This window comes from Bacteroidia bacterium (genome assembly GCA_016218155.1).
Taxonomy (GTDB): Bacteria; Bacteroidota; Bacteroidia; order Bacteroidales; family GWA2-32-17; genus GWA2-32-17.
On the sequence record JACREQ010000102.1, the window covers coordinates 57,672 to 98,237 of the forward strand.

Consider the following 40,566-nt stretch of genomic DNA (forward strand, 5'->3'; position numbering starts at 1 on the left):
CAGGGACCACCTGAACATGAAGCATTTGCTAAAATGGTTTTACCAATTGACTTTAGTCAGGAAAATAAAGAAAAATTGCGTTGGGCTGTATATATTTCACTTTATTTCAAGACCAAAATGTATCTGTTTATCCCTCATGTAACTGACGAAGTATTACTTAGAAAAACCAAAGCAAATTTATCATTTGCAAGAAATTATCTTGATGAAAGAAATGTTACATATGAAATTACTGTTTCTCAGAAGAAAGGAAAATTCTCAGAACAAACTATCAGTTTTGCTACCGAAATTGATGCTGATATGGTAATGATTATGACTACAAAACAGCCAAGACTTACTGATTATGTTTTTGCTGCAGATGAACAACAGATTATTGCAAACAGCTCAAAAATTCCTGTAATGTGCGTTAATCCTCGTACAGATTTAAAAAAGCATACTGGATTTCATTGATTTATTAAAACAATTTTAACTTTATACTAAATCCGTTTCTTTCAAAAGAAGCGGATTTATTTTTTTAAATAAATCTGAACTTTTATGCCCTCCGTTTTTATAAAGATAATTTTTTGTGACTCATAAATTGAAATAAGTATTGGTGCTAGTCTTTTTGAAACACCTGTACTTTGTCTGAATTCACTTATTTCAATTCCATTTTCCTTATTTGTAAGCTCACTTAACAAATACGATTTAAATTTTAAAACAATTTCTGAATGAACATATTCATTAGAATGTAACACCAATTTATTTTTACCAGTAAGATAATGAAGATATTTCTTTAGCTTATCCTTTGTTATTTTTTTCGCAAATGCCCTTTCTTCAATCTCAGCCCATGCTGGCTTTTGAACACCAAATTTTAAAAATTCAGTCTCAAGCCAGTCAATTTCTTCTGACGTTTTTTTATCTATTATATTACTTTCACCTTTTATTATCCAGGTGCTATTTTTATTCTCAATAATTTTTTCTGAACTCATTCGTAACAATAGTCCATCTAAATAATCTTTGGCACAACTTACCTTTGATAAATTAAGCTTTCCTAATATTTCAATTGAAGACAATCCTAATTCAGACAATAAATTTTCTTTATGAAATTTTGTCAATAAATCAGTAACCTTCATTTTAAATACATTATCATATTCTTTCAAAATTAGACAACCTGTGCTGATAATATATAATTGATGATCCTGACTATTACAAATTGATAATATATCTTCTGGTTTTAAGTTTAATTTATCTGCAATTTGTTCAATTGAAAAAGGTCTAATCTCTTTTTTGATTTCTCTTAATATTAAATCTATCAAATTATTCTCTTCAGCAATACTGCTTGATAATGAGGTTAACTCTTCTATTAACTTTGTTGTCCTTTTTTTATGGTGAAGAGGAAATGCGTCAATAATAAAGCCACCACCAATTGTTTTATCTCCTGAAGAATTTCTGACTATAAATTTGTCATTTGTTAATAAATGTGCCTCCTTCTCTAAATGCAATTGAATAATCTTACTATTATTTATATTGTTATCGCTTATTATATGCATTTTTGCCTGACATTCAAAAGTTCCGGAATGAAATGTAACAACGTGCCAGTTTTTCAGTTTGAAATCCGAATCAAAAATATTTATACTTGCATCAACCATTTTTGTAATATCAAGAACCTTGTCAGAAATTAGCGAACCTCTTTTAATATCATCTTTTTTAACACCAATTAATTGTATCGCGGCCCTATCGCCAGCAGTAACAGCACTAACAGGCTTTCCATGTCTTTCGATTGATTTAGCTTTATGTTTTGAATTTCCTGGTAATAAAATAATTTCCTGACCTGCAATTAAGCTCCCGTTTAAAACCGTTCCTGTAACAACAGTTCCGATTCCTTTTACAGCAAATGTTCTGTCTATATATAGACGAAATAATTCTCCCTTTTTTCTTTCTTCAATTTTAGAGCTTAATTCTACAACACAAGTTATTAATTTATCAAGCCCTTCATTGGTAAAAGAAGAAACACCAACAATAGGAATATTTTTTAATGGAGTATTATTTAAAAATTCCATAATTTCTAATTTAGCCATATCTGCTAGTTCTTCATCAACCAAATCAATTTTAGTTAAAGCAACAATTCCTTTAGTAATTCCCAATGCAGAAATTATATTAACATGCTCAATTGTTTGTGGCATTATTCCACTATCAGCAGCAATAACAAGTAACACAAAGTCAATTCCACAAGCACCACTTACCATAGTATTTATAAAATCTTTATGTCCGGGAACATCAATTATCCCGATTGAATCTCCGTTATCAAGATTAAGATATGAAAAACCTAGGTTAATTGTTATACCTCTTATTTTTTCTTCTTTATGTGTATCGCAGTCAATATTTGTAAGCGCTTTAATAAGTGCCGTCTTGCCATGATCTACATGACCGGCTGTTCCCATTATTAAATGCTTCATGTCATTTTTTGTTATTTGTTACGAACAACTTCAACAACAATATTTGTTAATTCATTTAAATCATTCTCAAAAATTGTCAGCATATCAAAATATATAAATCCCTTTTTTAATACAGACAAAACAGGTTTTTGATGGTGTAATAATGAAGTATATATTTTTTCAGAAAAATCTGATCTTTCTTTACTGTTGCCATTAACCAAAAGTTTGACAGAGAAACTTGGTATTTCACCATTGGGTAACGTACCGCCACCGGCCTGACCAATACTTGAAACAACTTCTGATTCTATATTGTGTAGTTTTAAATCATTTGAGAATTTTTGAGCTATAGTTTTAATTTCTTCGGGTTTTCGATTAAAAACTTTAAAAACAAAATTCTTTTTTATTAATTCATTTTCATTTAAATAATATTTGCACACTGTTTCGAGTAATGCAATTGTTGTTTTACATACCCTTAAAGCCCTAAGTATAGGCTCCTTTTTAAGTTTTGCAATTAGTTTCTTTTTACCAACAATTATTCCTGCTTGCGGACCTCCAAGTAATTTATCTCCACTAAAACAGACCAAATCTACACCTAGTTTTATTGCATCTTTAACAGTTGGTTCATTCGCAAAGAGCTTGTTTGAGTTAGTTTGCAAAAGTCCTGAACCTAAATCATAAATTAAAATAACTCTACTCTTTTTCGCCAATACTACCAATTCATTTAATTGAACTTCTTTTGTAAACCCTGTTATCTGATAATTTGATTTATGAGCTTTAAAAATAACAGCAGTATTATCATTTATTGCTTTTTTGTAATCATCAATATTTGTTTTGTTAGTAGTTCCTACTTCTACCATTTTGCAATCAGAGGCTGCCATAATATCAGGAATCCTGAATGATCCGCCAATTTCGATTAATTCTCCCCTTGAAACAATAACTTCTTTTTCCTTTGCAAAAGTTTTAAGCAATAATAAAACTGCAGCCGCATTATTATTTACAATTATTGCATCTTCAGCTCCTGTTATGTATTTAAGTAATTCTGTTGCATGGTCATTTCTATTTCCTCTTGAGCCGTTTTGTAAATTAAATTCTAAATTGTTATAACCTTTTAAAACTTCAAAGGAATCATTAATTAGATCTTCGCTAAACGGCGCTCTTCCAAGATTAGTATGAATAATTATACCGGTTGCATTTATAACTTTTTTAAGACTTTTATTGTAATTTGTTATAATATTTTTTTTGATACAAATTACTATCTCATCCACTTCAGGAAATTGCTTTTCATTAATAATTTCTGTTCTAAAATATTTTAATGTACTTCTGACCGAAAACAAAACCAGTTTCCGGCCATACTCATTAACCAAATCTTTTATCTCTGGTAAATTTATTAATTTATCTACCGAAGGCAGGTTCTTAAGTTCAGAGCTTTTATTACAAATTTTTGTCAAAATATATTTCTTAATAAATTGCAGAGAGGGCAGGAATCGAACCTGCCACAGCCGGTTTTATCCGTCTGCTGCCGGTGTTGAAGACCGGATGACACACCAGTACCTTCCTCTCTGTTTTTAAAAACATTCAATTATACTAAAAAATAACGGATTATGAAAATCCTGGAAATAAAAAAATCGCATAATTATTATTTTATGCGATTTAAATACCTTTAATAAAATTTTTATCTTATTAATGTAACTGAGCCTGTTTTCTCATGAGAAATTCCATTTGTGTCTTTATAATTTACAAGCCATGTATAAACTCCTATTGGTGCAATTGATCCACCTTTTACTTTGCCTTCCCATGAATATTGGCTTGGATTCTCAGGATTAAACATTGTTGTTTCAAAAATTACCTCGCCCCATCTGTCATATACAAATAAATGAAAATCTTTATCGCTGATATTTGAGCCAGTTATATAAAACACCTCATTTGCTCCATCATTATCAGGCGTAATTGCATTAGGCGCATAAAAAGTATATTCTTTAATTATCGAAATAGTGTAAACTGCAGTGTCACGACAACCATTCTCAGATTCAACAATTAAAGTTGTGTTATAATCACCAACAGCCGGGAAACTATGATAAGGACTTTTTGCAATTGATGAATCGCCATCTCCAAAAATCCAGTAGTTATTCAGATTTAATTCTGACATATTGTTATAATGAATCATAGGTTTTAATATACTAGCCATTGCTGGATTCGGAACAAAGGATGCAGTAGGCTTTGGATAAACCTGAATTAGATTTACCAAAGTAACTGTATTCTTACAACCTAAAGAGTCTATAACTGTTAATGAAACATTAAACAAACCATCGTTAGTAAATTCATGCTGCGGGTTTGAAAGATATGACAAAGCATTATTCTGATCATCTCCAAAATTCCATTGATATTCCTTTATATCATTATCTCCCCATGATGTAAAATTAACAATATGTGGTTCACAACCAAAAGTACTATCCGCCTGAAAATTTATAAATGGTGCAGACATTACCTGAACAGAGACCTGATCGCAAACTTGTGGGGATGAACATGCATCATTTAAACAAATTTGTATTGACTGTGATACTGGAGGATAATAATTATATGGTAATGAAATAATCTCACCACTGTTAATTGTTAATGTATAAGGAGAACCTACTCCTCCACTATAATTACCTGAAATTATTATTGGTTCACCCAAACAAATTTTAGCAGATGATGAAGTTAATTCTAATTTTAAAGAATCGTATACAAATACTGTAACATTAGCAGGGGCAGCCGGACAGTGGTTGGCGTCTGTAACTGAAACCGAATAAGAAGAAGTTTGTGTTGGTGTAACAAATATACTATTTGTTGCATTTCCATTACTCCATAAATACTGGTATGGTGCATTACCACCGGTAACCGAAGCCATTACACTTGCATTCTGATCAATGCAAATATGTGGATCAGGTGTTGTTCCTACAACAATATTATTTGGCTGAATTATTTCAAATTGTTCACTAGCTGAACACATTTTAGAATTTGTTACAGTTATAGTATATATTCCGGCAGTAAGACCCGATATATCCTGTGACGAAGGTCCATTGCTCCATGCATATGTACATGGTGGTGCATCTGTAATTTCTGACACATCAATTGATCCATCATTATATCCATAACAAGCTACATTAGAAACATTTCCTAAAACACTAACCTGAGAAAACATAACAATAATATCATCAACTGCTGTGCATAATCCATTAGAAACTGTAACATAATAGTGACCGGTAGTATTTACACTTAAAGTCTGCGCAACAGAGCCATCACTCCACAAATAAGTTAATCCCGGATTTCCTGCATCTATAATATAAGGATCAGTTGAGTTGCAAAATACTTTATCTGCACCTAAATTAACAACAGGCGCAACAATTGCTGTTAAAGCAACTGATGTATCCCAAACACATCCAACTGCATCAACAATTGTATAAGTATAATCATATACTCCTGCTGTTGGCGGATTAACTGTTAAATTTGTTGGCGTTTGATTTATTATATGAGGACCATTTGTCCAGCCTTGTGTTGCAATGGGGATAGTATATTCCCATATACTCGGAGAAATTAACGGATTAAATTCTATCTCCCATGAAAAAATATAACCATTATCAATTGCCCAGTTATCTGAAACATTAATTGACCAAAGTCCATTTAACGGACAACCAACTAAACCGGCAAAACTTTCGAATGGAGCATATTCGCCAGCAGGTAATGGTGTTTGAGCAGGAACTGAAGCAGATTCAGCGACCATTGTTCCCAATATAGGAGTAGGGCTCCAACAATATGTAAATCCAACACCCTGTCCCAATAATTCATCATCAAGAGCATTTCCCAAAAATACTCCACCACCACCAGGGTATTCTTTTAATACTATTGATTGTCCATTCGGGCACATTAATGAAATTTCAAGGTCTCCAAGAAATGAATGTTCCATATTGGCGCAAATACCAACAATATCCCATGCATTATCTAAAGTTTGCCCGGGAGCAAAACAATTAAATGTAACACCTGTAGTATATGAGACACCGGTTCCGTCAGGTAAAAATGTTGTGTCGTTTACACCTAAACTCACATCAATAACTTCGTGATATGGATCTCCGATAATAGAAGCATCCGGTGTGCCGGTTCCTGCAAAAATTAAATCTACAGTATCGTTAGCACAAATAGTTGGCGGTACAATAATTTCCTGAAATGGATTTCCAGCAGTTATTACTCTTGTATCAATACTATTAGTACTTGTGCATCCGTGAATATCTGTAATCTCTAAATATACTGTGTATCCTCCAGGTTGAGCATAAGTATGATCAACAACAGGTCCTATAGCTGTACCACCATCGCCAAAATACCAGTTATAAACTGAAGTATTATCGCTTTGATTATAAACTAAATTATTTTGCGGATAAGTTGAATATCCAACAAAATGAATTGCTGAACCCGGACAAATTGCAATATATCCCGTGTCAGGACTTGGACTTGTAAGCATAGTGTTAAGATTTGCAAGAACTTCCTGACAAACCTGATGACAGCTAATAGTAGCAGACCATCCATTACTTTCTGAAGAACCATCAGAAATAAAACGAACGGTTATACAACCAGATGTATTTGTAAGCGATGCACGAATTGGCATTAAATCCAAAACAGGAACAGAATTATCATTATATTTTCCAATTAAAGGTGCACTTGTATTCGCACCATCATATATATATAATGTATCAGAAGGCATAATATCAGTATATGCAAAATACAACTGAATATGAGTATTCAGTACATCATTCGAACAGAATGTGACTGTATAATCCTGGCTTGACGAATAGGCATTCGCCGGAGGTTGGCCTCAGCAATTGTGGGCATGCCCACCGTCATCATTAAACTCTCCTGCACATGTCGAAATGGTCATTCCAGCTACTTCATTAATATTATAAACCTGTGCTTTTACAAGTCCAAAAATTAAAAGAAGAGGTATAAAGCAAAGTAATCTTTTCATATTTTTCTAATTAACTATATAAAGACGTAAAATATTTGTTTTAGTTGCCTTATAAGCCAATAATTTAAATTCATAATTATGAAAACATACAACAAATTTCATAGATCTGATATTCCGTTAATTAGATCTAATTTTTTATTTTACTTTTTTAAAACTTTTAAAACTCAAAACAAAAAATAATTCTCAAAACTTTTATATAAAATTATCGCTATAATTTTTTATCTTGAAAAACAATTTAAATCTTATAATATCTTATTATGTGTTTTTGTTTCATTGCGATACCAAAATTACCTACTTCCAAACCATATTTTTAACAATCTGTTGTTAAAAAATCATTAAGCCTATGAATACATGCCTAATAACTCTGTTAGTTTTTTTTACAAAGAATTTCAAACATTATATAACTATCATTATATCTTTAACTTAAACCATATTGTTTTTATTGTTAATAATCATGTTGAAAAGTAGATTGGTAAAAAGAGTCGGAGTGATATATATTGCAATACTCAAATCAGAATATGATTTGTGCTATTAACCAATAAGTTACACATTCAAAGAAAACCAAACAACAAATGTTTGTAGAAGAAATGTCAGTTAAACAAAAGACTTCCAGCGAAGTAAATCAAATCACTTACGAGTTTGATGAATCTTTCCAATCAGCACTTGAATATTTCAGGGGCGATGAACTTGCTGCAAAAGTATGGGCAAATAAATATGCCCTGAAAGATTCATACGGGAAAATATATGAAAAAAATCCCGACGAAATGCATTGGAGAATTGCTCGTGAGATTGCACGCATTGAAAAAAAATATCCAAACCCATTAAGCGTTGAAGAGGTATACGAATTATTGCGTGACTTTAAATACATAGTTCCACAAGGTAGTCCAATGACTGGAATTGGAAATCATTTTCAGATTGCATCACTTTCAAACTGCTTTGTTATCGGACTAGACGGACCAAGCGATTCATACGGTGGTATCATGAAAATTGACGAAGAACAGGTTCAATTAATGAAACGCCGCGGTGGTGTAGGTCATGATTTAAGCCATATTCGTCCTGGTGGTAGTCCTGTATTAAACAGTGCGCTTTCTTCAACTGGTTTAGTTCCATTTATGGAACGTTATAGTAACTCTACCCGCGAAGTAGCTCAGGACGGTCGTCGTGGAGCTCTTATGCTTAGCGTTTCTATAAAACATCCTGATGCAGAAAATTTCATAAACGCAAAACTTGAGCAGGGAAAAGTTACAGGTGCTAATGTATCTGTAAAAATAGATGACGAGTTTATGATGGCTGTTATTGAAAGTAAAACATATACACAACAATATCCTGTAGAAAGCAAAAATCCTACAACAACTAAAGAAATTGATGCCCGTTCATTATGGAAAAAAATTATTCATAATGCCTGGAAATCTGCAGAACCAGGTGTGTTATTCTGGGATACAATTATTCGCGAATCGGTTCCTGACAGTTATGCTGACTTAGGTTTTAAAACTGTTTCAACCAATCCTTGTGGTGAGATTCCATTATGTCCTTATGATAGCTGCAGATTGTTAGCAATTAATCTTTATGGCTACGTCGAAAAACCATTTACAAAGGAAGCTAAATTTAATTTCGATTTATTTAAGAAACACGTTCACCATGCACAACGCATAATGGACGATATTATAGATCTTGAATTAGAAAAAGTTGAAGCTATTCTTAATAAAGTAAACTCAGATCCTGAGATTGACGAAACAAAAAGAGTTGAATCACAACTTTGGGAAAAAATTAAAATTAAAGCACTGGAAGGTCGTCGTACAGGTATTGGCATAACCGCAGAAGGCGATATGCTTGCCGGACTTAATATGCGCTATGGTAGTGATGAAGCAATAGATTTTTCTGTTGAAGTTCATAAAACACTTGCTATTGAAGCATACCGTTCATCAGTATCTTGTGCAAAAGAACGCGGAGCATTTGAAATTTACGATACCGAACGTGAAAAAAATAATCCGTTCATTCAACGTATCAAAGAAGCTGATCCTGAATTGTACAAGGACATGGCAAAACACGGTCGCCGTAACATTGCACTATTAACTATTGCTCCAACCGGAACAACAAGTTTAATGACTCAAACAACTTCAGGAATTGAGCCGGTATTCCGTCCAGTTTACAGACGTCGTCGTAAAGTAAATCCTAATGATAAAGATGTAAAAGTTAATTTTACTGACGAAATTGGCGATCACTGGGAAGAATACAATGTATTTCACCATAAATTTGTTACCTGGCTTGAGATGAATGGTTACGAATTGTTTGAAGTTATGAAATACAATGAAGAAGAACTTGAAGAACTTGTTAAAAAATCGCCATATTACATGGCAACTTCAAATGATGTTGACTGGCTTGCAAAAGTTCGTATGCAGGGAAGAATTCAAAAATGGGTTGACCATTCAATCAGCGTAACAGTAAACCTTCCGGAAGATGCAAACGAAGATTTAGTTGCAAACGTTTACCTTACTGGTTGGGAAAGTGGGTGTAAAGGTTTAACAGTATACCGTGAAGGTTCACGTTCAGGCGTACTTATTTCAACAGATAAAAAGAAAGGCAATCAACCCGACACATTACCATTTGAAGTAAAAAAACGTCCTACAGTTTTATCAGCTGATGTTGTTCGTTTTAATAACAATAATGAAAAGTGGATTGCATTTATCGGAATTTTAGATGGATTACCATACGAAATCTTTACTGGTATTATTGATGATGATGTATTACACATTCCAACTCCTATTAACAAAGGGATTATCATAAAAAATAAAGACGATCAGGGAAATACCCGTTACGATTTTCAGTATATTGACAAACACGGCTACCGTACTACATTTGAAGGACTATCAAGAATGTTTGACAAACAATACTGGAATTATGCTAAACTTATTTCCGGTGTGTTACGATATGGAATGCCTATTACCGACGTTATAAATCTTGTTGGTTCGTTGCAATTAGACGATGCTAACATTAACACATGGAAAACCGGTGTAGAGCGTGCGATTAAAAAATATATTCCTAATGGTGCAAAACCAAAAACAGGAACACAATGTCCAAATTGCGGTCAACACGATTTAGTTTATATGGAAGGTTGCTTAACCTGCAACTCCTGCGGATATTCTAAATGCGGATAGAAAACAATAAAAAAGCCAGGCATTGAATAGTACCCGGCTCTAAGGAAAAAGTTCCTTTTGTTTCTAGACAATTCAAAAGTAATACTTTCCTTTTACCAAACCAAATAATTTTTATGAACAACTGGTTTGGACTATTCCTGAGAGAATCTACTCTGAAGATAGATTCAGTTATGGTTAATAATTTTTAAAAGAAAGTATTTATGATACAATTTCGTTTAAAAAATGGCCAATTGGAAAAATTAATTTTTTGCCCTTACATTGTTGTAAAAGGTAAAATAGTTTATCCAAAAAAAGCGAAATATTTTCGTTTTTGGGTTAAAGTAACAGAAAAAGCAGCTTAAACTAAGTTTTAAGTTTCTTAAAGGGTTCTTAGGAACCCTTTTTTTATTTAAAAAATTGCTAATCTAACAAATTGATTTATTTTTATATAATTATTGACAAAGTAAAATAATTATTTATCATTATGTATTCCTAGAAGTCAAATTAATAATAAGTACACGAAAAACTATTTTATGAAAACGTCTTTATTCTTTTTAATTCTGTTTTCTATTTCTGCACTAATAGTTAAAAGCCAGCAAAAACCTATTATTGAATTAAGTAAGCCATATCCCATTATTAGTTGTAAAAATAAACAATATGTAAGAAATGAAGATAACATCTTGGCAATAAAAAATAACAACATTCAGTTATGGGGAATAGAAAAACTTAACCTGCTAAAAAATGAAAAATATGAATTGCCTGATGGAGCACAGATTGAAGAACTTTGCGAAATAAATGATCAATACGCTATATTTTATTCAGTTTGGGATAAAATAAATGAAACAGAACTTCTGTATTATAAAATCATTAACATTGAAAATGGCAACATTAATAAAGAAGGCAAACTTATTTTAAAAGTAAATGGCAGAGTTTCCCATAATTTTAACTTTCAAAAAATATGCAAAGGATCAAAAATACTTATACAATACAGATTGAACCCAGTTGAAAAAAGAGACGAATTTAATTATGATATTATTGGTTTCTGCATTGTTGACAATAATTTAGACGTTGCATATAAAAAACAAGTCAAAATGCCATATACAGAGAAAAAAATGGACATGCTTGACTATTACGGTGATAATCTTAACAACATATACATTCTTGCAAAAGTTTTCCACAATAACACAACAAAAAATGTTGACGATTTGGGATTAATCAACTATCATCTTGAATTATTAAAGCTAGAAACTGAAGATGAATCAATTTCTAAAATACAAATAAAATTAGAAGAAAAATCTTTAGGTAGTTTATTTATTTATGAAATCGAATCGGGTGACATAAAATGTTGTGGATACACTTTTAGTGGTAAAAGAGCAGATAATGTTGATGGAATAATTCTGTTTAAGATTGACAAAAACGGGTTAGTTTATGATATAAATCAATTTCAGATACCAGCAGGAATTATTGAACAAAATGAAGATTATTATGATCCCTTTGTAAGTGAAGAAGAAGAAAAGAGTGAAAAAATGAAAGAGCTTCAACTAAGGCAAATAATAATTCAAAAAGATGGCAGTATAATAATTATTGGCGAACAATATTATATTGAAACAAAAATATCAGTTGGATACCAGTATTCAAATGTGCAGATCATATACCATTTTAATAGCATTTTGGTAACAAAAATTGACAACTCTGGTCAACTTGCCTGGATGAAGAAACTACCAAAACAGCAAAAGGGAATGACAGGCATGAGTGGAATGTCTTATAAATATATGGAAGGGGAAGATTGTCATTACTTCTTATATATAGATAATGTTAAAAACATGCAATTAGACACTGATGAATCTGCAAAACAACACATAAACGGAATGGGGGGATATTTAACTGCCTACAAACTTAATGATGCAACTGGTGAAGCTTCTAAATTTTCAATATTAAATACAAAAAATGTAAACGGAATAGAAATTTTCCAATTCTCGATTAACAGGCTTATTCCTATTTCTCTTCACTCATTTGTTTTTGAAGTTTATAAAAAACAAAAAGAGGATATACTTATTAAGGTTACATTATAGCATATTTTTAAATAAAATAACAACTTGCATATAATTATCATCTGAACGTTATTAACAAATATTTTATATCCTCATCCAATATTATTGTTATGTTTTATAACATATTTTATGACTGGTAATTAAAATCAAAATATAAAAAACAACTAATTATTTGTGCATTATATAACAATTTAATACTTTTGGTAAAAGAAAACCTATTCCAAAAAATTATACAAACTAAAAAATTATTTTTATGAAGAACATTTTTATTACATTTTTATTCGTTTGCATTAGTTTTACTATTGCATTTTCTCAACAAAAAGCCAAGATTGAAATAAGTAAACCCTACCCTGTAGTGGATGCTAAAACAAAAATCTACTTGAGAAATGATGAAAACATTTTAGCACTTAAAGATAACACAGTACAACTTCTTGGAATTGACAAAATGAACCTTGCAAAAATTTCTGAGTTTTCATTACCAAAAGGAGCTGAATTCGAAGAAATATGTGAGTTTGATGGAAAACATATTTTATTTTACTCATTGTGGGATAAACAAAATGAAACCGAACAACTTTTTTATAAAGAAATAAATATTGAAAAAGGAAATATTAATGATGAAGGGAAACTATTATTTAAAGTAAAAGGGAAAATAACCGGATTGCTTTTGGCTGGAGGGTTTTACAGCTATAGAGTAGTAAATAAATTTAATTTTCAGTATTCATTTGCTGACTCTAAACTAATGATTCAATACAGATTGAAACCAGAAGAAAGAAAAGATGAGCTAAATTATGATGTTATCGGCTTTTATGTTTTAGGAAAAGGAATGGAAAAAGCATGGAGCAAAGAAATTAAAATGCCTTATACAGAAAAGAAAATGGATAATCTAGACTATTCTGTAGATGCACAAGGTAACGCATATATCTTAGCTAAAATTTTTGATGATAATACCACAAAGAATAAAACTAAAGACGATAAACCAAACTATCATTTAGAATTACTCAGAATAGAAAAAGAAAATGGAACAATAACAAAAACTCCGATTTCTATGGCGGGTAAATTCATTAGTAAACTCTGGATATATGAAAGCACCGAAGATTATATGATCTGTACCGGATTTACAAATAAAGGAATTGATGTTGACGATGCCGATGGAATTACATTATTTAAAATTTCTAAAGATGGAGCTATCTCAGATATGAAAAACTATCCTATTCCATTAGATATTTTAAATCAATATGTAAGTGAAAAAACAAAAAAGAGAAATGAAAAGAAAGAAAAAGATGATAAAGCTGAATTTCAGGAGCTTGAATTAAGACAATTAAGGGTTCAGGCCGATGGTAGCATTATTATTGTTGGCGAACAACATTATATTGTAGCGCATACATCTTATTCTAACGGAAGATCATACACATATTATACATACCACTATAATGATATGCTTATAACAAAAATAGATAAATCAGGTGAATTGGCATGGATGAAAAAACTTCCAAAAAGACAGACAGGAAAAGCCGGTATTGGTGGAATGTCTTACAGCTATATGCTTGGTGATGGTTGCCATTATTTAATGTTTTTGGATAATGTTAAAAATATGGATTTAACAATTAATGATTTTCCTGATGGTCATACTGATGGTGCCGGAGGTTTTTTAACAGCATACAAAGTTAATGATAGCGATGGAAAAGTTTCTAAAATCTCAATACTTGATACCAGAAATGTAAAAGATGATTTAGAAATATTCCAGTTTGCAGTTAACAGAATTATTCCAATTTCACTTAACTCATTTATTTTTGAGTCTTATAAAAAGAAAAAGGAAGATATTTTAATAAAAGTTACTTTCTAATTTTTTAGAAAAGCAATAGTCCTACACCCAAGTGTAAATTATATAAAAGATTCTGCCCATGCCATTGATGAGCAGAATCTTTTAGTATCTCACTTGCTCTGTCGTTATATTCACCCTTTAAAGCATTTTTAATTGGAATTAAATTTAGCCTAAACCCAACAGTTATTCCACTACTAATTACAACTCTTTCCCAGAAAATACGATTCTTTCCAAATGTTACTGCAAAACCAAGAGTATTATAAATTTCTTTTGCACCACCAGATTCTGTATACAATCTACTATGAGTATTCATTGACTTAATCTTGTAATTTGAATATAAAAACTCAAATTTGTAATATTCTCCCAATGGAGCAATATTTTCCCGTTTAAAATATTTGGCATATAAACCTACAGTAACTCCTGATAATTTTGCATTATTAATAATAGAATAGCCAATTATATTACTATTAATAGGATCTACCACTTCATAAGAATCACCAAAATACATTGTCTGATCTATTAAACTTAAACTTACACCTCTTGATTTAGTTTTTGTTAAAATATAATCAGCTGTAATTGACCCAATATAGTTTAAGTTTGCATTTGTTTCTTCGTAATAATAATCATCTTCAAGAATGCCACCATTAATTAAATTATATACATTAGGACCTGTAAGCTGTTCGTATGATAATGTAAACCTTTTTCCCAAATAACCCGAGGGTTGAGCAAATAAATAATTGCTATTTGTTAATAATAAAATTAGTATTAATTGTATAATGTTATATTTTATATATCTTCTCATTTAAAAAAGTAAAATTCCTACACCTAAATGTAAATTATAAAAAAGATTTTGTCCGTGCCAGAAACCAACCGCCTTTTTTAATTCATTATCTGCATAATAGCTTTCACCAGCAAAGGTAGAAATAAATGGGGTTGAGAAAAAGTTCAATCTTGCTCCCAAAGTTATACCTGCACTTAAAACTACTTTATCCCAAAATATTCTGTTTTTACCATATGTTACGGCAAATCCGAATGTTGAAATAGGATCAAACTTAGCTTTACTTTGCTTATATATTTCTGCTTTTTTATCAATTGATTTAACCATAACATTTGAATAGATCAATTCAAATTTATAATACTCTCCCAAAGGTGCTACCTGCTGCTTTTTAAAATACTTTACATAAGCTCCAACATTAAAGCCTGAAAGTTTTGCATTATTAACAAAGAACACTTGTGTTGCATTACCATATACAGTGTCCATATTATAATCATCAAAATACATTGTTTGGTCAATCGGCCCAATACTTATCCCTCTTGATTTTGTTTTTCCAACAACATAATCAATAGTTAATGCACCATTAAAATTAAAATTAGCATTGGCTTCAGAAACAGATGTTTTATTAGAAGCTCCCTGATAATTATAACTTCTATTATGAAGATTTGTTAGTCCAACTATATTTAAATAATTAGGACCAGCAAGAGCTTCAAAGGAAACAGTAAACCTTTTACCCAAATATCCTGCAGGTTGTGAAAATGTCACAAAAGATATTAATAAGAATAAACTTAAAATTATAACTCTCATTTTGTCTTTTGTTTAGATTTTATTTCGAATAAGAAGTTATATAAAACTGCATTAATATAATCATCCGATTTAACACATTGAATATTTGACGTCTGACTATAAACGAGTTTGTTTTTTGAAACATCGTAAATAATAATATTAAAACTATTATTGTTATATGATTTTATTAATTCAGAAAAGCCTAATGGTATTCCGAATAAAGAAATTGAATATTTTAGAAATTTTCCAAATCTTGCATAGCCTCTTGTAGGACTAACATCTAATACCATCCAGGCAAAATAATTGGTATTATGTTTTTGAGCTAACTCTTTCATTTTATATGAAAAGCAATTATAAAAACTTGTGTCATTATGAGCACTTTGTTCGTACATCCAATTAGAAAGTAATGCTTCATCATTAAACAAATTAATATCGTTTTCTGTAAATACTTTATTATCCAATATCTCTACTGATAAACCTAATTTATCAGAATAATGTTTAATCTTTTCAAAAATTAATGCTTCCTGCTTTTCAGAGGTTAAAAAATCTAATTCATTTTTACCATTTTCCTTCTTTGAAATTAATATATATGGATTTACAAAAACTATTTTATCAACACCTAGTTTTTTTCCAAATCTCAATTCTCTTTTAGTAGGTTGCTCACTTTTATAAGAAATAATTGTTTCTGAAGATTCAGCATCTTTTATCTTATTATACTCTTTTTTATATTTATCAAAATCGGCAACAAATTTTTCGTCTTTTATTATATCCGAAAGAGCATAATTGTAATTTGATGAAGTTGGATTAGCTGCAATTTGTTTTTTTCTTTTATATTTTATTTTCTCGTATTTATCCAATTTTGCAATCTCCGCATCTGTTAAGGTATCTGCAGTATTTTCAGTACTTGCAATTATTTCATTTCGTAAATAAAAACTATCAGGTAACAATTTGTTAACAAATACAAGTTCTTTTAGCATATCGTCGGCTAAAGGAGCAAAATCTTTATTATTAGGATAAATGTTTTTATGTTGCCATAAATATGATATTGCTAATACATTTAACTCTTTCTTTGAAATCTCATTAAAAAAGTAAACTAAATTATATTTGCTACCTTCAGTATATTTTGGTTTAATATGTGCTGTACTGTAATTTCCATTATTCTTATATTTACATAAACCGTAAATACCTTTACCAATAATTGATTCCAGATATTCATTATTAAAACTATCCTTTTTCATTATAGCAAATGCAGTATAAATTGCATCTTCATAATTTAAGTTTGTTAAATAAATATTACATAACTCATACCTTGCAATCTGCCTGATGTTATTAAATTTTTCTTTTGAGAATGCAGAAAAACTTTTTCCTTTCTTTTCTGGCAATTTATCAAAAGTGCTATTTATTAGCTCTCTTCTTTTTTTAATGTTAGGATGTGTACTTTCTGAATCATCATAACCTTCAATTGCTGTAATTGGCTTTAGCTCTGAAGGAGTATAACTATCAGGAAATTTATACAATTCTGTTTCAAAATATTTCTTATCAAAATCAATTTCTTCAATAGGCAAATAAGAATATAACAAAACATCAAATACATCTCTTACATCTTCATTTGAATAATCAGATTTACTATAAATATCTTCTAAACCTTTTGTATCAGCCTCCGACTCGTTTTCGTGACTATATTTAAAAATAGCAGATAGTTTTACTGTCTTGGTTGATTTGGAATACTCACCCTCTCCTTTTATTATCTCCTGATTCTCTAAATAAGTTTCAATATTATGATTGTTTTTAAAATGAATAATTTCATGAGAGAGTATCCACGCAAGCTGTGCTTCAGACTGAAGTTGAGAAAGCAATCCAACAGTAACAAAAATAATTCCCTTGTCTGTTGCAAAAGCATTTACCTCTGATGATTTAATGGTATAAAAGCGCAGTTGCTTTCGCAATTCGGGTTCTTTAATTAATAAGTGATCAGCAACACTGTTTATATAATTTGTTAAGCTATCATTAAATATTACAAAACCTGAGTTTAATAAAAACTCAATATAAAAATTACTTTGTAACAAAAATTTCTTTCTTAGCATTATCCTCGAAGAACTCTCACTTCTGTCAATTTTCTTCTCTTCATCTAAATATTTAACTGAAGATAATTGTATAAAATCCTGAGGTATTTTTCCAACAGACTGCAATGGTTTAAAATTATCAATTCTCTGACAAATACCCGATAATAATGTAACAAAGCATACTATTAAAGTAAAAATTATTTTAATCATTGTTTTTAGATATAAATTTAAAAGCAATCTGAATTATATTAATCAACTAATTTATTCAAATATAAATAATTTTATTTTAATGACATAAAAAAAACACCCTATATTTTTTAGAGTGTTTTTTATTATAAAATGAATATAAATAAACTATTTTTTCCTGCTCAGCTGAGGCTGTAACTCCTATGTGTTTATTTACAACAAGTATATCTTATTTAATAACTCCCAATTCTTTTCCAACCTTTGTAAATGCTGCAAGGCATTTATCTAAATGCTCTACTTCATGAGCAGCTGAAAGCTGTACGCGAATTCTTGCTTTTCCTTTTGCAACAACAGGAAAATAAAATCCTATAACATAAATACCCTCTTCTAAAAGTTTAGCAGCAAACTCCTGAGAAAGTTTTGCATCATATAACATAACAGCTATAATTGCAGATTGTGTAGGTTTACAATCGAAACCAGCTTTCTGCATTTTTTCTCCAAAATATTTCACATTGAAATGAAGTTTATCCTGAAGCTGAGATGTTGAATTCATCATATCTACCATTGCAATACCTGCAGCAGCAACAGCAGGAGGAATAGAATTTGAAAATAAATACGGACGTGAGCGTTGTCTTAACATGTCTATTATTTCCTGACGACCTGTGGTAAATCCACCAATTGCTCCGCCAAATGCTTTGCCTAATGTTCCGGTAAAAATATCAACTTTACCACGGCAATTAAATTCTTCGGTAACACCACGCCCTGTTTTTCCAACCACACCTGCAGAATGTGATTCATCAACCATTATAAGTGCGTTGTATTTTTCGGCAAGAACTACAATTTTATCAAGTGGAGCTACATTTCCGTCCATCGAGAAAACACCGTCTGTAACAATCACACGGAAACGTTGAGCCTGTGCAAGCTGAAGTTGTTTTTCAAGATCAGCCAAATCAGCATTCTCATATCTGTATCTAACAGCTTTACAAAGACGAACACCATCAATAATTGAAGCATGGTTTAATGAATCAGAAATAATAGCATCTTCTTCTCCAAAAAGAGGTTCAAAAACTCCACCGTTTGCATCAAAACAAGCTGCATATAAAATAGTATCATCTGTTCCAAAAAATTCTGCAATCTTTTTCTCTAATGTTTTATGAATATCAGAAGTTCCGCAGATAAACCTTACAGACGACATTCCATATCCATGGCTATCTAATGCTTTTTTTGCTGCTTCTATTAGCACTTTGTTATTTGATAAACCTAAATAGTTGTTTGCACAAAAATTTAATACTGTTTTGCCAGTACTTATTTTTATTTCTGCACCTTGTGGACCAACAAGAATTCTTTCGTTTTTATATAAACCAGCTTCTTTAATCTGATCTAATTCCTTTTGTAAAAATGCCTGATAATTATTGTACATATTATTATATTTTAAGGTTTTCTTAATAACAAAGTAAATTATTTATAATTTCATAAAACAAAGCGAAACTCATGTTATTACAAGAGTCATCCTGAGGGCTTGCACTAAGTCTGACGAAGTACTCTCGAAGGATGACAATTCCTCACTCTTCGAGAACCTCAGAGTGACATTCTATTTAAATTAATACATTGGTTTTACTTTAGGGAAATTATAATCAAATCTTATTGATTTTGGTTTATCAATAAAATAAGATAAAAAGTCCATATACTTTTCATTGAAATGGTATTCTTCTTTATCAAAATAATCGAATGGTAATGGTTGATTACCAATTTTTCCCATATCAATTGTATCCATATGATATTCTTCTATTTCCTGGAAAGTAGATAATTTTGACATTACAGGCATTCTTCCATAATCCTCGCGTAGTAACAAATCTACAACTTTATCAGCAAGCACTCCTACAAATTTTTTATCGTAATTTCTGCATTCTCCGGAACGAGCATAATATCCAACATTTTGTGCACGTGCCTGAATTCCAACTTTCTTTTCAATTTCACTTGCAATTACACCACTAATACCACCAAAACGAGGATGTCCGTATTCATCAACTTCACTTGAAGCATAAACAACATCTACTTTGTCTAGTTTATCTTGATACCAGCGTGTACCTTCAGAAACTGCAACAATTAAATAATTTTTCTTGGAACGCAGATATGCTTCATTAACTTTTGCAAAAAACTCTTCCTTTTTTTCTTTAGTGATTGGAATTTCTGGAATAAGAGAAATCTCTGCACCACCCATCATTGCTGCTCCTGTAAGCCAACCTGCATCTCTACCCATAACTTCTAAAACAATAATTCTGGAATGAGATTCAGCAGTTGTTGCTAATCTTGTAGTAAATTCAGCAACTCCTTTAGCTGCAGATGGGAATCCGGGACAAACAACGCCTTCAATTAAATGTCCGTTATAATTATGAATTGTTTTTGTTTTTAAATCATTGTCTATTGTTTTTGGAAAACCAATTACAGGAATACCTTCTTGTTCATATAATTTTTTAGCAGCACCATTTGTATCGTCACCACCAATAGTAACCAAAACGTCAATTTTATATCGTTTAAGATTATTCATTATTTCGCCAACGCGACTATTACCAGAACCACCGAACGGGTTAGTTCTACTGCTTCTAAGTGCAGTACCGCCATAAACGCCATCATAAGGTTGAAGACTTAAATCAACAATATCGCCATCTCCAAGTAAACCCTTCCATCCTTTTCTAATACCATATACTTTATATCCAAGAACAGAAGCACGGCTTTTAATTGCTTCAATACTTGCATTTAGTGCCGGAGTATCGCCACCACCTGTTAAAATTCCTAATGTTTTACCATCGAACAGTCTTTTTTCTAGTGCCATGAAATTATTTTTTTTAGTTATTGATTTATATTTTTGTCAAAGTTAAAATTTCTATAAATATTTTTAACGAAATCTTCTCCTAATACTTTAGATTCTGAAAACCCTGTTTGCTAATTTAAAAGTTAAAATATGGCGATCTTTTTTTACATTATAAATATCCTTTATTGTAACAATAAGACCGGTTTCTTCTACTTCGCCAAAATGAGAATTTATTGCTGTTCCAAATGTTTTCATTGTTGGCGATAAACTCATATATGAATTTATTAATGGTGGAATATTTTCACCTAAAGCCCGCACATTTTGAGACAGTATTTTATAATTTTCCTGATAATCTTTTCCGGAAAAAAATTTCTCCATTTCATCATCAGAAGTTTCAACTTTAATAGGAATTATCGGAGTAACCAGATTTTCTGTATCAGTAAAATATTTTTTTAGAAAAAACAATATCATATCACGGGCTTTACGATTAAAATCGGGATACATTGTTACTTTTCCAAAGAAAAACTTAAGATCGGGATGGATTATAGTTAAAGCACCCAAACCGTCCCAAAGATTATCCAGAGCAAACAATCCTTTTCGCCCAGCATTTGTTGACTGATAATTTGGTTGAACAAAAGATCTTCCAAGCTCAATCGTATATGGCATATATTCTTTCAAAAATTTTTCTGAGAAATTAAAAAGTGATGATGTTGAAAGTACAATTTTACCATTTGAATCAACAGGTGCTTCTTTTCCAAGAATGTATCTGTAGCCACCTAAAATTTCTTTTCTTTTTGGATCCCAAACAATAAGTTGTTGATATGACTTTTCACCATAATCACATTCGTCAGTATCAATCTCCTCTCCTGTTCCACCACCAGCATTTCTAAAAGCTAACTCTCTTAATCTGCCGATTTCTAACATTATATTAGGCGAGTTGTTAGCATTAACAGAAAATATTTGATTATTCCCATAATTCGAATGACGAATAAACTTATCCTGTGTTAATTCCGTCCTAATTAATTTTACAGAAACCGGAGGAATAATTCGTTTCATCAAGTGCTGTGTCATACAATTTTCTCCTTAAGTGAATATACCAATTTCTGCATTTTTGATGCCCAATAAGCTGAACTATATGTTTTGTCAAATGACAGATAAGAAACAGGTTGACCAAAAACTAAAGTGAATTTCTTTCCAGTTTGTTTATACATTTCATTTGGTAAGTAAAACATCTCAATATTTGCTTTTATTCCAAAGAATTTTCTAATTCTAGCCAGCCTGTAAAAAAAATCCGAATTTCTCGCCTGAATATAAACTGGCACAATATCACGTTTATGTTTTATTGCAAGGTTAATAAAACTTTTTTTCCATTCGGGATCTAATATTTGTCCTTTAATTTTCCTTGATACCAAACCTGCAGGATAAAAAAGAACCTGAAAAGGACTTTGAAAAACTTCATCAAATTTTCTAACTGCATCTTTACTTTGAGCACCAAATAAATTTATTGGAACAAAAATAGGATCATAATTTTTAAGGTTTAACAAAACATCATTAACCATAAAGCGAGTTTCACCAAAATTTTCGTAAACAATATCTATCATACACATACTATCAATTGCACCCTGAGGATGATTTGCAATAAAAAGATAGTTTTTGTCTTTAGGAATATTTTCAATTCCTATTACTTCCTGAGTTATACTAAAAAGTTTGAGAACTGCACGAACAAAATCAATTCCATACAAGTTCTTATTCTCCTCAAGAAAACGATTAATTTCTTCCTGATGTAATATTCTTTTAATGTAACGAATTAGAAATTTTGGTAATGCTTTGGCCATTCGAGGACTTTTCCCCTTAATAATAGCCTCAACATCAATCTTTACCGCTTCATTATCTCGTCTCTTTTCCTGCATTAAAAATCACTATTAATTATTCTTTGGCAAATTCAAAGGTAATCAAACAAAAATTTACTTCATAAAAATGAACTTTGTTTTTCAAGAAAAAGCTCACCCTTACAATCAGCTGATAATCAATCAATAATTTTTGGTGATTAAAAAGTTATCAACATTGTGGGAAATTGTGGTAAATTTTGGTAAAAAGTGGGAAAAGTTTTTTTATTTTTGAAAATTCTAATCTCACAATGCTATGACCACGTTTATAGGCGATTATCCTTGCAAAGCAGATTCCAAAGGGCGAATCATGCTTCCTTCTGCCTTTAAAAAACAGATGGGTGGTACCGTTCAGGACAGGTTTGTGGTAAAAAAAGATATTTTCGAAAAGTGCCTTGTTCTTTACCCTATGGACGAATGGGAAAGACAGGTTAAAATGTTAAGAAGCCGCATTAACCCTTACAACAGAGACCATAACAAGTTTTTACGAGAATTTTATAAGGGCACTGCAGAAATTATACTTGATGCCAACAATAGAATGCTTGTTCCCAGAAGATTACTCGAATGGGCTGGAATTATTACCGGAGATGTAGTACTTGCCGGACAAGATGGAAGAATTTTAGTTTTAGATAAAGCAATTTATGAAAGTGGCAGTATGAACGAAGACGATTTTGCATCATTAGCTGAAAAAATTCTTGGTGGACCATTGAACAATAATGAAGAATGACAGAATACCATACTCCCGTTCTTTTAAATGAAAGTATTGAAGGTTTAAATATCGATCCGGAAGGAATTTATGTTGACCTAACATTTGGCAGTGGTGGACATTCCGGTGAAATATTAAAAAAATTAAAGGGAGGAAAGTTAATATCATTCGACCAGGATGAAGATGCAAAGCAAAATGCAATTAAAGATGAACGCTTTGTTTTTGTGCAGGGGAATTTCAGGTTCTTTAAAAATTTTTTGTTGTATCTGGGTTTTGAAAAAGTTAACGGAATTTTTGCAGACTTAGGTGTTTCGTCAAATCATTTCGATAAAACAGAAAGAGGTTTTTCATTTAGAAGTGAAGGCTTGTTAGATATGAGAATGAACACATCGGCAAAACTAACCGCAGCACATCTTGTTAACACACTGGCACCCGAAAAATTATCAAATATTCTTTATGAATATGGCGAAATTCGGAATGCTCATCAGGTAGCAGGATTAATAGTAAAAGCCCGTAATGCAAAGACTATTGAAACGACTTTTGATTTATGCAAGGCACTCTTACCTCTCACTCCCAAAGGCTTCGAACACAAATTTTTAGCAAAAGTTTTTCAGGCATTAAGAATTGAAGTAAATGCCGAAATGGAAGCATTGCGCGAAATGTTAGAACAAACTCCAGAAATGATAATATCAGGCGGTAGGTTAGTAATCCTAACATATCACTCATTAGAAGACAGGTTGGTTAAGAATTTTATGAGATCTGGAAACTTTGAGGGAAAAACTGAGAGCGATGTGTTTGGAAATATTAATAGATTACCTTTTAAAGTATTTAATAACAAAGTAATTATTCCTAACGAAACAGAAATAAATCAAAACTCTAGAGCAAGAAGTGCAAAACTAAGAATTGCAATTAAAAATGACTGAGGAAAAAGAAAATATTGAAAATAAAGTAACAGAAGAAACTAATGTTTCAGAAAACTCTAACAAGGAAGAGCAGAAGAATTCACGCTCCAATCCTTTCAGAGCCTTAATGGACGGAACATTACTTTCTAAAGAAATTCTTCGAAAACAATTTCCATTTGTTCTTTTCTTAACATTAATCGCAATAGCTTTTATTGCCAACAGATATGCTGCAGAAAAAATTGTCAGAAATACAGAAACACTAAAAACCGAATTAAAAGAATTAAGAGCTGAACAAATATCAGTAACATCAGAACTAATGCAACTAAGTCAACAAAGTGAAGTTGTGAAATTAGTTACAACAAATCAACTGGGACTTTCAGAATCAATAGACCCACCAAAAAAAATAATAGTAAAAGAAAAAGAATAAATGGCAGAACTGCGCAAAGATATATTATGGCGAATGGCACTCCTTTATATTTTAATGGGAGGTTTTGCTATTATTATCATGGGCAGAATTCTTTATATACAAGTTGTTGAAGGCAATAAGTGGAAATCAAAAGCCAGCGAACTTACAAAAAAAGATATAATTATTGAACCTATGCGCGGAGAGATTTACTCAGGCGACGGTAGGGTTCTTGCAAGCTCAGTTCCTTTATACGAAATAAGATTTGACACTAAAGCCGAGGGAATAAAAAAAGAATTTTTCAGAGCAAATGTTGATTCACTATCTATTTGTTTAGCGAATCTTTTTGGTGATAAAACTGCTGCAGAATACAAATCCATTCTAAAACTTGCATATCAAACAGGAAGTCGATATCAATTAATAAAAAGAAAAGTTACATATTCAGAACTTAAAAAAATGAAAGAATTTCCTATTTTCAAATTAGGAAAAAATAAAGGTGGATTTATTGCAATTCAAACAAGCAGAAGAGCCAAGCCATTTGGCATGTTAGCTTCACGAACAATCGGTTACGTAACAAAAGAAAGAGTAGTTGTTGGGATTGAAGGTGCTTTCGATCAATATCTGAGGGGAAAACAAGGTGTAGAATTAATGCAGAAACTTGCAGGAAACATTTGGATGCCAGTTAATAACGGCAACGAAGTTGAACCTCAGGACGGTTATGACGTATTCAGCACTATCGATATAAACTTACAGGACGTAGCACAAAACGCACTATTAAAACAGCTTGTTGCTAACAATGCTCACCATGGATGCGCAATATTAATGGAAGTTGAAACAGGAGAAATTAAGGCTATTGCAAATCTTGAAAAAACAGAGACAGACCCAACAGGTTATGCCGACAACTACAATTATGCAATTGGAGAAAGTTCAGAACCTGGATCTACATTTAAGTTAATATCAATGCTGGCAGCCCTTGAAGAAGGCTTTATTGAACTAGACGATACAATAAATACAGGTAACGGTATTGCTGTATTTTATGGATCAAAAATGAAAGACTCTCATGAAGGTGGTTATGGCAATATTTCAGCAAAAGATGTATTTGCAGTTTCATCAAATGTAGGAGTATCAAAAATAATATCACATTATTTTTCTAAAGAACCACATCGCTTTATTGACAGAATTTACAAATTAAAATTAAACGAAAAACTTGGATTAGATATTAAAGGTGAAGGCATGCCTTTCGTAAAAGATCCATCAGATTCAACATGGTCAGGAATATCGTTACCCTGGATTTCTGTTGGATACGAAATAAGATTAACCCCACTTCAAATTCTAACAGTTTACAATGCAGTTGCGAATAATGGCAGAATGGTAAAACCAAAACTAGTAAAAGCTCTTAAATTTCGCGGTGAAACAATTAAAGAATATCCTGCTGAAATTATTGTACCATCTATTTGCTCAAACGAAACACTTAAAAAGCTAAAGATAATGTTAGAAAGTGTTGTTGAAAATGGAACTGCAAAAAGCTTAAGAAGTCCATTATATAAAATAGCCGGAAAAACAGGAACAGCACAGGTTGCAAAAGGTAAGAGCGGATATAAAGATTTAAGTTATAAAGCTTCATTTGTAGGATATTTTCCAGCAGATAATCCTAAATATAGTTGCATTGTTGTAATAAATGATCCTGATTTTAAAACAACAGGTGCATATTATGGTGGTGCAGTAGCAGGTCCGGTTTTTAAAGAGATTTCAGACAAAGTTTATGCTACAAGTATTGATATTCATAAACCATTAAATATCGCATCAACACTTACTAGCAATTTTCCGATTGCAAAAAACGGAAATAAACAAGATTTGGAATACTTATATAAAAATATTGGAATATCTGCAAGAACTACCTCAATCACTTCTGATTGGGTGGCAGTTACAGGAAATCAAAAAGGAATAATTCTTAAAAACACAAGTGTAAAACCAAATCAGGTGCCTAATGTTATAGGAATGGGATTGCGAGATGCACTGTTTTTACTTGAGAATTGCGGATTACAAGTTAAACCAACAGGAAAAGGAATAATAAAATCTCAGTCTATTCCAGCTGGGACAAAAACATATAATGGTCAAACAATAACTATTGAATTAGGTTAAAGTGAAAAAATTATCTGAAATATTGCAAAACATTCCGGTTATCCAAATAGTTGGTAATCCTGATGTTTCTGTGTATAAAATTTACATCGATTCGCGTTTTGTAACAAATAACTCAATATTTATTGCAATTCGTGGAGCACAGGTTGATGGACATAGTTTTATAGATCAGGTAATCAAAGGCGGTTCAAAAGCTATTATTTGTGAGGATATTCCAGCTGAAACAAAACCTGAAATCACTTACGTAAAAGTAGGTGATACAACTTTACTTGCAGGACCAATAGCAGCTTCATATTATGATAATCCGTCTTCAAAATTGAAAGTTGTTGGAATAACAGGTACAAATGGTAAAACAACAATCGCTACATTGTTATATAAATTATTTCGCAGAATGGGTCACCGTTCAGGATTAATTTCTACTGTAGTTAATTATGTAGACTCTAAATCTTTTGATAGCACACATACAACCCCTGATGCAGTTCAGATTCAGAAACTAATGTATAAAATGGTTGAAGCCGGTTGCAGATATTGCTTTATGGAAGTAAGTTCACATTCAATAGCTCAACATAGAATAAATGGTATAAATTTTTCTGGCGGTGTGTTTACAAATCTGACACATGATCATTTAGATTATCACAAAACATTTGAAGAATATTTATCAGTAAAAAAGAAATTCTTCGACAATTTACCTGTAAACACTTTTGCTCTAACTAATGCTGACGACAAGAACGGAAAAGTAATGACTCAAAATACAAAAGCAAATATTAAAACATATTCGCTTCATTCGATGTCAGATTTTAATGCAGCAATTCTGGAGAGTCATATTGATGGCATGTTGTTAAATATTAACAACACAGAAATGTGGACAAGATTAATAGGAAAATTTAATGCAAGTAACATTCTGGCAATATATTCAACAGCAATATTACTTAATGCAGATAAAGAAAAAATAATGTTAGAGCTAAGCGATTTAACTGCTGTAGATGGTCGTTTTGAATATTTTACTTCATCTGATGGGTGTACTGCAGTTGTTGACTATGCACATACTCCCGACGCACTTGTAAATGTATTACAAACAATAAAACTACTTGTAAAAAAAGACAATAAAATTATAACAGTAGTTGGAGCAGGCGGAAATCGTGATAAAACAAAGCGTCCTGTAATGGCAAAAGTAAGTGCAGAGCTAAGTGATAAAGTTATTCTAACAGCAGATAATCCACGCAGTGAATTAGCGGAAAATATTATTGCAGACATGAAGACAGGTCTTGATGCTGAATTATCTAAGAAAGTATTGACAATTATTGACCGCCGTGAAGCAATTCGTGCCGCATGTCAATTTGCAACAAAAGGAGATATGATTCTGATTGCAGGAAAAGGTCATGAAACTTATCAGGAAATTAACGGAGTAAAAACCCATTTTGATGATAGGGAAGTTGTAAAAGAAATTTTTAAAGAAAAGAAATAGTATGCTATATTACTTATTTTCATATTTAGATAAAATAGATTTTCCCGGTGCCGGGGTTTTCCATTATATTTCATTCAGGTCAGCAATGGCTCTGATAACATCATTAATTATTTCATTGCTTTTCGGTAAAAAAATAATTCGTTTCTTACAGAAAAAACAAATTGGAGAAGTTGTAAGAGATCTTGGACTTGAAGGTCAATTACAAAAACAAGGAACCCCAACAATGGGCGGTGTTATAATTCTTGGATCCATTATTATTCCTACACTATTATTTGCTAAAATTCATAACATATATATTATCATCCTGTTAGTAACAACAGTATGGCTAGGATTAATGGGCTTTCTTGACGATTATATAAAAGTATTTAAACACAACAAACAGGGATTAAAAGGGAAATTTAAAATTTTAGGTCAAGTTAGCTTAGGTTTAATTCTGGGTTTAACAATATACTTTAGCGATGATATTGTTATACGTGAAAAGGCAAGTGCAAACATTGTAGAACCATCAACTGAAATAACACAATCTACGAATGCATTTGAAAGTCGTGCTGTATACATGGAAGCAAACGATACAAAATCGACAAAAACAACCATTCCATTTTTAAAAAACAATGAATTTGACTACGAATATATACTTGGATTTTTAAGTGAAACAGCCAGAAAACAATGGGTCTGGGTAGTTTTTGTTTTAGCTGTAATTTTTATTGTTACAGCCGTTTCAAATGGTGCTAATATGACTGACGGTTTAGATGGTCTGGCCACTGGTGTTTCAGCAATAATTGGAACAACCCTTGGAATTCTTGCATACGTTTCTGGAAATATAATTTTTGCCGATTATCTTAACATAATGTATATCCCATATTCTGGTGAAATGGTGGTATATGCCAGTGCGTTTATTGGTGCTACAGTCGGATTTATGTGGTATAACTCCTACCCTGCTCAGGTATTTATGGGTGACACCGGAAGCTTAGCAATAGGCGGAATAATTGCTGTATTTGCAATTCTAATTAGAAAAGAAATATTGTTACCAATTCTGTGTGGAATTTTCTTTGTTGAAAATTTATCGGTAATGATGCAGGTAGGATATTTTAAATATACAAAACGCAAATTTGGTGAAGGAAGAAGATTATTTAAAATGGCTCCACTTCATCATCATTATCAAAAGAAAGGCTATGTTGAACCAAAAATAGTAACTCGTTTCTGGATTATTGCCATTATGTTAGCTGTTATAACAATTGTTACATTAAAATTGAGATAGTGAAAGAATTAATTGTCATATTAGGAGCAGGAGAAAGCGGAATAGGTTCGGCGGTATTGGCACGCATGAAAGGTTTTGACGTTTTCATTAGTGATAATGGAAATATTAAACAGAAATATCATGAGTTAATAAAAAAATATGATCTTCCATTTGAAGAAGGTGGACATTCATATGATAAGATTTTAACTGCTTCAGAAATTATCAAGAGTCCAGGCATTCCTGAAAAAGCAGAAATAATTAAAGCTATTCGTAACAAAGGTATTTCTATTGTTTCTGACATTGAATTTGCCTCACGTTACACTTCAGCCAAAACAATATGCATAACAGGCAGTAATGGAAAAACAACAACAACACTATTATTGTATCATATACTTAAAAAAGCAGGATTAAATGTAGGTGTTGCCGGAAATGTTGGTACTAGTTTCGCACTTGAAGTTGCTGAAAAGAATTTTGAATACTATGTTCTGGAATTAAGTAGTTACCAACTTGATGAGATGCATAAATTTAAAGCAGACATAGCTATTCTTTTAAATATAACACCGGACCATTTAGATAGATATAATTATGAATTTCAAAATTATATTGACAGCAAATTCCGGATAACACAAAACCAAACTGAAAACGATATTTTCATATACTGCATTGATGACGAAGTTATTTTAAAAGAACTACAAAAAAGAAATCTTAAATCACAACTTATACCATTTTCAATAACAAAAGAAATAGATAATGGTGGATATGTTCATGAAAACGAATTAAAAATTAACCTAAATAATAACCCCTTTAACATGTCAATACAAGAATTAGCTTTACAAGGAAAACACAATCAGTACAATTCGCTTGCAGCAGGTATAGCAGCGCATTTATTAAGAATTCGCAAAGATGTAATTCGCGAGTGTCTGATGGATTTTCAGGCTGTTGAACACAGATTAGAAAAAGTTCTGAAAGTGCGTGGTATCGAGTTTATAAATGACTCAAAAGCAACAAATGTCAATTCTACATGGTATGCTTTAGAAAGCATGAAAAAACCACTTGTGTGGATTGTTGGTGGAGTTGACAAAGGCAATGATTATAGTCAGCTTAATGCTTTAGTAAAAGCAAAAGTAAAAGCTATAGTTTGTCTTGGTACCGATAATTCAAAAATTTTAAAAGCATTTGAAGGTTTGGATATTCCAAAAGTAGAAACCAAATCTATGGCTGAAGCAATAAAAACTTCGTACTATCTTGCCCACGAAGGTGATGTTGTTTTGTTATCACCTGCTTGTGCTAGTTTTGATTTATTCGACAGTTATGAAGACAGAGGCAAACAATTTAAAAGAGCTGTTAGAGATTTATAATATTAAATAGATGAAAGAAGCTGTTGCAAAATTATTTAGAGGTGATGCAGTCATTTGGGGTGTGATTGCCCTGCTTTCTATTGTCTCAATTCTTGCAGTATACAGCTCAACAGGAACTCTTGCATTTAAATATCAGGATGGAAATACACTTTATTATTTAACCAGACATGGTGGTTTATTATTTCTTGGTTTAGTAATAATTTTCATTACTCATAGAATTCCATTTAATTTTTATCTAAAAATCTCAAAGCTGTTATTATATATCTCGATTCCATTATTGGCATGGACCTTAATAAAAGGAACCAATTTAAATGAAGCTTCGCGTTGGATGACTCTACCAGGAACAGGAATATCATTTCAGACTTCAGACTTTGCAAAGTTTGCATTGATATTATATATAGCCCGTTTTCTTGCACAAAACCAGGGTAATATTAAAGATTTTAAAACCGGATTCCGTTCAATAATGGTGTGGATACTTATAGTGTGTGGATTAATTTTACCGGCAAACTTCTCAACAGCAGCAATGCTTTTTGGAACTTCTTTAATTTTGTTATTTTTAGGTAGAGTACAAATAAAATATATACTTGCTGTAATTGGAATTGGACTTGTAGGTTTAATAATTTTTATTCTTATTGCAATAAATCTTCCTGAACAAAAACAAGGTAGAATTGGCACATGGAAAAAAAGAATTGAAAACTTTGTTAGTGGTCAGAGTGAGGAAAATTTTCAGGTTGAGCAATCAAAAATTGCTATTGCCACTGGTGGTTTGTTTGGGAAAGGACCGGGTAACAGTACTCAAAGAAACTTCCTGCCTCATCCTTATTCAGACTTTATTTTTGCGATAATAATTGAAGAATATGGAATATTTATTCCGTTTGGAATTATTTTCCTTTATATATTGTTATTTTATCGAGCGGGGGTTATAGTCCGAAAGTCATCAAGTGCATTTGCTGCATTTCTATCAATGGGACTGGCATTAAGTCTCATCTTTCAGGCATTTATAAACATGGCTGTTGCAGTAAATCTATTCCCCGTAACAGGACAAACTATGCCATTAGTTAGCATGGGTGGAACATCAATAATTTTCACAAGTGCTGCTTTTGGAATTATTTTAAGCGTAAGTCAAAGTGTAACTAAAACTCCCGAACATGAGTATGCAGAAGCAAAATCTTAGGGTAATTATTAGCGGTGGAGGAACAGGAGGACATATTTTTCCTGCTATTTCTATAGCTAATGCTTTAAAACAGAAAGATAGCAATACCGAAATACTTTTTGTAGGTGCCGAAGGTAAAATGGAAATGGAAAAAGTACCTGCAGCAGGATATAAAATAATTGGATTACCAGTAAGAGGTTTTCAAAGAAAACTAACTTTTCAGAATATTTCCTTTTTCTACAAACTTCTTGTTAGTATTATTAAAGCTAGAAAAATAATAAAATCATTTAAACCGGATATAGTCGTTGGTGTTGGTGGCTTTGCTTCAGGTCCAATTTTAAGAGCTGCAACAAGAATGAATATTCCAACACTCATTCAGGAACAAAATTCATTTGCAGGTGTAACAAATAAGATTCTCGGTAACAAAGTAAATAAAGTCTGTGTTGCATATGACAATATGGAAAGATTCTTTCCGAAAGAAAAAATTGTATTTACAGGAAATCCAGTTAGACAAGATCTTATAGACACTACAGGGAAAAAACATGAAGAAGCACTTTTACATTTTGGATTACAAGGAAATAAAAAAACCATATTAGTTATAGGTGGAAGTTTGGGTGCAAAAACAATTAACAGTAGTATTGAGGCTGGATTGAATAAAATCGCAGATAACAAATTACAACTAATATGGCAAACTGGTAAAGATTACTTTTATAAAGCAAAAGAAAGTGCATCAAAATTTAATAATGATGAAATAAAAGTTGCTGACTTTATTTCAAGAATGGATCTTGCATATTCTATTGCAGATGTTGTTATTTCTAGAGCTGGTGCAAGTACAATATCAGAACTTTGCATAGTAAAAAAACCCTCTATTTTAGTTCCATCACCAAATGTTGCAGAAGATCATCAGACTAAAAATGCAATGGCATTATTTAAGAATGATGCAGCAATGATGATAACAGATGCAGAAGCTCCAGAGAAATTAGTTGACGAAGTAATAAAATTACTTAAAGACGAGTTTTTGATAAATGTTTATCGCGATAATTGCGGAAAAATGGCTGTAACCAATTCTGCAGAAAAAATCGCCAATGAAATAATCTCAATAATAGAATCACATCCTTAATGAATCTGAACAATATACATAATGTTTATTTTTTAGGTATTGGCGGCATTGGCATGAGCGCTTTAGCTAAGTATTTTAAGCTTCGTGGCTGCATTGTAGAAGGATATGACCGCACTCAAACCGAGTTATGTATTGAACTTGAAAAAACTGGGATTAGTATACATTATTCTGATAATATTTCATTAATTTCTGATGTATTTAAGGATAGATCGAATAATGAAAATATCTTAGTTATAATTACACCGGCGATTCCACAAAATCACACAGAATTAAACTGGTTTAAAAATAACGGTTTTAATATTAAAAAAAGAGCCGAAATTCTTGGTGAAATAACTAAAGAATATTCAACGATTGCTGTAGCTGGCACACATGGAAAAACAACAATTTCTACATGTATTGCACATATCTATACTCATTCGAAAACAGGTTGTAATGCTTTTTTAGGTGGTATCTCAAAAAATTATGAAACAAATTTTCTTCACCAAGAAAATTGTAAAACAGCCATTGTTGAAGCAGATGAATATGATCGGTCGTTTCTTCAACTTACCCCCTCTGCCGCAATAATAACAGCAGTTGATGCAGATCATCTGGACATTTACGGAAGTTTCGAAAAAGTAAATGAAGCATTTTCAGACTTCACAAGATGTATTAAAACAAATGGCAAACTTTTATATAAAAAAGAAAGTGGATTTGTTCCTCCTGCAATAAATGCAGAAATCGCAACATATTCTGTAAGAGAAAAAGCAGATTGCACTATTTCAAATATAACATTAAACAAAGGATTGTTTACATTCTGTTTAAATACTCCATGGGGTAAAATTGAAAATATTACACCTGGAATTACCGGAATGTTTAACATTGAAAATATTGTTGCTGCTGCATCAATCTGTTTATGGGAAGGAATAAAACCAGAAGATATTAAATCGGCATTAGCCACATTTGAAGGGGTAAAAAGACGTTTTGATATTCAGGTTTCAAATTCTAAAAATATTTACATTGATGATTATGCACATCATCCCGAGGAGTTAAAAGCATTTATTTCATCAGTAAAAGAAGTGTACCCAAATAAAAAAGTTACTGGCATTTTCCAACCTCATCTTTTCACTCGTACACGCGATTTTGTTGATGGATTTGCATCATCCTTATCTTTACTTGACGAATTGTATTTACTGGATATTTATCCTGCGAGAGAATTACCCATAGAAGGAATAACAAGTAAAATAATACAGAATAAGATAAAAAACACAAAAGTAGTATCGTGCACAATTAATGATGTTTTGGAAATAATTTCAAAAAATAAACCTCAGTTACTTTTAACAATGGGAGCTGGTGATATTGATCAATATGTTAACCCCATAAAAAAAATAATTTTAAGCTAATATGAAAAAAGGATTAATCAAAAAAATAATTTCTATTGCAATATGGTCTATATTTATTGCAGTATTGGTTATTTCATTAGGTTTTTCCAGTTCACAGCTTAAGAAAGTAAAGTGCAAAGAAATCGATATTCAAATTGTTGATACTACAGGTTATAGCTTTGTTGAGGCAAAAGACATAAAGGAATTACTTAATCAGAAAGGATTTAAAATTATCGATAACAATGTTGAAGCATTTCCACTAAATAAAATAGAAACTGCATTAACAAATCATCCTTCGGTAAAATCAGCAGAAGCCTATACTACATTTGATGGGATTTTACATATTGACATTGAACAGAGAAATCCTATACTAAGAATTATAAATGAAAATAACGAAAGCTATTACATAGATAATGAAGGTGCCTTATTTCCTTTATCTGAAAAATATACAGCTCGTGTTTTAGTAGCCAACGGATCAATAAAAGAACCATATAATCTTCATTATAAAAATAACATTGAGCAAATTAAAGAAAAAGATTCTTTGTTAAATAAATTTATTATAGATGACCTTTTTGCATTAGCAAAATTCATAAAATCAAATGACTTTTATAATTCATTAATTGAACAAATATATATTAATTCAAACAATGAAATTGAATTAGTTCCAAAAATCGGAAGATTTACAATATTATTAGGAAACACAGACGACCTTAAAGATAAATTTGAAAACTTGAAAGCATTTATTCAAATTGGATTATCGCGAGAAGGTTGGGATAAATATGAAACAATAAATATAAAATATAAAAACCAAGTAGTCTGCACTAAAAAGATTGATTATGAACCAACTGAATGACATTATTTCGGCTATTGACATTGGAACAACAAAAATTGTTGCTATCATTGGCAAAAAAGAAATCGACGGCAAATTTCGAATTCTGGGAATTGGCAAAGCTCCATCAAAAGGCGTTAAACGTGGAAACGTATTAAACATCGAAGAAACTGTAAACAGTATCAAAGCTGCTGTTGAAATTGCAGAACAAAAAGCACAAATAAAAGTAACTGATGTTTACGTTGGTATTGCCGGTCAGAATATTAAATGTATAAGAAACTCAGGATATGTAAACAGACCAAGTTACGATCAGGAAATCACTGCCGAGGATGTTGACTTTTTAACACAAGACCAATATAGAATAGGGTTGGAACCTGGCGAAGAAATAATTCATGTACTTCCACAAAGCTATTCTGTAGATGGAGAAAATGGTGTTAAACCGATTGGAATTTGCGGTAAACGTCTTGAAGGTAACTTTCACATTGTTATAGGCAAAACAATGAATATTAAAAATCTTAAACGTTGCGTTGAAAGAGCGGGGTTAAGATTAAAAAGTTTGGTACTTGAGCCACTTGCATCATCATCTGCTGTTTTAACAGAAGATGAAAAAGAAGCTGGTGTAGCACTTATTGACATTGGTGGTGGCACAACTGACCTTGCAATTTATTACGAAGGAACAATAAGTCACACAGCAGTTGTACCATTTGGTGGAAATGTTTTAACAAGCGATGTAAAATCTGCTTATAATATTCTGGAAAGACATGCTGAAGAACTTAAAATGCAATTTGGTTCTGCACTTGCAGAAGCAACTGGTGATGATGAAATAGTTACTGTGCCTGGTGTTAGTGGAAGAAATGCCAAAGAAATAAGCCAGAAAAGTCTTGCAAATGTTTTACAGGCAAGAATGGAAGAAATTATTGGAGCAATAGAATTTCAAATCGAAAATTCTGGCTATGCAGATCGACTAGGTGCAGGCATAGTGCTCACAGGTGGTGGTGCTTTGTTAAAGAACCTTCCTCAACTTGTTTCTTTTAAAACAGGTCACGAAATCAGAATTGGTTACCCTATTCAATATTTAACATCTGACGTAAAAGAAGATGTAAATTCTCCTATGTACTCTACTAGTGTTGGTCTTATGATGATCGGTGAGGAAGAAATGAGAAAAAGTGGAACTCCGTCATTTGCAGAACCAATTGTTGAAGAAAAAGTTGTAGAAGCAAAAGTAAAACCTGATCTTTTCTTTGATGAAGAAGAAGAAATTGAACCTCCAAAAAAGAAAGAAAAAGTAAAAAAAGAATCTAAAATTTCATCCGGAAAAAATAAATTATTTGAAAAGCTTTCGTCACTATTTGATGATACTGACACAAAAATCAACGAATAAATTAAAAACCCTAAAACCAAATTAATATGAATGAAGAAGATTTATTAAAATTCGGATTCGCAACCCAAAGACCTTCTATAATAAAGGTACTAGGAGTTGGCGGAGGTGGCAGCAATGCTGTTAACCATATGTTTATTCAAGGTATTCGCGATGTGGACTTTGTTGTTTGTAACACAGACGTGCAGGCACTGGCAAAAAGTCCGGTTACTAACAAAATACAGCTTGGACAAACATTAACAGAAGGACTAGGTGCCGGTAACTTACCGGAACAAGGAAAACAAGCTGCAATTGAAAGCTTAAACGAAATAAACAGTTTGCTTTCTGATAATACAAGAATGGTATTTATTACTGCTGGAATGGGTGGAGGAACCGGAACAGGAGCTGCTCCTGTAATTGCAAAAGCAGCAAAAGAATTAGGTTTGCTAACCGTTGCCATTGTAACAATTCCATTCAGATTTGAAGGTCCACGCAGATTTAATCAGGCAATTGAAGGATTACGTGAATTAAAAGAACATGTTGATTCATTACTTGTTATAAACAATGAGAAATTACGAGAAATTTATGGTGACCTTCCTGTTTCAGAAGCTTTTGCAAAAGCAGATGATGTTTTAACAATAGGCGCACGTGGAATTGCAGAAGTAATAACCGTTCCAGGTCATGTAAACGTTGACTTTGCAGATGTTAGAACAGTTATGAGTAACAGTGGTGTAGCGATAATGGGAACAGGTTTTGCAGAAGGGGAAAATCGTGCACTTGAAGCTATTAAAAAAGCTCTTGCATCACCTCTTCTAAATAATAATGAAATTCGCGGTGCTAAAAACATTCTGCTAAATATTACTTCAGGAGAAAGTGAAGTTACTATGGATGAAATCGGACAAATAAGTGATTTCGTACAAGATGCTGCAGGATCAAAAGCAGACATGATTCTAGGTAGTTGTAAAGACTCATCACTTGGAAATAAAATTTCTGTAACAATTATTGCAACCGGTTTCAGCTCATCTTCTATTCCGGAACTTGGTTCAGCACCAAAAGAAAAAACTAAGAATGTGCTTAACCAAACTATTGAAGAGCCAAAAGCTGTTAACCAATCTATATCTCAAAAATCAATTGAATTTGAGATTAAACCTAAACAAACTGAATCTAAAGCTGAATTAAATATCGAGACAAAGCCGGAAACTTCATTAACAAATAATGACAAGAAAAATATTTTAACTGATTTAAGCAATTCCGAGCAAGTAGATCAGCTTGAGAATATCCCGGCATATATGAGAAAACAAATTACAGTTGAAGATAAGAATTATTCAGCTTCTACTGATAAATCAAATTATACCATTTCAAAAAATGCAAATGGTATTCAACTAAAAGAGAATAATCCATATTTACATGATAACGTTGATTAAATAAAAAAACTATGTCACTATTTGATCAGATAAGTAACGATATTAAAGCTGCTATGCTTGCACGTGAAAGCGGAAAACTTGAGGCTTTAAGAAGCATAAAAGCAGCTATGCTTTTAGCCAAAACAGAAGGTGCTAATTCAGAAATCAGTCATGAAAAAGAACTTTCTATTATTCAAAAACTTTTTAAACAGAGAAAAGAATCTGCAGAAATTTACACTAAAAATAATCGTCAGGAATTAGCAGATAAAGAATTATTTGAAGCTGGAATAATAGAACAGTATCTGCCAAAACCACCTTCTGACGAAGAAATTACAACTATTTTAAAAGAAATTATAGAACAAACCGGAGCAAAATCACCTGCCGAAATGGGGAAAGTTATGGGAGTTGCTACAAAAAGATTTGCCGGTACTGTTGATGGAAAAATAATTTCTGAAAAAGTAAAACAATTACTTTCAAACTCTTAGAACATTTTTTAGGGTTTCATTCTGTTGGTTTTTAGGGTAGCCCCGGTTGTAATGACCGGGGCTTGGTTTTTAAAATAACACTTAAATAAACAGTTTTGGGTAAATTTATTTCATTAAACAAAATTCTGTTTATCTTAGCAAAATAATAACCGATAAAACCATAAAATATGGTTAATTCTTCATACGTTAAAATTCCTGGTTTCAATATTGGTCTACTAAATGTAATTCTTTTTGCATTGTGTTTCATACTGTACGGAAATACAATTCCAAATCATTATTCATTAGACGACGAATTAGTTTCATATAACAATAAACGTATTGAAGGTGGAATAAAAGCAATACCAGGTATCTGGTCAACATTTTATTCAGAAGGAAAATTAAGATATGAATACAGACCTGTAGTAAAAACATCATTTGCTCTCGAATATCAGCTTTTCAAACAAAATCCACATGTAAGTCATTTTATTAATATATTGTTATACGCTTTAACAGTTTTAGTTCTTTTCAAAATTCTACAAAAACTTTTTTCTTCTTATAGCCCATTACTTGCTTTTTTTGCAGTTGTATTATTTACCCTGCATCCAGTACATACAGAAGTAGTGGCATCTTTAAAAAACCGCGATGAATTACTCAGTTTTCTTGGTTGTGTGATTTCATTATTTTTTATAATGAGATATGCAGATACTTCCAAAATAAAATTCATATTATTTGCCTTAATCTCATATATTCTTGCTTATCTCTCAAAATCGAGCGCAATTGTATTTGTTGCAATAATTCCTTTAGTATTGTATTTTTATGGAAAAACATCAATTAAAAAAATCGGATTAATCTTTTTGATTATACTGATTGCTATGTTTGCTGCCCGCTTTGTTCCAAAAGCAATATTACCGGCACCAAACAGAGATGTATTTTTCTTCGAAAATCCATTGTATTTTTATAATGCACTTCAATATAAAATTCCTATGGGATTTTTATCTTTATTATTTTATATAAAAATTTTACTATTCCCACATCCATTGGTTTTTTATTATGGGTATAATATGATTCCAATAGTTTCGGTAACAAATATGTGGGTTATTATTTCTATTGTTATATATCTGACTCTTTTTATTTACAGCATTTTTGGAATTAAAAAAAGGACAGTTTTGTCATTTGCAATTTTATATTTTCTGATTACTATTTCCTTGTTCTCTAATTTGTTTAAACCTGCTATGGGTATTGTGGCGGAGAGATATGTTTATGCTGCATCATTGGGATTTTGTCTGGCTATTGCATATTTATTTATGAAAATAACAAATCTTACAATTGTTAAAGAAAGAATCTCTAGAAGGGATTGGATAAAAATTTTAATTCCCATCTTGATAATCGGAATCCCCTACTCTGCTAAAACAATTTCACGAAATCCGGATTGGAATACACATATGTCATTATATAGGCACGATATAAAATACCTTAAAAATTCGGCAAAAGCAAATGCGCTAATCGCAACACAAATTATTGGTGAAGCAAATGACTGCCTGAATCGTGGAGAAATGCCTTCTAACTTGCGAGAAAAAGCAGATTCCAGTATAATGTTTTATGAGAAATCTATTAAGGTTATGCCATCATATTATACAAGTTATAACAATATAGGCAATGTATATGTTAACCTGATGGTTCCTTTTGAACAGGACTCATTAAAAAGAAACGAACTTTATTATAAAGCCAATGTTAATTTTCGCAAAGCTTTAAA

General features: G+C 31.6%; 30 protein-coding genes and 1 tRNA gene (1 of these 31 cut by a window edge). 19 read left to right on the forward strand and 12 right to left on the reverse strand.

The genetic code is table 11. The features are described from left to right. Positions 1 to 447, forward strand: the 3' portion of a protein-coding gene (locus HY951_16245) for a universal stress protein (protein MBI5541612.1). The gene continues 381 nt to the left of window position 1, outside the view; only the last 447 of its 828 coding nucleotides appear in the window; the start codon falls outside the window, past its left edge; its stop codon occupies positions 445 to 447. Between the two features lie 56 nt (positions 448 to 503). Here HY951_16245 and selB read toward each other — a convergent pair whose 3' ends face one another. The 5 genes from selB to HY951_16270 all read right to left on the reverse strand — a co-directional run bounded on the left by selB (position 504) and on the right by HY951_16270 (position 7,404). Beyond that, complete coding sequence (gene selB / locus HY951_16250) at positions 504 to 2,432, reverse strand: selenocysteine-specific translation elongation factor (GenBank protein ID MBI5541613.1); 1,929 nt, start codon at positions 2,430 to 2,432, stop codon at positions 504 to 506. Between the two features lie 11 nt (positions 2,433 to 2,443). Next, positions 2,444 to 3,859, reverse strand: a complete 1,416-nt coding sequence (gene selA, locus HY951_16255; GenBank protein MBI5541614.1) for an L-seryl-tRNA(Sec) selenium transferase — start codon at positions 3,857 to 3,859, stop codon at positions 2,444 to 2,446. Between the two features lie 21 nt (positions 3,860 to 3,880). Next, a tRNA-Sec gene (locus HY951_16260) sits at positions 3,881 to 3,972 on the reverse strand. A gap of 111 nt (positions 3,973 to 4,083) precedes the next feature. Then, the gene (locus tag HY951_16265; protein MBI5541615.1) at positions 4,084 to 7,143 is read right to left on the reverse strand and encodes a PKD domain-containing protein; all 3,060 of its coding nucleotides are present in this window, start codon (positions 7,141 to 7,143) and stop codon (positions 4,084 to 4,086) included. A gap of 111 nt (positions 7,144 to 7,254) precedes the next feature. Then, positions 7,255 to 7,404, reverse strand: coding sequence for a hypothetical protein (locus HY951_16270; GenBank protein ID MBI5541616.1), 150 nt, complete (start codon positions 7,402 to 7,404; stop codon positions 7,255 to 7,257). 587 nt (positions 7,405 to 7,991) lie between these two features. Between HY951_16270 and HY951_16275 the strand changes: the two genes are divergently transcribed. The 3 genes from HY951_16275 (at position 7,992) to HY951_16285 (ending at position 14,432) form a co-directional block, all read left to right on the forward strand. Then, positions 7,992 to 10,559: an adenosylcobalamin-dependent ribonucleoside-diphosphate reductase gene (locus HY951_16275; protein MBI5541617.1), complete on the forward strand. Its 2,568-nt coding sequence runs from the start codon at positions 7,992 to 7,994 to the stop codon at positions 10,557 to 10,559. Positions 10,560 to 11,071: 512 nt separating this feature from the next. Then, a complete protein-coding gene (locus HY951_16280) occupies positions 11,072 to 12,610 on the forward strand; it encodes a hypothetical protein (GenBank protein MBI5541618.1) in 1,539 nt (512 codons plus the stop codon). Positions 12,611 to 12,842: 232 nt separating this feature from the next. Continuing rightward, positions 12,843 to 14,432 (forward strand): hypothetical protein, encoded by a 1,590-nt coding sequence (locus tag HY951_16285; GenBank protein ID MBI5541619.1) that lies wholly within the window; start codon positions 12,843 to 12,845, stop codon positions 14,430 to 14,432. A 4-nt stretch (positions 14,433 to 14,436) separates the two neighbouring features. Here the strand turns inward: HY951_16285 and HY951_16290 are convergent, their stop codons facing one another. The 7 genes from HY951_16290 to HY951_16320 all read right to left on the reverse strand — a co-directional run bounded on the left by HY951_16290 (position 14,437) and on the right by HY951_16320 (position 22,943). Beyond that, complete coding sequence (locus tag HY951_16290) at positions 14,437 to 15,213, reverse strand: hypothetical protein (GenBank protein ID MBI5541620.1); 777 nt, start codon at positions 15,211 to 15,213, stop codon at positions 14,437 to 14,439. Continuing rightward, positions 15,214 to 15,993 (reverse strand): hypothetical protein, encoded by a 780-nt coding sequence (locus tag HY951_16295; GenBank protein MBI5541621.1) that lies wholly within the window; start codon positions 15,991 to 15,993, stop codon positions 15,214 to 15,216. Further along, complete coding sequence (locus HY951_16300; protein MBI5541622.1) at positions 15,990 to 18,245, reverse strand: M48 family metalloprotease; 2,256 nt, start codon at positions 18,243 to 18,245, stop codon at positions 15,990 to 15,992. The genes HY951_16295 and HY951_16300 overlap by 4 nt, the downstream gene beginning before the upstream one ends. 205 nt (positions 18,246 to 18,450) lie before the next feature. Then, the gene (gene kbl / locus HY951_16305) at positions 18,451 to 19,641 is read right to left on the reverse strand and encodes a glycine C-acetyltransferase (GenBank protein MBI5541623.1); all 1,191 of its coding nucleotides are present in this window, start codon (positions 19,639 to 19,641) and stop codon (positions 18,451 to 18,453) included. A gap of 180 nt (positions 19,642 to 19,821) precedes the next feature. Then, a complete protein-coding gene (locus tag HY951_16310; protein ID MBI5541624.1) occupies positions 19,822 to 21,054 on the reverse strand; it encodes a 6-phosphofructokinase in 1,233 nt (410 codons plus the stop codon). A gap of 87 nt (positions 21,055 to 21,141) precedes the next feature. Then, the gene (locus HY951_16315) at positions 21,142 to 22,089 is read right to left on the reverse strand and encodes a GNAT family N-acetyltransferase (GenBank protein ID MBI5541625.1); all 948 of its coding nucleotides are present in this window, start codon (positions 22,087 to 22,089) and stop codon (positions 21,142 to 21,144) included. 11 nt (positions 22,090 to 22,100) lie between these two features. Further along, the gene (locus HY951_16320; protein MBI5541626.1) at positions 22,101 to 22,943 is read right to left on the reverse strand and encodes a 1-acyl-sn-glycerol-3-phosphate acyltransferase; all 843 of its coding nucleotides are present in this window, start codon (positions 22,941 to 22,943) and stop codon (positions 22,101 to 22,103) included. 232 nt (positions 22,944 to 23,175) lie between these two features. Between HY951_16320 and HY951_16325 the strand changes: the two genes are divergently transcribed. From HY951_16325 to HY951_16395, 15 genes are all read left to right on the forward strand, one after another. After that, positions 23,176 to 23,646 carry a division/cell wall cluster transcriptional repressor MraZ gene (locus tag HY951_16325; GenBank protein MBI5541627.1) on the forward strand — a complete coding sequence of 157 codons (471 nt, stop codon included), beginning with the start codon at positions 23,176 to 23,178 and terminating at the stop codon, positions 23,644 to 23,646. Then, on the forward strand, positions 23,643 to 24,548 hold the full coding sequence (gene rsmH, locus HY951_16330) for a 16S rRNA (cytosine(1402)-N(4))-methyltransferase RsmH (GenBank protein ID MBI5541628.1): 906 nt from the start codon (positions 23,643 to 23,645) through the stop codon (positions 24,546 to 24,548). Before HY951_16325 ends, rsmH begins: the two co-directional genes overlap by 4 nt. After that, positions 24,541 to 24,954 carry a hypothetical protein gene (locus tag HY951_16335; protein ID MBI5541629.1) on the forward strand — a complete coding sequence of 138 codons (414 nt, stop codon included), beginning with the start codon at positions 24,541 to 24,543 and terminating at the stop codon, positions 24,952 to 24,954. Before rsmH ends, HY951_16335 begins: the two co-directional genes overlap by 8 nt. Beyond that, positions 24,955 to 27,072: a transpeptidase family protein gene (locus tag HY951_16340; protein MBI5541630.1), complete on the forward strand. Its 2,118-nt coding sequence runs from the start codon at positions 24,955 to 24,957 to the stop codon at positions 27,070 to 27,072. 1 nt (position 27,073) lies between these two features. Further along, on the forward strand, positions 27,074 to 28,534 hold the full coding sequence (locus HY951_16345; GenBank protein MBI5541631.1) for a UDP-N-acetylmuramoyl-L-alanyl-D-glutamate--2,6-diaminopimelate ligase: 1,461 nt from the start codon (positions 27,074 to 27,076) through the stop codon (positions 28,532 to 28,534). A gap of 1 nt (position 28,535) precedes the next feature. Next, a complete protein-coding gene (locus tag HY951_16350; protein MBI5541632.1) occupies positions 28,536 to 29,792 on the forward strand; it encodes a phospho-N-acetylmuramoyl-pentapeptide-transferase in 1,257 nt (418 codons plus the stop codon). Next, the gene (murD, locus tag HY951_16355; protein MBI5541633.1) at positions 29,789 to 31,129 is read left to right on the forward strand and encodes a UDP-N-acetylmuramoyl-L-alanine--D-glutamate ligase; all 1,341 of its coding nucleotides are present in this window, start codon (positions 29,789 to 29,791) and stop codon (positions 31,127 to 31,129) included. Before HY951_16350 ends, murD begins: the two co-directional genes overlap by 4 nt. A gap of 10 nt (positions 31,130 to 31,139) precedes the next feature. Further along, positions 31,140 to 32,303 (forward strand): FtsW/RodA/SpoVE family cell cycle protein, encoded by a 1,164-nt coding sequence (locus HY951_16360; GenBank protein MBI5541634.1) that lies wholly within the window; start codon positions 31,140 to 31,142, stop codon positions 32,301 to 32,303. Beyond that, positions 32,278 to 33,402 carry an undecaprenyldiphospho-muramoylpentapeptide beta-N-acetylglucosaminyltransferase gene (gene murG, locus HY951_16365; GenBank protein MBI5541635.1) on the forward strand — a complete coding sequence of 375 codons (1,125 nt, stop codon included), beginning with the start codon at positions 32,278 to 32,280 and terminating at the stop codon, positions 33,400 to 33,402. The genes HY951_16360 and murG overlap by 26 nt, the downstream gene beginning before the upstream one ends. Next, positions 33,402 to 34,781 carry a UDP-N-acetylmuramate--L-alanine ligase gene (locus HY951_16370; protein ID MBI5541636.1) on the forward strand — a complete coding sequence of 460 codons (1,380 nt, stop codon included), beginning with the start codon at positions 33,402 to 33,404 and terminating at the stop codon, positions 34,779 to 34,781. Before murG ends, HY951_16370 begins: the two co-directional genes overlap by 1 nt. 1 nt (position 34,782) lies before the next feature. After that, positions 34,783 to 35,613, forward strand: a complete 831-nt coding sequence (locus HY951_16375) for a hypothetical protein (protein ID MBI5541637.1) — start codon at positions 34,783 to 34,785, stop codon at positions 35,611 to 35,613. Next, positions 35,597 to 36,970, forward strand: coding sequence for a cell division protein FtsA (gene ftsA / locus HY951_16380; GenBank protein MBI5541638.1), 1,374 nt, complete (start codon positions 35,597 to 35,599; stop codon positions 36,968 to 36,970). Before HY951_16375 ends, ftsA begins: the two co-directional genes overlap by 17 nt. Positions 36,971 to 36,996: 26 nt before the next feature. Continuing rightward, positions 36,997 to 38,370, forward strand: a complete 1,374-nt coding sequence (gene ftsZ / locus HY951_16385) for a cell division protein FtsZ (GenBank protein ID MBI5541639.1) — start codon at positions 36,997 to 36,999, stop codon at positions 38,368 to 38,370. Positions 38,371 to 38,381: 11 nt separating this feature from the next. After that, positions 38,382 to 38,834, forward strand: coding sequence for a GatB/YqeY domain-containing protein (locus HY951_16390; GenBank protein MBI5541640.1), 453 nt, complete (start codon positions 38,382 to 38,384; stop codon positions 38,832 to 38,834). A 167-nt stretch (positions 38,835 to 39,001) separates the two neighbouring features. Beyond that, positions 39,002 to 40,566 (forward strand): glycosyltransferase family 39 protein (locus HY951_16395; protein ID MBI5541641.1); only part of this gene is annotated, 1,565 nt, incomplete at its 3' end.

Coding starts and splice junctions, on each gene's coding strand:
- ftsZ (MBI5541639.1), top strand. CDS start 36,997: ATGAATGAAGAAGATTTATTAAAATTCGGATTCGCAACCCAAAGACCT.
- HY951_16320 (MBI5541626.1), bottom strand. CDS start 22,943: ATGCAGGAAAAGAGACGAGATAATGAAGCGGTAAAGATTGATGTTGAG.
- HY951_16325 (MBI5541627.1), top strand. CDS start 23,176: ATGACCACGTTTATAGGCGATTATCCTTGCAAAGCAGATTCCAAAGGG.
- murG (MBI5541635.1), top strand. CDS start 32,278: ATGAGTATGCAGAAGCAAAATCTTAGGGTAATTATTAGCGGTGGAGGA.
- HY951_16350 (MBI5541632.1), top strand. CDS start 28,536: ATGCTATATTACTTATTTTCATATTTAGATAAAATAGATTTTCCCGGT.
- HY951_16290 (MBI5541620.1), bottom strand. CDS start 15,213: ATGAGAAGATATATAAAATATAACATTATACAATTAATACTAATTTTA.
- HY951_16370 (MBI5541636.1), top strand. CDS start 33,402: ATGAATCTGAACAATATACATAATGTTTATTTTTTAGGTATTGGCGGC.
- HY951_16315 (MBI5541625.1), bottom strand. CDS start 22,089: ATGAAACGAATTATTCCTCCGGTTTCTGTAAAATTAATTAGGACGGAA.
- HY951_16300 (MBI5541622.1), bottom strand. CDS start 18,245: ATGATTAAAATAATTTTTACTTTAATAGTATGCTTTGTTACATTATTA.
- HY951_16340 (MBI5541630.1), top strand. CDS start 24,955: ATGGCAGAACTGCGCAAAGATATATTATGGCGAATGGCACTCCTTTAT.
- HY951_16360 (MBI5541634.1), top strand. CDS start 31,140: ATGAAAGAAGCTGTTGCAAAATTATTTAGAGGTGATGCAGTCATTTGG.
- rsmH (MBI5541628.1), top strand. CDS start 23,643: ATGACAGAATACCATACTCCCGTTCTTTTAAATGAAAGTATTGAAGGT.
- HY951_16285 (MBI5541619.1), top strand. CDS start 12,843: ATGAAGAACATTTTTATTACATTTTTATTCGTTTGCATTAGTTTTACT.
- kbl (MBI5541623.1), bottom strand. CDS start 19,641: ATGTACAATAATTATCAGGCATTTTTACAAAAGGAATTAGATCAGATT.
- HY951_16310 (MBI5541624.1), bottom strand. CDS start 21,054: ATGGCACTAGAAAAAAGACTGTTCGATGGTAAAACATTAGGAATTTTA.
- HY951_16375 (MBI5541637.1), top strand. CDS start 34,783: ATGAAAAAAGGATTAATCAAAAAAATAATTTCTATTGCAATATGGTCT.
- HY951_16295 (MBI5541621.1), bottom strand. CDS start 15,993: ATGAGAGTTATAATTTTAAGTTTATTCTTATTAATATCTTTTGTGACA.
- HY951_16390 (MBI5541640.1), top strand. CDS start 38,382: ATGTCACTATTTGATCAGATAAGTAACGATATTAAAGCTGCTATGCTT.
- HY951_16275 (MBI5541617.1), top strand. CDS start 7,992: ATGTCAGTTAAACAAAAGACTTCCAGCGAAGTAAATCAAATCACTTAC.
- selB (MBI5541613.1), bottom strand. CDS start 2,432: ATGAAGCATTTAATAATGGGAACAGCCGGTCATGTAGATCATGGCAAG.
- HY951_16280 (MBI5541618.1), top strand. CDS start 11,072: ATGAAAACGTCTTTATTCTTTTTAATTCTGTTTTCTATTTCTGCACTA.
- HY951_16265 (MBI5541615.1), bottom strand. CDS start 7,143: ATGCCTTCTGATACATTATATATATATGATGGTGCGAATACAAGTGCA.
- HY951_16335 (MBI5541629.1), top strand. CDS start 24,541: ATGACTGAGGAAAAAGAAAATATTGAAAATAAAGTAACAGAAGAAACT.
- ftsA (MBI5541638.1), top strand. CDS start 35,597: ATGAACCAACTGAATGACATTATTTCGGCTATTGACATTGGAACAACA.
- HY951_16270 (MBI5541616.1), bottom strand. CDS start 7,404: ATGAAAAGATTACTTTGCTTTATACCTCTTCTTTTAATTTTTGGACTT.